The 56,891-nt window shown below is 65.9% G+C and carries 53 protein-coding genes and 1 tRNA gene (2 of these 54 running past the window's edge); 23 read left to right on the top strand and 31 right to left on the bottom strand.

Annotated elements, in window-relative coordinates; translation table 11 throughout:
• The 5 genes from ASG67_RS09430 to ASG67_RS09410 all read right to left on the bottom strand — a co-directional run.
• Positions 1-635 carry the 5' portion of an SDR family NAD(P)-dependent oxidoreductase gene (locus ASG67_RS09430; RefSeq protein WP_056528747.1) on the bottom strand. 127 nt of this gene lie to the left of the window's left edge, so 635 of the gene's 762 nt are visible here — the first part of the coding sequence; its start codon is at positions 633-635; its stop codon lies beyond the left edge, outside the window.
• Positions 632-1,783 (bottom strand): fumarylacetoacetate hydrolase family protein, encoded by a 1,152-nt coding sequence (locus ASG67_RS09425; RefSeq protein ID WP_056529232.1) that lies wholly within the window; start codon positions 1,781-1,783, stop codon positions 632-634. Before ASG67_RS09425 ends, ASG67_RS09430 begins: the two co-directional genes overlap by 4 nt.
• Before the next feature lie 193 nt (positions 1,784-1,976).
• Positions 1,977-4,460 (bottom strand): PhoX family protein, encoded by a 2,484-nt coding sequence (locus tag ASG67_RS09420; RefSeq protein ID WP_056528744.1) that lies wholly within the window; start codon positions 4,458-4,460, stop codon positions 1,977-1,979.
• Between the two features lie 104 nt (positions 4,461-4,564).
• The gene (locus tag ASG67_RS09415; protein WP_056528741.1) at positions 4,565-5,569 is read right to left on the bottom strand and encodes a glycerophosphodiester phosphodiesterase; all 1,005 of its coding nucleotides are present in this window, start codon (positions 5,567-5,569) and stop codon (positions 4,565-4,567) included.
• 5 nt (positions 5,570-5,574) lie between these two features.
• The gene (locus ASG67_RS09410; RefSeq protein ID WP_056528739.1) at positions 5,575-6,030 is read right to left on the bottom strand and encodes a universal stress protein; all 456 of its coding nucleotides are present in this window, start codon (positions 6,028-6,030) and stop codon (positions 5,575-5,577) included.
• Between the two features lie 120 nt (positions 6,031-6,150).
• Between ASG67_RS09410 and ASG67_RS09405 the strand changes: the two genes are divergently transcribed.
• The 6 genes from ASG67_RS09405 to ASG67_RS09380 all read left to right on the top strand — a co-directional run bounded on the left by ASG67_RS09405 (position 6,151) and on the right by ASG67_RS09380 (position 12,907).
• On the top strand, positions 6,151-7,506 hold the full coding sequence (locus tag ASG67_RS09405) for a pyruvate dehydrogenase complex dihydrolipoamide acetyltransferase (protein ID WP_056528736.1): 1,356 nt from the start codon (positions 6,151-6,153) through the stop codon (positions 7,504-7,506).
• A gap of 8 nt (positions 7,507-7,514) precedes the next feature.
• Positions 7,515-7,931 carry an acyl-CoA thioesterase gene (locus ASG67_RS09400; RefSeq protein WP_056528733.1) on the top strand — a complete coding sequence of 139 codons (417 nt, stop codon included), beginning with the start codon at positions 7,515-7,517 and terminating at the stop codon, positions 7,929-7,931.
• 37 nt (positions 7,932-7,968) lie between these two features.
• The gene (gene lpdA, locus ASG67_RS09395) at positions 7,969-9,363 is read left to right on the top strand and encodes a dihydrolipoyl dehydrogenase (RefSeq protein ID WP_056528728.1); all 1,395 of its coding nucleotides are present in this window, start codon (positions 7,969-7,971) and stop codon (positions 9,361-9,363) included.
• Between the two features lie 182 nt (positions 9,364-9,545).
• Complete coding sequence (locus tag ASG67_RS09390) at positions 9,546-10,925, top strand: hypothetical protein (protein WP_056528725.1); 1,380 nt, start codon at positions 9,546-9,548, stop codon at positions 10,923-10,925.
• 72 nt (positions 10,926-10,997) lie between these two features.
• Complete coding sequence (locus ASG67_RS09385; protein ID WP_056528722.1) at positions 10,998-12,092, top strand: catalase family protein; 1,095 nt, start codon at positions 10,998-11,000, stop codon at positions 12,090-12,092.
• A gap of 32 nt (positions 12,093-12,124) precedes the next feature.
• Positions 12,125-12,907: a metallophosphoesterase family protein gene (locus tag ASG67_RS09380; RefSeq protein ID WP_056528719.1), complete on the top strand. Its 783-nt coding sequence runs from the start codon at positions 12,125-12,127 to the stop codon at positions 12,905-12,907.
• Between the two features lie 183 nt (positions 12,908-13,090).
• Here the strand turns inward: ASG67_RS09380 and ASG67_RS09375 are convergent, their stop codons facing one another.
• Positions 13,091-13,489, bottom strand: coding sequence for an MAPEG family protein (locus ASG67_RS09375; RefSeq protein ID WP_235535132.1), 399 nt, complete (start codon positions 13,487-13,489; stop codon positions 13,091-13,093).
• A 73-nt stretch (positions 13,490-13,562) separates the two neighbouring features.
• Positions 13,563-14,789, bottom strand: a complete 1,227-nt coding sequence (locus tag ASG67_RS09370) for an acetyl-CoA C-acyltransferase (protein WP_268796287.1) — start codon at positions 14,787-14,789, stop codon at positions 13,563-13,565.
• Between the two features lie 41 nt (positions 14,790-14,830).
• On the opposite strand from ASG67_RS09370, the gene ASG67_RS09365 reads away from it, so the two are divergent.
• The 7 genes from ASG67_RS09365 (at position 14,831) to ASG67_RS19445 (ending at position 26,002) form a co-directional block, all read left to right on the top strand.
• Positions 14,831-15,124: a hypothetical protein gene (locus ASG67_RS09365; RefSeq protein WP_321163534.1), complete on the top strand. Its 294-nt coding sequence runs from the start codon at positions 14,831-14,833 to the stop codon at positions 15,122-15,124.
• Between the two features lie 28 nt (positions 15,125-15,152).
• Positions 15,153-15,875 (top strand): prepilin peptidase, encoded by a 723-nt coding sequence (locus tag ASG67_RS09360; protein WP_056529224.1) that lies wholly within the window; start codon positions 15,153-15,155, stop codon positions 15,873-15,875.
• Complete coding sequence (locus ASG67_RS09355) at positions 15,872-16,327, top strand: hypothetical protein (RefSeq protein ID WP_056528713.1); 456 nt, start codon at positions 15,872-15,874, stop codon at positions 16,325-16,327. Before ASG67_RS09360 ends, ASG67_RS09355 begins: the two co-directional genes overlap by 4 nt.
• 165 nt (positions 16,328-16,492) lie before the next feature.
• The gene (locus ASG67_RS09350) at positions 16,493-18,616 is read left to right on the top strand and encodes an autotransporter assembly complex protein TamA (RefSeq protein ID WP_056529221.1); all 2,124 of its coding nucleotides are present in this window, start codon (positions 16,493-16,495) and stop codon (positions 18,614-18,616) included.
• Entirely contained in the window at positions 18,616-22,854 is a 4,239-nt protein-coding gene (locus ASG67_RS09345) for a translocation/assembly module TamB domain-containing protein (protein ID WP_056528710.1), read from the top strand. Before ASG67_RS09350 ends, ASG67_RS09345 begins: the two co-directional genes overlap by 1 nt.
• A 31-nt stretch (positions 22,855-22,885) precedes the next feature.
• Positions 22,886-24,361, top strand: a complete 1,476-nt coding sequence (locus tag ASG67_RS09340; RefSeq protein WP_235535131.1) for a flavin-containing monooxygenase — start codon at positions 22,886-22,888, stop codon at positions 24,359-24,361.
• A gap of 306 nt (positions 24,362-24,667) precedes the next feature.
• Entirely contained in the window at positions 24,668-26,002 is a 1,335-nt protein-coding gene (locus ASG67_RS19445; protein ID WP_235535130.1) for an EAL domain-containing protein, read from the top strand.
• Here ASG67_RS19445 and ASG67_RS19440 read toward each other — a convergent pair.
• Positions 25,989-26,225: a hypothetical protein gene (locus tag ASG67_RS19440; RefSeq protein WP_235535129.1), complete on the bottom strand. Its 237-nt coding sequence runs from the start codon at positions 26,223-26,225 to the stop codon at positions 25,989-25,991. The two genes, ASG67_RS19445 and ASG67_RS19440, sit on opposite strands and share 14 nt — an antisense overlap.
• Positions 26,226-26,583: 358 nt before the next feature.
• Between ASG67_RS19440 and ASG67_RS09330 the strand changes: the two genes are divergently transcribed.
• The gene (locus tag ASG67_RS09330; RefSeq protein WP_235535128.1) at positions 26,584-28,449 is read left to right on the top strand and encodes an ATP-binding protein; all 1,866 of its coding nucleotides are present in this window, start codon (positions 26,584-26,586) and stop codon (positions 28,447-28,449) included.
• Positions 28,450-28,512: 63 nt separating this feature from the next.
• A complete protein-coding gene (locus ASG67_RS09325) occupies positions 28,513-28,905 on the top strand; it encodes a response regulator (protein ID WP_056528705.1) in 393 nt (130 codons plus the stop codon).
• A gap of 33 nt (positions 28,906-28,938) precedes the next feature.
• On the opposite strand, the gene ASG67_RS09320 is transcribed toward ASG67_RS09325, so the two are convergent.
• The 7 genes from ASG67_RS09320 to ASG67_RS09290 all read right to left on the bottom strand — a co-directional run bounded on the left by ASG67_RS09320 (position 28,939) and on the right by ASG67_RS09290 (position 35,033).
• Positions 28,939-30,171: an NAD(P)/FAD-dependent oxidoreductase gene (locus tag ASG67_RS09320; protein ID WP_056528702.1), complete on the bottom strand. Its 1,233-nt coding sequence runs from the start codon at positions 30,169-30,171 to the stop codon at positions 28,939-28,941.
• Positions 30,172-30,626: 455 nt separating this feature from the next.
• A tRNA-Glu gene (locus tag ASG67_RS09315) sits at positions 30,627-30,701 on the bottom strand.
• A gap of 68 nt (positions 30,702-30,769) precedes the next feature.
• Complete coding sequence (locus tag ASG67_RS09310) at positions 30,770-32,143, bottom strand: class II 3-deoxy-7-phosphoheptulonate synthase (RefSeq protein WP_056528699.1); 1,374 nt, start codon at positions 32,141-32,143, stop codon at positions 30,770-30,772.
• A gap of 83 nt (positions 32,144-32,226) precedes the next feature.
• Positions 32,227-32,430 (bottom strand): hypothetical protein, encoded by a 204-nt coding sequence (locus tag ASG67_RS09305; RefSeq protein WP_056528696.1) that lies wholly within the window; start codon positions 32,428-32,430, stop codon positions 32,227-32,229.
• Between the two features lie 40 nt (positions 32,431-32,470).
• On the bottom strand, positions 32,471-33,409 hold the full coding sequence (locus tag ASG67_RS09300; protein WP_056528693.1) for a D-2-hydroxyacid dehydrogenase: 939 nt from the start codon (positions 33,407-33,409) through the stop codon (positions 32,471-32,473).
• A complete protein-coding gene (locus tag ASG67_RS09295; protein WP_056528688.1) occupies positions 33,409-34,710 on the bottom strand; it encodes a UDP-glucose dehydrogenase family protein in 1,302 nt (433 codons plus the stop codon). The genes ASG67_RS09300 and ASG67_RS09295 overlap by 1 nt, the downstream gene beginning before the upstream one ends.
• A 77-nt stretch (positions 34,711-34,787) precedes the next feature.
• Positions 34,788-35,033, bottom strand: a complete 246-nt coding sequence (locus ASG67_RS09290; RefSeq protein WP_156460722.1) for a hypothetical protein — start codon at positions 35,031-35,033, stop codon at positions 34,788-34,790.
• Positions 35,034-35,122: 89 nt separating this feature from the next.
• Between ASG67_RS09290 and ASG67_RS09285 the strand changes: the two genes are divergently transcribed.
• Positions 35,123-36,112, top strand: coding sequence for a M48 family metallopeptidase (locus ASG67_RS09285; RefSeq protein ID WP_056528680.1), 990 nt, complete (start codon positions 35,123-35,125; stop codon positions 36,110-36,112).
• Here the strand turns inward: ASG67_RS09285 and cysS are convergent.
• The 4 genes from cysS to ASG67_RS09265 all read right to left on the bottom strand — a co-directional run bounded on the left by cysS (position 36,105) and on the right by ASG67_RS09265 (position 40,712).
• Positions 36,105-37,526: a cysteine--tRNA ligase gene (gene cysS, locus ASG67_RS09280; protein WP_056528670.1), complete on the bottom strand. Its 1,422-nt coding sequence runs from the start codon at positions 37,524-37,526 to the stop codon at positions 36,105-36,107. The genes ASG67_RS09285 and cysS overlap by 8 nt on opposite strands.
• Positions 37,527-37,641: 115 nt before the next feature.
• Positions 37,642-38,571, bottom strand: a complete 930-nt coding sequence (locus ASG67_RS09275; RefSeq protein WP_056528665.1) for an intradiol ring-cleavage dioxygenase — start codon at positions 38,569-38,571, stop codon at positions 37,642-37,644.
• 118 nt (positions 38,572-38,689) lie between these two features.
• Positions 38,690-39,973, bottom strand: coding sequence for an ATP-binding protein (locus ASG67_RS19695; protein ID WP_056528661.1), 1,284 nt, complete (start codon positions 39,971-39,973; stop codon positions 38,690-38,692).
• Positions 39,957-40,712 (bottom strand): response regulator, encoded by a 756-nt coding sequence (locus ASG67_RS09265; protein WP_056528657.1) that lies wholly within the window; start codon positions 40,710-40,712, stop codon positions 39,957-39,959. Before ASG67_RS09265 ends, ASG67_RS19695 begins: the two co-directional genes overlap by 17 nt.
• A 204-nt stretch (positions 40,713-40,916) precedes the next feature.
• Between ASG67_RS09265 and rpsU the strand changes: the two genes are divergently transcribed.
• Positions 40,917-41,123 carry a 30S ribosomal protein S21 gene (gene rpsU / locus ASG67_RS09260; protein ID WP_056528654.1) on the top strand — a complete coding sequence of 69 codons (207 nt, stop codon included), beginning with the start codon at positions 40,917-40,919 and terminating at the stop codon, positions 41,121-41,123.
• Between the two features lie 110 nt (positions 41,124-41,233).
• Positions 41,234-41,821 (top strand): FKBP-type peptidyl-prolyl cis-trans isomerase, encoded by a 588-nt coding sequence (locus tag ASG67_RS09255; protein ID WP_056528651.1) that lies wholly within the window; start codon positions 41,234-41,236, stop codon positions 41,819-41,821.
• Between the two features lie 56 nt (positions 41,822-41,877).
• On the opposite strand, the gene ASG67_RS09250 is transcribed toward ASG67_RS09255, so the two are convergent.
• Positions 41,878-42,654, bottom strand: coding sequence for a metallophosphoesterase family protein (locus ASG67_RS09250; protein ID WP_056528645.1), 777 nt, complete (start codon positions 42,652-42,654; stop codon positions 41,878-41,880).
• A gap of 78 nt (positions 42,655-42,732) precedes the next feature.
• Positions 42,733-43,857 (bottom strand): non-hydrolyzing UDP-N-acetylglucosamine 2-epimerase, encoded by a 1,125-nt coding sequence (gene wecB, locus ASG67_RS09245; protein WP_056528643.1) that lies wholly within the window; start codon positions 43,855-43,857, stop codon positions 42,733-42,735.
• 105 nt (positions 43,858-43,962) lie between these two features.
• Between wecB and galU the strand changes: the two genes are divergently transcribed.
• Together galU and ASG67_RS09235 are read left to right on the top strand one after the other, a co-directional pair.
• Entirely contained in the window at positions 43,963-44,823 is an 861-nt protein-coding gene (gene galU / locus ASG67_RS09240; RefSeq protein ID WP_056528640.1) for a UTP--glucose-1-phosphate uridylyltransferase GalU, read from the top strand.
• Entirely contained in the window at positions 44,820-45,818 is a 999-nt protein-coding gene (locus ASG67_RS09235) for an NAD-dependent epimerase/dehydratase family protein (RefSeq protein ID WP_056528636.1), read from the top strand. The genes galU and ASG67_RS09235 overlap by 4 nt, the downstream gene beginning before the upstream one ends.
• Here the strand turns inward: ASG67_RS09235 and ASG67_RS09230 are convergent.
• The 8 genes from ASG67_RS09230 to ASG67_RS09195 form a co-directional block, all read right to left on the bottom strand.
• Positions 45,803-46,561: a HesA/MoeB/ThiF family protein gene (locus ASG67_RS09230; protein WP_056528633.1), complete on the bottom strand. Its 759-nt coding sequence runs from the start codon at positions 46,559-46,561 to the stop codon at positions 45,803-45,805. The genes ASG67_RS09235 and ASG67_RS09230 overlap by 16 nt on opposite strands.
• Positions 46,562-46,671: 110 nt before the next feature.
• Entirely contained in the window at positions 46,672-46,917 is a 246-nt protein-coding gene (locus ASG67_RS09225) for a hypothetical protein (protein ID WP_233150830.1), read from the bottom strand.
• A gap of 253 nt (positions 46,918-47,170) precedes the next feature.
• Positions 47,171-47,551 carry a hypothetical protein gene (locus tag ASG67_RS09220; RefSeq protein ID WP_056528627.1) on the bottom strand — a complete coding sequence of 127 codons (381 nt, stop codon included), beginning with the start codon at positions 47,549-47,551 and terminating at the stop codon, positions 47,171-47,173.
• Entirely contained in the window at positions 47,548-47,991 is a 444-nt protein-coding gene (gene dut, locus ASG67_RS09215) for a dUTP diphosphatase (RefSeq protein WP_056528624.1), read from the bottom strand. Before dut ends, ASG67_RS09220 begins: the two co-directional genes overlap by 4 nt.
• 8 nt (positions 47,992-47,999) lie before the next feature.
• A complete protein-coding gene (coaBC, locus tag ASG67_RS09210) occupies positions 48,000-49,172 on the bottom strand; it encodes a bifunctional phosphopantothenoylcysteine decarboxylase/phosphopantothenate--cysteine ligase CoaBC (protein ID WP_056528622.1) in 1,173 nt (390 codons plus the stop codon).
• Positions 49,169-50,239, bottom strand: a complete 1,071-nt coding sequence (locus ASG67_RS09205) for a hypothetical protein (protein WP_156460721.1) — start codon at positions 50,237-50,239, stop codon at positions 49,169-49,171. Before ASG67_RS09205 ends, coaBC begins: the two co-directional genes overlap by 4 nt.
• 17 nt (positions 50,240-50,256) lie before the next feature.
• Positions 50,257-51,804: a 2-polyprenylphenol 6-hydroxylase gene (gene ubiB / locus ASG67_RS09200; RefSeq protein WP_056528615.1), complete on the bottom strand. Its 1,548-nt coding sequence runs from the start codon at positions 51,802-51,804 to the stop codon at positions 50,257-50,259.
• Between the two features lie 7 nt (positions 51,805-51,811).
• Positions 51,812-52,543 carry a class I SAM-dependent methyltransferase gene (locus ASG67_RS09195; protein WP_056528611.1) on the bottom strand — a complete coding sequence of 244 codons (732 nt, stop codon included), beginning with the start codon at positions 52,541-52,543 and terminating at the stop codon, positions 51,812-51,814.
• Positions 52,544-52,599: 56 nt separating this feature from the next.
• Here ASG67_RS09195 and mutM point away from each other — a divergent pair, with 56 nt between their 5' ends.
• The 3 genes from mutM to dnaA all read left to right on the top strand — a co-directional run bounded on the left by mutM (position 52,600) and on the right by dnaA (position 55,659).
• Positions 52,600-53,415, top strand: a complete 816-nt coding sequence (gene mutM / locus ASG67_RS09190) for a bifunctional DNA-formamidopyrimidine glycosylase/DNA-(apurinic or apyrimidinic site) lyase (RefSeq protein WP_056528606.1) — start codon at positions 52,600-52,602, stop codon at positions 53,413-53,415.
• A gap of 126 nt (positions 53,416-53,541) precedes the next feature.
• Positions 53,542-53,805, top strand: a complete 264-nt coding sequence (rpsT, locus tag ASG67_RS09185; protein WP_056528603.1) for a 30S ribosomal protein S20 — start codon at positions 53,542-53,544, stop codon at positions 53,803-53,805.
• A gap of 423 nt (positions 53,806-54,228) precedes the next feature.
• The gene (gene dnaA, locus ASG67_RS09180; RefSeq protein WP_056528601.1) at positions 54,229-55,659 is read left to right on the top strand and encodes a chromosomal replication initiator protein DnaA; all 1,431 of its coding nucleotides are present in this window, start codon (positions 54,229-54,231) and stop codon (positions 55,657-55,659) included.
• A gap of 135 nt (positions 55,660-55,794) precedes the next feature.
• On the opposite strand, the gene trpS is transcribed toward dnaA, so the two are convergent.
• Positions 55,795-56,787 (bottom strand): tryptophan--tRNA ligase, encoded by a 993-nt coding sequence (gene trpS, locus ASG67_RS09175; protein ID WP_056528599.1) that lies wholly within the window; start codon positions 56,785-56,787, stop codon positions 55,795-55,797.
• Positions 56,788-56,798: 11 nt separating this feature from the next.
• Positions 56,799-56,891 carry the 3' end of a murein biosynthesis integral membrane protein MurJ gene (murJ, locus tag ASG67_RS09170; protein ID WP_056528597.1) on the bottom strand. 1,473 nt of this gene lie beyond the right edge of the window, so the window shows 93 of its 1,566 coding nt (coding positions 1,474-1,566); its start codon lies beyond the right edge, outside the window; the stop codon is at positions 56,799-56,801.

Raw genomic sequence — 56,891 nt, 5'->3', positions numbered from 1 at the left:
ACGATCTCGGCCTCGCCCTCGGGCGTGTACCATTTCTCCTGACGGGGGGTCTGGACGTTGCCGGGGACGATCGTGTTGACGCGGATGTTGTCGCGGCCGAGATCGCGGGCGAGGCTGCGCGTCAGGCCTTCGATCGCGGCCTTGCATGTCTGGTAGAGGATCAGGTCGGGCAGGGCGAGGTGCCAGCTGATCGATCCAAAGTTCAGGATCGCACCGCCGCCGGCGCGCTTCATCGCAGGCACCACCGCCTTGGCGGCGAAGAACTGGTGGCGCAGGTTCACGTTCAGGCGCTGGTCCCAGTATTCGGGGGTGACGTCGTCGATCGAATGGCGGTCGTCGTTGCCGGCGTTGTTGATGAGGATGTCGACGCCGCCGAGCGCGCTTTCTAGATCGGCGAAGACGGTTGCAAGCTGGTCGAGGTCCGTCAAGTCGCAGTGGCGATAGACGGGGGCGTGGCGCGCTGCCGGCGACAGGCGATCGACCAGCGCGGCGCTGTCGGCATCGGCGATATCGACGAAGGCGACCTGCGCGCCCTGTTGCACGAACGCGGTGACGAGACCCTCGCCGATGCCCGATCCGCCGCCGGTGACGATGACGCGCTTGTCGATGAGGCTGGGGTAATGCGCGGTGGTCATGCCGTGAGCAGACCGCGTTTGGCGAGGTTGCGCATCAGGTCGCCGAGGCCGAATTGCCATGGTGGCGCTTGGTCGCATGTGGTGACAGGGTTGCTGAGCGTGCCGAGGCGATCGTTGCTGATCGTCACCACGTCACCGACCTTGTGCGTGAAGCCGCGGCCGGGATGATCACGATCCTGCGTCGGGGCGAACAGCGTGCCGAGGAACAGGACGAATCCGTCGGGGTAATGATGCTCGCTGAGTGACTGGGCCAGCAGGTCTTCGGGATCACGGCTGATCTCACGCATCGAACTGGCGCCGTTCAGGACATAGCCGTCCTCGCCCTCGATCCGCAGCGCGATCTGGGCGTCGCGGACGTCGTCCATCGTGAAGCCGTCGTCGAACAGGCGGATGAGCGGGCCGAGCGAGCAGGAGGCGTTGTTGTCCTTCGCCTTGCTGAGCAGCAGGGCCGAGCGACCCTCGAAATCGCGCAGGTTCACGTCATTGCCGAGTGTCGCGCCGACCGCATGGCCATGCGCGTCGGCGAGCAGGACGACTTCGGGTTCGGGGTTGTTCCAGGTGGAATCGGAGCGGATGCCGATCGGCGCGCCGCAGCCGACGGTGGAGAGGACGGGGGATTTGGTGAAGATCTCCGCATCCGGGCCGATGGCGACCTCCAGATATTGCGACCACATGCCGCCGTCGATCAGCGCGTTTTTCAGCGTGGCGGCCTGTTCGGAGCCGGGGATCACCGAGCCGATGCTGCCGCCAAGCGCGGCTTCGAGGCCCCCCCGGACTTCGGCGGCGCGGGTGTAATCGCCGCGTGCCTGTTCCTCGATCACGCGTTCCAGTGCGGAGACAGCGAAGGTGACACCGGCGGCTTTCACGCATTGCAGGTCGATCGGGCTGAGCAGGCGGACGGCAGCGTCGCTATCCGGCGACAGGCCGAGATCGAGCAGATCGCCGAGCGATGTACCGGCGGCGGTGTCGAACGATCCGCCGGCGACGAGCGCCGAGACGGTGGGAGCGACGGACGTCATGTCATAGGCGATGCCGGCGGCGACGAGGATCGGGGTCGGGCCTTCGCCGCGATCGATCCGGCCGACGAAAAGCCCCTGTCGCCAGTCGGCCGGCAGCGCGCTGTCCAGCGCGAACGATTGGTGTGCCATGCGATCCTCTTCCTGCTTTGGTAGCGGTATCGCGTCGGTATCGGGGATCGTCAAGCGATCGGTATGGTTTTGGTTCGATCGGGTTGGATGCAGTTCCCCGGCGAAGGCCGGGTCCAGTTGGAAAGGTCGTCGTTTTCATGACGACGTTTCACCCAACTGGACCCCGGCCTGCGCCGGGGAACAGGGTTTCGGCTTACAGGCCGACGAGGCCGCCGTCGGTGCGCGTGATGACGATCGTTGCCGAACGCGGGCGCGAGGTGGGGGCGGCGGTGCCGGTCTGGTTGGCGGGCCAGTTGCTAGAGATGGCCGACGCGTTGCCGCCTTCGCCCGGATGCTGGATGTTCACGAACAGCGAGCGGCCATCCGGCGTCGAATGGATGCCGGTGATCTCGCACTGCTTCGGCCCGACCAGAAAGCGGCGCAGGGTGGCACCCGGCGCCTTGCCGGTGCGGGTGGTGACGGTGTTGGTTACGCCGCCGAGCGAGCTGGTCACCGACCGGGTGCCGCCATCGCCAACCGTGCCGGGAATGGCGGCGAGCAGCATGCAGTTGGTGACATCGGTATAGGCACCGTCGTCGGTTTCGATCCACATCACCGGCGTACCCTGACCGGTGGCATTGCTGTTCAGGCCGAACCACAGGCCGTCGGGCGACGAGAAGTCGTTGGTGGCATCCAGCCCCGACAGGTTGATGTTGGTCGGGTTCAGGTCGCTGCCGGCGCCGAAGGCATAGATGTCCCACGCGAACGCGGTCGCCTCCGACGTGTCACCCGTTTCGCGCAGGCGGATGACGTGGCCGTTGACGTTGCCGGTGCCGGCCGAGCGGCCGTCCGTCTTCGGATCGGTGTAGGCGCGCGGGTTGGGCGCATCGACATTGGCGGCGGTGCGCGACGAGTTGTTGGTCAGCGTCAAGTACATCTCGCCGGTGGCGGGATTGACGGCGGTCCATTCCGGCCGGTCCATCTTCGTCGCGCCGAGGATGTCGGCGGCAAGACGGGTGTTGACCAGCACATCGGCCTGATCGGCGAACGCATAGGTGGCGTTCGACGAGGTCAGGCCGTTCTGGCCGAACACCAGCGGCAGCCACTGGCCGCTGCCATCCGCATTCATCTTCGCGACGTACAGCGTGCCGGCGTCGAGATATTTGTCGCCGATGGCAAGGCGGTTGGTGGCGTTGGCGTCGGCGGCCGACCACGGCGTGGCGGAGACGAATTTATAGAGATATTCGTTCTGCGCGTCGTCGCCCATGTAGAAGGCGGGCTTCACGCCGGCGATGGTGCGGCCGATTTCGCAGCCCTCGTGATTCATGCGGCCAAGCGCGGTGCGCTTGCGCGGGGTGGCGGCGGGATCGAAGGGATCGATCTCGACCACCCAGCCGAGCTGGAACGGTTCGTGGCTGAAATCTGTGGTGCCATCGGTGACGGTTCCGGCAATCACGCTGGCGTTCCAGCGGGCATAGATCGTGCTGGTGGTGTCGGCGGGGACGACGGTGGACCAGCCGTAATTGCCGGCATTGCCTTCGCGGATACCGTAACGGGTCAGCGAGGTGTTCTCCTTGCCGCGACCGGCGGCGGTGCGCAGCGCGGCGTCGCCGGTGGCGCGGCGGAAGTAACCGGCCCAGTTCTCTTCGCAGGTCAGGTATGTGTGCCACGGCATCGTGCCGTTGGCGCAATTGTTGATCGTGCCGCGACCGGCGGTGCCATCGGGCGACTGGCGCGTGCGCAGGACGGCGTTGCCGCGCACCGGGCCGCTGAACGACACCGGCGTGTTGGGCGTGACGCGACGGTTGAGGGCGGACGACTGGTTATAGCTCCATGTGCCGCTAGCCGCGGTGCGCGATATCTCGATCACCGAGACGCCATGCGATTCGATCTCCTTGATCGCCTCGCTTTCCAGCCGGACGGCACCGGCGGTGACGCCGTTCACATGCAGATACTGCTCGCTGATATTCTCGTGGTTCATCACGAGCAGACCGCGGCTGCTGTTCGTTGGATCCGGCGTGCTGGCGCTGGCGGACAGGCCGAAATAGCTCATGCCGTCATGATGATCGCCGGCGCGCTGGGCGAAGTTCGTGTCGGTACCGTTATTGGCATAGGCCGCGACGCCCGACGCGATCGGATCGCCGAGGCGATAGAGGACGGTGACGGCATAGCCATCGGGCACGGCGACGATATCGGCGAGGCTCTTCGGCACGGCGGTAAAGCCCAGCACGGCGGGGCTGACGGTGACGGTGGCGTCGGCGGTCGAGGCTGTCCCGGCGCTGTTGGTGGCCGAGAAGCGGAAGACGAGCGGCGTCGCAGTCGTGACGCCGGGCGCGGTGAACGAGGCGGTCGACGTTGCGGCGTTGTTGATCGTGACGCTCGGCCCGCTGACCTGTGACCAGCCGGTGCCGGCCACGGCGCCGACGGTGGCGCCGGTCAGCGTGACGGGGCGGCCGGCGGTGGTCGCCACCGCACTGCCGGCATCGACCGTGACGGGATCGGGGCTGTCGTCATCATCGTCGCAGCCGCTCAGCAACATGCCGCCGAACACCGCCGCCGTCATCGCGGACAGACCGCCGCGCAGCGTCTGCCGGCGCGAATAACGGCTGGCGATCAGCTCGTCGATATGCGGGTTGGCCGACACGTTCGTGTCGATGTCGCCATCGTCATAGGCGAGGTTCGCGGTCGAAACAGTCATGGAAAATCCCCCGGTGGGCGCGTTGGCCGTGGGCGCTTATTGGCGGCGGGGAATGACGCGGACGTTGCGGAATAAAGACGTTTCGGTGACGATTAACATTCTTGTCATGTTGCCAGCGCGGCTCTGCCCAACGCAGGATCGTCGGTGAAGAAACCGTCGAGGCCGGTAGCGAGATAGGCGCGCATCTCGGCGATCGATCCAGACGGGTTGCGCGCGTCGGCGCCGGCATCGTCGCGGAAGTCCGCAGCCAGGAAGCGGTTTTCGGGGCGAAACGTCCAGACGCGGACGAGCAGGCCGGCCGCGTGCGCGTCTGCGACCAGCGAGGTGGGGGCGAGCAGACGATCGTCGGGGCCGAGCGGGATGACCGCGCGGGCGGAGGGTGCGACGACATCGGCATAGCGCGCGATCTCGGTAAGGCCGGCGGGGGTTGTCATCGTGGCATAGGACAGGGTGGGATCGTCGGCGGGGTGAGCGTCGGCGTCACCGATCAACTGCATCAGGCGCAGATTGGCGGGGCGGCCCAGCCGGTCGCGCAGATAGCGCAGGTTTGCCGTCTCGAACGACTGGACCTCCAGCGGGGCGATGCGCAGCCAGGGATGGCGCGCGCAGGCGGCCATGAAGCTGTCCTCCAGCGGCAGGCCGATACCGGCGAAATAGGTAGAGTGTTTCAGTTCGGGGACGAGGCCGATCGGGCGGTGCAGCCGGGCCGATTCGGTGGCGGCGAAATCGACGATCTCGTCCCAGGTCAGGATGGGAAACAGCCCGTCATAGGAGCGGCTTTCCGGACGGACATGGCCCAATCGCTCGATCGCGCGCAGCGTCTTCAGTTCGTCGAGCGTGAAATCCTCCGTGAACCAGCCGGTGTGCGACAGGCCGTCGATCGTCTTGGTGGTGCAGCGATCGGCGAAGCGGGGGTGGCGGGCGACGTCGGTGGTGTCGGCGATGTTGTTTTCGTGACGGGCGACCAGGACGCCGTCGCGGGTCATCACCAGATCGGGTTCGATATAATCGGCGCCGTCGCGGATCGCGCGGGCATAGGCGGGCAGCGTGTGTTCGGGCCGCCAGGCGGACGCGCCGCGATGGGCAAAGACCAGCGGCGGCGCAGCCATGGGCTTCAGCTCAGGCGATCGATCTGTTCGGGGGTCAGCGAGCCGGGGATGATCATCACCGGCACCGCCAGCGCACCGGCGTCGGCACCGGTGAAATGGGTGACGAGCGCGCCCGGCGCGCCCGATGCGGCGGCGCCCAGCACGAGCGCGGCGATATCGGGATTGGCGGCGATCATGTCGCGGATCACCTTCGGCCCCTCACCACCGTGGACGGTGATCGCCGGCGTCAGACCGGATTCAGAGAACAGCGTGCCGGCGGCGCGCGATACCAGCCCCTCGGCATGATGGCGCGCCTCTTCCTCGATCGTGGCCTGGACGCCGCCGAACGCGATGAATTCCTGCGGCGGTAGCAGGGTGAGGATTTCGACACCGCCACCGGTCTTCACCGCGCGGCGGGCGGCGAACCGCAGGGCGATCTCCGCTTCCGGACTGTCGTCGATCACTACCAGATAGATGCGCATGATAAGCCCCGTTCCGGACGTGGTGTGACGCCATGGCGGCGATCGTGCAAGCGCGTCGGGCTTGACCCGCGCGCGCCGTGGGGCGAGAGAGCGTGCCCTTACCGAAGCCCGAGGACCTTCATGCCGATCGAGATCAAGATGCCCGCGCTGTCGCCCACGATGGAAGAGGGCACGCTCGCCAAATGGCTGGTGAAGGAGGGCGACACCGTGTCGTCCGGCGACATCATGTCCGAGATTGAGACCGACAAGGCGACGATGGAGTTCGAGGCGGTCGACGAAGGCACGATCGGCAAGATCCTGGTCGCCGAAGGCACCGACAATGTGAAGGTCGGCACGGTCATCGCGATCCTGCTGGAAGAGGGCGAGGATGCGTCCAGCATCAGCGCACCCGCCGCGAAATCGGAAACGCCGCAGCCTGCCGACCCCGCGTTCAAGGGCACGCCGGACGCGACCGATCCCAACACCAAGGGCAATGAGGGCGCGCCCGTCGCCCGCAGCGAGAGCGAGGCCGAGGATCATGGCCGTCCCGCCGACGCCGGCGCGGCCAAACCGGCGGCATCGGGCGACCGCGTGAAGGCGAGCCCGCTGGCCCGTCGTCTCGCCGCCGAGAAGGGCATCGACATCGCCGGCGTCACCGGCTCCGGTCCCAAGGGCCGGATCGTGAAGGCCGATCTCGACGGTGCCAAGGCGGGTGCCGCCCCTGCCAAGGCCGCCACGTCGACCACGGAAGCGCCCGCCGCTGCTGCTGCACCGGCTCCTGCCGCAAAGCCCGCGACGGTGCCGGATATCCCGCACGAGCTGACCAAGCTCAGCAACATGCGCAAGACGATCGCGCGCCGCCTGACCGAATCGAAGCAGACGGTGCCGCACATCTACCTGACGGTGGACGTGCGCCTCGACGCGCTGTTGAAGCTGCGCGGCGAGCTGAACGCCTCGCTGGAAAGCCGCGGCGTGAAGCTGTCGGTGAACGACCTGCTGGTGAAGGCGCTGGCGGTGTCGCTGATGGCGGTGCCGAAGTGCAACGTGATGTTCACACCGGACCAGCTGGTGACGTTCAAGCGCGCCGACATCTCGGTCGCGGTGTCCACGCCGTCGGGCCTGATCACGCCGATCGTGACGGAGGCAGATACCCGCTCGCTGTCGTCGATCTCGGCAGCGGTCAAGGACATGGCCGCGCGCGCCAAGGAGAACAAGCTGAAGCCCGAGGAATTCCAGGGCGGCACCGCGTCGATCAGCAACATGGGCATGTTCGGGATCAAGCAGTTCGAGGCGGTCATCAACCCGCCGCAGGGCATGATCCTGGCGATCGGTGCCGGTGAGAAGCGGCCGTACATCGTCGACGGCGAACTGGGCATCGCCAGCGTCATGTCGGCGACGGGCAGCTTCGACCACCGCGCGATCGACGGGGCCGATGGCGCCGAGCTGATGAAGGTTTTCAAGGAACTGGTCGAGCGGCCGCTCGGCATGCTCGCCTGATCCCGGCGATGGACGTCCATCCCGACGAGATGCCGCCAGAAGGGCTGCCGGCGGTGCGCGTGATTGCAATGCCGGCGGATACCAATCCTTATGGCGACATCTTCGGCGGGTGGCTGATGAGCATGATGGATTCGGCCGCGGGCTCGGTCGCATCGCGCCACAGCCATGGCCGCGCGGTGACGATCGCGGTGGAGGGCATGACCTTTCACCGCCCCGTCGTCGTCGGGGACGAGGTGTCGGTGTACGCCAAGCTGGCGCGTGTCGGCCGCACATCGATGACGATCGACGTCGAAAGCTGGCGCCGCGCGCGCCACGACGACCGCAGTTACAAGGTGACGGAGGCCAAATTCACCTTCGTCGCGATCGGCGAGGACCGGCAGCCGCGACGCGTGCCGCCGGTCATCGTCGAGCAAACGAACAATTGACCGGCCCTCGCGCCGGACGCTGAGAAGGAACCGACAAGTGGCCGAATCCTACGACCTCATCATCCTCGGCTCCGGCCCCGGTGGCTATGTCGCCGCGATCCGGGCGAGCCAGCTTGGCCTGAAGGTCGCCATCGTGGAACGCGAGCGGCTGGGTGGCATCTGCCTGAACTGGGGCTGCATCCCGACCAAGGCGCTGCTGCGCACGTCGGAAATCTATCATTACATGACGCACGCCGATTCATACGGCTTGAAGGCGGACAATGTCGGTTTCGACCTGGGCAAGATCGTCGATCGCAGCCGCAAGGTCGCGGGCCAGCTGAACGCGGGCGTCAAGGGCCTGATGAAGAAGAACAAGGTCGCGGTGCATGAGGGCGTCGGCGCGATCACCGGCAAGGGCAAGCTGAGCGTCAAGCAGGGCGACAAGACGGTCGAGCTTGAGGCGAAGAACATCCTGATCGCCACCGGCGCGCGCGCCCGCGACCTGCCGTTCGCCAAAGCCGACGGCAAGCGCGTGTGGACGTATCGCCATGCGATGGTGCCGACCGAGATGCCGACGAAGCTGTTGGTCATCGGATCGGGTGCGATCGGCGTGGAGTTCGCCAGCTTCTACAACGATATGGGCGCCGACGTGACGATCGTCGAAATGCTGCCCCGCATCCTGCCGGTGGAGGACGAGGAAATCTCGACCTTCATGGACAAGGCGCTGACCAAGCAGGGCATCAAGATCGTGACCGGCGCGGGCGTCGAGAAGATCGAGCCGGGCGCGGGTAGCGTGAAAGCTGCGATCAAGGGCAAGGACGGCAAGGTCGAGACGACCGAGTTCAGCCATGTCATCGTCGCGATCGGCATCGTGCCGAACACCGAGGAAATCGGGTTGGAGGCACTGGGCGTCGAAACCGACCGCGGTCACATCAAGACCAACGGGTACGGCCAGACCAACGTCGACGGTATCTGGGCGATCGGCGACGTGACGGGCGCACCGTGGCTGGCGCACAAGGCGAGCCATGAGGGTGTGATCGCGGTCGAGAAGATCGCCGGCGGTCATCCACACCAGATGGACAAGGGCAACATCCCCGGCTGCACCTATTCCCGCCCGCAGGTGGCGAGCGTCGGCATTACCGAGGCGAAGGCGAAGGAGGCCGGCTACGAGCTGAAGGTTGGCAAGTTCCCCTTCATCGGCAACGGCAAGGCGATCGCGCTGGGCGAGGCCGAGGGCTTCGTGAAGACGGTGTTCGACGCGAAGACCGGTGAGCTGCTGGGCGCGCACATGGTGGGCGCGGAAGTGACCGAGCTGATCCAGGGCTATGTCGTCGCGCGCCAGCTGGAGACGACGGAGCAGGAACTGATGGAGACGGTGTTCGCGCATCCGACCCTGTCCGAGATGATGCACGAGAGTGTGCTGGGCGCGTATGGCCGGGCGATCCATATCTAGGGCATAGGTGGGCTTCCCGTCGATTGGGCGGGGAGTCTCTCCAGACGATCTTCCTCCCCGGCGGAGGCCGGGGTCCAGTTGGGTGAAGGTTTGTGATGACTCACGATGACCTCCTCAACTTGGCCCCGGCCTCCGCCGGGGAAGCTGTTTCGGGGGTAGGTCCTGCACCTTCGCGGCGCTCCATGACCCGGCTCATCACCACCGCCACGGCGTTGTTGCTCGTCTCGCTGGCGATCTTCTGGCCCGGTTTTGCCGAGTATGACAGCGTTGCTCAATATGCGCAGGCGCTGTCGGGCAGTTATGACGACTGGCATCCGCCGGTCATGGCGCGGCTCTGGGCGGGGTTGCTGGTGTTCGGCGCCGGGGCGGGGCCGATGCTGGTCGTGCAGATGGCGACATACTGGAGCGGACTGGGCCTGATCGCGGCAGCGATCATGCGCGCGGGGCGTGCGCGGGCCGGCTGGGCCATCGTGGCGGTCGGTCTGTTCCCGCTGTTCCTGGGTTGGCAGGCGGTGGTGCTGAAGGATGCGCAGGGCATCGGGGCGATGCTGGCGGCGGTCGGCATCGTCGGGTGGTGGCGGATCGACGGGCGGCGGGTGCCGGGCGCAGTCTGGGCCGTGGCGGCGATGTTGCTGGGTTATGCCGTGCTGATCCGCGCCAACGGGGTGTTTGCGGCGGCGCCGCTGGTCGCGATGCTGGTGCTGGCCAGAAGCTGGCGGACGCGGGGCGGGATCGTGATCGGGCTGGTCGCGGTGACGCTGGCGCTGTCGCCGGGGATCAACCAGCGCGTCCTGGGCGCGGAGCCGAGCGGGGTGCAGCGAACGCAGCCGCTTTACGATCTGGCTGGCATCGCGGTGCGGATCGCGCCGACCGACGCGGCGGGGTTCACACAGGCCGAAACCCTTGCGCTGATCGCGCATCATTGCGTGACGGCGTTCTTCTGGGACTCGCTGGGCGAGGCACCAGCCTGTGCGGCGGCCAGCGAGCGGATGCAAAAGCTGCCGCCGCCGCGGCTTTACGCGATGCTGGTGCCGGCGATCGTCGCGCATCCGCTGGCCTATGCCGGGCATCGGCTGGCGCATCTGAATTCGACATTGCGCTGGTGGGTGCCCGCCGAGTGGCCGAACGCGGGGCCGCCGGGTGGGTCGGAACCGAACGAACTGGGGCTGGGTCAGCCGGGCTGGCTGGCGGTGAAGTGGCAGCGGCTGGCCGGGCTGATCACGGCCACGCCGCTGGGGTGGCCGGTGGCGTGGATCATCGCGGCGATCACGGCGCTGGTCGCGACGTGGCGGGCGGCGTCGCCGGTCGCGGGTGTCGCGCGGGCGATGCTGGTGTCGGCGCTAATGCTGGAGGCGAGTTTCGGGGCGTTCAGTATCGCGTCCGACCTGAGATATCATCTGTGGGCGATGATCGTGACGGCGCTGGCGTGCGTGTTGCTCGGCGGCGAGCGCTGGTCACGGCGGGCGGTGATTGCCGGGTCGGTAGCACTGGCGCTGGTGGTGGCGATCGGGCTGGTGGCGCGGGCCACCCTGCCGGTCATGACGATCGCCATGATGGTGTAGCAATCGATACGGGCGCGGAACGGGGCATCCTCTGAACGGTTAATCCTTCGATATCACAGAAGGATACCCGGCATGACGATCAAACCACCCGTCCGTTTCGATCCGTCGGTCGAGCATGTGCAGCCGGACGAGGGCGAGGTGATCGGCCAGCTGAACGATTCGTTCCAGACCATCCTCGAGACGACGTCGGCGGATTACGGCCACGCCGTGCGATCGGTGCACGCCAAGGCGCATGGCATCGCGAAGGGCAAGCTGACCGTCCATGCCGACCTGCCGCCAGAACTGGCGCAGGGCGTGTTCGCCCGGCCGGCGACCTATGAAGCGGTGATCCGTTTCTCGACCAATCCAGGCGATATCCTCGACGACGCTATAGCCCTGCCGCGTGGGTTGGCGCTGAAGCTGATCGGCGTCGAAGGCGAGCGTCTGCCGGGATCGGAAGGCGATACGACGCAGGACATCATCATGGTGAACGGCCCGGCGTTTGCGGCCAAGGATGCCGAGGCGTTCTCCAAGAACCTGAAGCTGCTGGCCGGCACGACCGACAAGGCGGAGGGCGCGAAGAAGCTGCTGTCGGGTGTGCTGCGCGCGTTCGAGGCGACGCTGGAGGCGGTCGGGCTGGAATCGTCGACGTTGCAGACGCTGGGCGGCGCGGCGCAGGTGCATCCGCTGGGCGAGACATATTACAGCCAGACGCCATTCCGCTACGGCGACCATATCGCCAAGTTCTCGCTGGCGCCGGTCAGTCCGGCGCTGACACAGTTGACCGGCGATACGGTGTCGACAAAGGACCGCCCGGATGCGCTGCGTGAGGTGGTGAACGAGGTGATGGCGTCGCAGGGCGGCACCTGGGAATTGCGGGTGCAGCTGAACCGCGATCTGGACGCGATGCCAGTCGAGGATCCGACCAAGGTGTGGGACGAAAAGGACAGCCCGTTCGTCACCGTCGCCACGCTGGAGATGCCGCCGCAACCGTCGTGGCAACATGGCGCGTCGGACGCGATCGACGACGCGCTGTCCTATAGCATCTGGCACGGCGTGACGGCGCATCAGCCGCTGGGTAACATCAACCGCGCACGTAAAGACACATATCAGCATTCGGCCGACTTCCGCGGCAGGTTCAACGGATGCCCGTTGCATCAGCCAAAGGCGCTGGCCGAGCTGCCTTGACGGATCGGTGGTGAACGGGAAGGGGCGTCGAGATGACTACCAAGCTATTCCACGTCAGCGACGTCCATTTCGGCAAGGAAGATCCGGCCGCGATCGCCTGGTTCAAGGAACGGGTCGAGATCGAGCGGCCGGACGCTGTGCTGATGACCGGCGACCTGACGATGCGGGCGCGGACGCGGGAGTTCGAGGCGGGCGGGGCGTGGTTGAAGAGCCTCGCTGCGCCGGTGACGGTCGAGGTCGGCAATCATGACATTCCCTATTATTGGGACCCGATCCGCCGTTTCCTGATCCCGTATCGCCGGTATGCCGCGATCGAGAAGATGATCGAGCGGCCGCTCGACCTGCCAGGGGTGACGGTGGTGCCGCTGAAGACGACGGCACGCGCGCAGTGGCGGTGGAACTGGTCGAAGGGCAGCGTCAGCCCCGGTGCGCTGCGCAAGGCGCTGGCACTGATCGACAAGGCGCCCAAGGGCAATCTGATCTTCGTGGCGGCGCACCACCCGCTGATTGAAGGCGGGACAAAGGGCACGGCCAAGACGCGGCGGGGCGAACATGCGCTGGGCGAACTGGCGGCGGCGGGCGCCCATGCGGTGCTGTCGGGCCATGTCCATGATCCATTCGATGTGCCGGTCGATTGCAATGGCTGGATGGTGCGGATGATCGGCGCCGGGACGCTATCGAAACGGGTGCGCAACAGCCCGCCCGCGTTCAACGAGATCGTGATTGACGGGGATCGGTTCGAGACGCTGGTGCGGACGCAGGGCGGCGAGCCGAAGCATGCGATCAGCGAGACGACGGCAGCGGGTGCGCTTTAGGACGACTGGTTTCACCCCCGTTCGTGCCGAGTAGAGACCGAGTAGCCCCGCAGGGGCGTATCGAGGGGTCGTATCGAGGCACCGTTCCGCGCGACAACCCGTCCTTCGATACGGGCCTTCGACAAGCTCAGTCGCTAGTCGGGACGACCGGTCAGAGTATGTAGAGACTGTCCATCCTTGTGCCTACATCAACCGGATCAGCATCAGCAGCAGGCCGAGGATCGACACCAGCCAGCACAGGCTGCGCACATAGGGTACACCGAACAGATAAAGCGGGATGTAGGCGATGCGGGCGACGAACCATGTTGCGGCCCCTACTGCGCCGATCCCGCCGGTGCGGTCCGTGACAGCCAGGGCAAGCGCCAACCCGATAAAGGCGGGGTAGGTTTCCTGAAAATTCGTCAGCGCGCGCTGGGCGCGGCCGGCAAGGGGACCGAGCGGCGCGGCGCTGTCATCGCGGGGGCCGGCGTTCCAGTCCAACCCCCGCTCGCGGGTCACGGTTTGTCCCTGCACCATGATGTGGGCGAACAGCAGCACCGTCGACCAGCCGAGCAGCGCGATTTCGATCGGCAGATTGGTCATCGGCATTCTCCAGCAGGGGCAGGCGTCAGCAGCGGAACGCCGCCCCGCCGCCTTTCGCTCCCGCGACCGGCGGTCAGCGCATCAATTCCACCGCCACCGCCGTCGCCTCGCCACCGCCGATGCACAGCGAGGCCAAGCCACGGGTGCCACCGGTGCGCTCCAGCGCGGAGAGCAGCGTGGCAATGATCCGCGCCCCGCTGGCGCCGATCGGATGGCCCAACGCACAGGCGCCGCCATGGATGTTCAGCCGGTCGTGCGGGATGTCGAGATCGTGCATCGCGATCATCGCGACGGCGGCAAACGCCTCGTTCACCTCGAACAGGTCGATATCCGCGATGCTCCAGCCGGCGCGCTCCATTGCCTTACGCATCGCCGGCACGGGGGCGGTGGCGAAGCGGGCGGGGGCATGGGCGTGGCCGGCATGGGCGACGATGCGGGCGATCGGCGTCAGGCCGAGCCGCTCGGCGACCGATGCGCGCGTCATCACCAGCGCGGCGGCACCATCCGAGATCGACGACGCGTTGGCGGCGGTGATGCTGCCGTCGGGGGAGAAGGCGGGCTTCAGCGTCGGGATGCGGGCGACGTCGCCGCGCGCGGGCTGTTCGTCGAGCGTGACGGTGGTCGTGCCCTTGCGACCGGCGACATCGACCGGGACGATCTCGCGATCGAAGGCGCCGTCGCGCTGCGCGCGCTGGGCACGGTGAAGCGATTCGATCGCGAAGCCGTCCATCGCGGCGCGGGTGAACTGATATTCGGTGGCGCTTTCCTCGGCGAAGTTGCCCATCAGGCGACCGGGTTCGTACGCATCCTCCAACCCGTCGAGGTAAATATGGTCGTACATCGTATCATGGCCGATACGCGCGCCGGCGCGGTGCTTGCGCGACAGATAGGGGGCGTTCGTCATGCTCTCCATGCCGCCCGCGACCAGCAGGTCGACCGAACCGGCGGCCAGCGCATCGGCCGCCATGATCGCCGCCTGCATCCCCGATCCGCACATCTTGTTGACCGTCGTCGCCTCGACCTGCGTACCCAGACCAGCCCCGATCGCTGCCTGTCGCGCCGGTGCCTGGCCGAGGCCCGCGGGCAGGACGCAGCCCATATAGATGCGCTCAACCGCGTCGGCGGACATGCCGGCGCGGGCGACGGCACCACGAACGGCGGCGGCGCCAAGCTCGGTCGCGGTGACACCGGTCAGGCTGCCCTGAAACGATCCCATCGGGGTGCGGGCATAGGACAGGATCACGACGGGATCATGGGACGCGAAACCAGGGGCGACATCGCCCGCGAACCGGGTGGCCAAGACATTCTCTCCAAATCTAGTTGATCGATGATGTAGGAACTGTGATCGCCGATGGCAAAAGCGGCTCGGCCCGTTACGGCTGGATGATGGACACCGCCACCGACTTGATCAAATGGACGGCCTCCTTGTCGGGCATGACGGCGGCGTTGATCGTTTCGCTGGATCTGGGGCGACGGGCGACGGGGTTCGGCTTCGTTATCTTCGTCGCCTCGTCGATCGCGTGGTTTGCGGGAGCGTATTTGACCGAGGACTGGGCGCTGGGAACGCAGAATGGCGTCCTGTTGGCGATCAATGTGCTGGGTGTTTATCGTTATCTGGTGCGTCAAAGTGTCTGACGCGGGTGTCTGGGCCGGCGCGCTGGCGATGCTGGGCGCGATCGTCGGCAGTTTCCTGGCGGCGCTGGTGGTGCGCTGGACCGAGGATCGGTCGGTGATGCGCGGACGATCCGCTTGCGATGCGTGCGGGCGGACGCTGGGGCCGGCGGAATTGGTGCCGTTGCTGAGTGCGCTGGTGCAGCGCGGGCGATGCCGCGGGTGCGGCGCGCTGATCGATCCGATCCATTGGCGGATCGAGGCGGCGGCGGTGGTGATCGGCGGCGCGGCCGGCTGGATCGCGGCGGGGCCTGCGGCGATCGCGGGCGCTGCGTTCGGCTGGCTGCTGCTGGTGCTGGCGGCGCTCGACTGGCGCGCGTTCTGGTTGCCGGACCGGCTGACGGGATTGCTGGCCGCGATGGGGCTGGCGACCGGACTTTGGGATCGGATGCCGCCACCGCTGACGGATCGCCTGATCGGCGGCGTCGCGGGCTTTGCGATGCTGTGGGCGATCGCCACGGGATATCGGCGCTGGCGGGGGCGTGAGGGGATGGGCGGCGGCGATCCCAAGCTGTTCGGGGCGATCGGCCTCTGGATCGGGTGGCGGATGTTGCCGGCGGTGATGCTGACGGCCAGCCTGATCGGGCTGGGCATCGTGCTGTTCCGGCGGCTGACCGGGCGGGCGATGGCGGCGGACGACGCCCTGCCGCTGGGGACATTGCTGGCGCTGGCGGCTTACCCGGCGTGGTTGATGATGGTAGGGTGGATGGCATGATCGCATCGATGCTTGCTCTTCTCCTGTCCGTTGCGGGCCAGGCCGGCGCTTCTCAGGCTGCCGCTCCGCAGGCCGTGCCGCCGGTCCCCGGCGAACTCGGCCGCCAGCCGCTGCCGGCGCAGGGCTGCGCGGCATATTTGTGGAACGTGTCGGACCGCAAGCTGGTGGCGATGGCGGGGGCCGATCCGGCACTGGTGCGGCTGGTGCTGGGCGGTAAGGCGATCGACCTGGCGCGAGCGTCGGAATCGGGGCTGGGCGGCTTCGGTTTCGCGGCCCGGACCGCCTATCGGAACAGCGACGTTGCGGTGACACTGGACATGACGGTGCAGACGCAAGCCGAGCTGACCGATGGCGGCGCGGTGCCGCAGGGCACGCTGACGGTGGAACGTGGCGGAACCGATGCGGTGGTGATCCCGGTCGCCGGCCTGATCGGCTGCGCGCCGGCGCGTTGACTGCGTGGGCGACAAAGTGTCGGAACGTGTTGAACCATATGGCCATTGGTGCGTTGCACGGGGAGTTAGGGTTATGATCCGGTACAGCGGACGCCCATCGGCAAAGGGGCTTTGTTCAGCGTGATCGTACCGCACCGTCGGCATTACTGGTTGGCCGTTGCGCTGATGGCCGCTTCTCCTGCCGTCGGCCAGATCGCCAGGCCGGGCACCGCTCCTGCCAAGGGGCCGGATGCGCCGAAGTCCGACACCGCGCCGGACGCCGCGACGGCATCCGATCCGCAGGGCAATCAGCCGATCGTGCCGGACGCGGAATTCAACGCCGCGCTGCCGCCGCTGTCCGGTGATATCAATGCCCCACTCGAACCAATGCAGCCGGATGCGAAGCCGGGTGCCGTGCCGCTCCCGACCACGCAGACCACCGCACCCGTGGCCACCGGCGATACGCTTGCGCCTGTGGGGCCGGAGGACCCGGCACTGGCGCAGCCGTTGACGCCGCTCGCCAGCTTCGACACGACCCCGCTCGACAACACGACCGTCGCCAATGTCGACAGTCCTGAAATTCGGTACGACACCGAAGTGAAGGGGCTGGAGAAGCTGAGCCTGGATGGTCAGTTCAAGTCGCTGTCGGCGCTGAACGAGGGTAAGGGCAAGGCATCCAATACTGCGCAGGTATCGGCGCGTGCGCGTGAGGATGAAAGTCTGGCCGTCCGGCTAATGCGGTCGTTGGGGTATTACGACGCCACCGCCGTGTCGGTCGTTGAGCAGGTGCCAGCCACGCCCGGCCGGCTGAAGGCGGTGCTGACCGCATCACCGGGGCGGCTGTACACGCTGTCGTCGGTGACGGTGCAGGCCGATCCGGTCGTGCCGACCGACCTGATCCGCCGCAATCTGCCGTTGAAGGTGGGCGATCCGATCGAGGCTGCACGCATCCAGGGTGCCGAGGCGAATGTCAGCCTGACGCTGCCGCAACAGGGCTATCCCTTCGTTAAGGTCGGCGAGCGCGATATCCTGCTGGAGGATCAGTCGCCGACGGCGGTGGGTGCCTATACGCTGCCGGTCGATACCGGGCCACGATCGTCGTTCGGCAAAATCACCACGACGGGCGATACGGTGTTCGGGGTCGATCATCTGAACATCTTCCCGCGGTTCGACGAGGGGCAGCTATACGACGCGCGGCTGACCGACGATCTGCGTGATGCGCTGGTCGCGACGAGCCTGTTCAACAGCGTCGCCGTGGAACCGCAGCGGACCGGACGGATGAACCCCGACGGGACGGAAGCGGTCGATCTGCTGGTACGCCAGACCAAGGGTCCGGCGCGGACGCTGGCCGCAACGGGTGGCTATTCGACCGGACAGGGCATCCGGCTTGAGGGAAGCTGGCAGCATCGCAACCTGTTCCCCGACGAGGGCGCGCTGATCGGGTCGATCGTGGCGGGTACGCAGGAACAGGGCGCGTCGGGCACGTTCCGGCGATCGAACGCCGGCCGGCGCGACCGCACCTTCACGATGATCGCATCGGCCAGCCATCAGAATTACGACGCGTACGAAGCGTTTATCGGCACGCTTGCCATGCGCTGGAGCTATGATTCGACGCCGATCTGGCAGAAGCCGCTGACCTATTCCTACGGCGTCGAGCTCACCGGCACGAACGAAGATGTGTATGATTTCGATGCCGGCCGGCGCCGTCGCGGCACCTATGGCATCGCGGCGCTGCCGGGACAGGTGGTGTTCGACCGGTCCGACAGTTTGCTCAATCCGACCAAGGGTTTCCGCCTGAAATTGAACCTCAGCCCCGAAGCATCGGTGCGGGGAGCCGTGCGCCCCTATGTGCGGACGATGGTGGAGGGCACGGTCTATTATCCGATCAACGACAGCCTGGTGATTGCCGGGCGGGCGCGGGCGGGATCGATCCAGGGGATCGGGCGCGACGATCTGGCCCCCTCGCGACGCTATTATGGCGGCGGTGGCGGGTCGGTGCGCGGTTACGGTTATCAGCGGCTGGGGCCGCTCGATCCGGATGGCAATCCGGTGGGCGGCCGGTCGCTGAACGAATTTGCGGTCGAGGCGCGGTATCGCTTCGGCAATTTCGGGATCGTGCCGTTCATCGATGCCGGCAACAGTTATGACGCGAAGCTGCCGACCTTCTCCGCGTTGAAATTCGGCGCCGGTATCGGCGGGCGGTTCTACACCAATTTCGGCCCGTTCCGCGTCGATGTCGCGACCCCGCTCAATCCACGACCTGGCGATGGCAAGGTCGCACTGTATATCTCGATCGGGCAAGCATTCTAATGGCCGACGGCACCCTGTCCGACACCACGACTTCCGACACGCCGGGCACCGCTTCGTCGCGGCCCGTATGGCAGCGCATCCTGAAATGGATCGGGCTGACGATCCTGGGGCTGGTCGTGCTGGTGCTGGTGGTGCTGTTCGGGATCAATACCGATCCCGGTCGCCGTTTCGTGGCGGACCAGATCGGCGGCTACACCACGGCATCGGGTCTGACGATCAAGGTGGGGCGGATCGATGGTTCGCTTTATGGACGGATGACGCTATCCGATTTGCGGGTCAGTGATCCCCAGGGCGTGTTCCTCGATAGTCCGCGGCTGGAGGTCGACTGGCGACCGTTCGCGTTCGCGCGCAACCATGTCGATGTCCGGGCGCTGTCCGCCGATACGGTGACGCTGCGTCGCCGGCCGGCGCTGAAGCCGACGCCGAGCGATCCCAACGCGCCGCTGCTGCCTGATCTGGACATTGACGTGAACCGGATGCGGGTCGGCCGCTTCGTAATGAGCGCGCCGGTGACTGGGCAGGCACATGTCCTGTCATTCGACGGTACGGTGCACATCGCCGATCGCCGCGCGCAGTTGGTGGCCAATGCGGCGGCGCTGCGGGCGCCGGGCGTGGCCGGTGGCGATCGGCTCGCGCTGCGGCTGGATGCGGTGCCGGACCAGAACAAGCTCGACCTTAATGTGAAGTTGCAGGCGCCGGTTGGCGGTGTCGTCGCGACGATGGGTGGATTGAAGCAGCCGCTCGCTGTTTCCATCGACGGTCGCGGCAGTTGGGCCGCATGGCAGGGGCGTGCGCTGGCACGGCTGGGCGGCGGTGAGCTGGCCAATCTGGCCCTGACGTCGCGGCAGGGACATATCGAGGTGCGCGGCGTAACGCGGCCAGGCCTGTATCTGGAAGGCCCTGTCGAACGGCTGACCGCGCCGCAATTGCAGGTGGCGATCGATACGACGCTGAACGAGCGGCGCGCGGATACGCGGATGACGCTGCGGTCCGATGCGCTGGCGGTGGATGCCGGCGGCCTGATCGATCTGGCCAACAGCCGCTTCGCCAATTTCGCGGTTGATGCCAAGCTGCTGACGCCTGGCGCGATCGCGCCGAACCTGAGCGGTCGCGATGTCAGCGCACGGGTCGTGCTGGACGGTGCATTCGCCACGCCGACGGTCGATTACAAGCTGACGGCGGCAGCGATCGGTTTTGGCGATATGGGCGTGCAGAACCTGTATGCCGAGGGTATGGCGCGGGTGAATTCCGATCGCATCCTGGTGCCGATCAACGCGCGGGCAAAGCGCGTCACGGGCCTAAATGCCGCCGTGGGCGGGCTGGCCAACAACGTGTCGATCCAGGGTGACTTTGCGATTGCGATGCCGAACATCCTGTCGGACAATCTGCGTATCCGATCCGACAATATCGATGCGACCGCCATCGTCGTCGCGAACGTGCAGACCGGGCGGTACAGCGGCGCGCTGAAGGGTCGGGTCAACAATTACCGGGTCGACTCGATCGGAATCATCAACCTGACCACCGACGCCAGGCTGGTGCCGGGGCCCAATGGCGGGTTTGGCATCACCGGCCGTGTCGTCGCGCAGACCACGCAGTTGTTCAACGACGGCGCGCGCAATTTCCTGGGTGGCAACGCCGTGGTGCGCGCGGATGTCGGCTATAGTCCCGAGGGTGTCGTGACGTTCAGCGGCCTGCGCATGAACGCCCCCCAATTCCGCGTGACGCGCGGCGAGGGTCGGTTCGATCCGCGCACCGGTGCCGTGGCGGTGAACGCCGATGCTTTCTCGACACAATATGGTCCGTTGTCGGCGCGGGTGACGGGGTCGGCGACGAGTCCGGTGGTCGTGCTGCGCGCGCCAAGACCGGGTGTCGGCGTCGGGCTGGTCGATTTGCAGGCACGCGTCATCGGCCGGAGCGGTGCGTATGCCGTCACCGCGAGCGGCGGCACCAATTATGGCCCGTTCACCGCCGACGTTCTGGTGCGGCCGGGCAACCAGCTGGCCGTCGTTGTCCGCCGGGTGGTGTTCGCTGGGATCGTCGCGAACGGGCGGATAGTGCAGACGGCTGCGGGTCCGTTCGCCGGCGCATTGGCATTCAACGGACAGGGCCTGACCGGTAATGTCCGGCTGGCCAATCAGGCTGGCAACCAGCGCGCCGATGTGGCGGCGCGTGCGTATAATGCGCGGGTGCCGGGGCAGCTCGATTTCACCATCGGCCGCGCGTTGGTCGACGCCAGCGTCGTGATGTTGCCGAACGCGCCGCAGGTCGTCGCCGACGTGCAACTGGCGGATACGCGCTATGGCCCGACCGTCATTCAGTCGGCGCGGGCGAAGGTGAATTATGTCGGCGGCCGTGGCACCGCGCAGGCGTTGCTGACGGGATCTAACGGCGTGCCGTTCCGCGTCGCGATGAATGCGCGGCTGTCGCCGAACGATTATCTGGTCGCGTTGCAGGGCATGGCGAACGGCATCAACTTCCGTACCGCCAATCCGGCGCGTATCCAGTCGGTGAAGGGTGCCTATCGCCTGTCGCCGACGCGATTGGTGTTCGATCAGGGTTCGGCGCGGCTGGCGGGTTCGTTCGGCAATGCCACCAACGTGCAGGTGCGGCTCGATCGGCTCGATCTGTCGGTGATCAGCGCGTTCGTGCCCAATCTGGGCATTTCCGGTCAGGCGACCGGCAGCCTGGATTATGCTCAGGCGTCGAGCACCGCGTTCCCAACGGCGGACGCCCGCGTATCGGTGGCGCAGTTCCGGCGCACGGGGCTGGCGGCGATCTCCACCCCGGTCGACATCGTGTTCGCCGGCCGGTTGCTTGCCGATGGCGGCGAGGCGCGCGCGCTGGTGAAGAGCGGCCAGACGGCGGTCGGGCGGATGCTTGCGACGCTTAGGCCGTTGCCGCCGGGGGCGGGATCATGGACGACGCGACTGATGTCGGCGCCGCTGTCTGGCGGTATCCGGTATAACGGTCCTTCGTCGCTGCTGTTCTCGTTCGCGGCGTTGCAGGGTCAGCAACTGACCGGGCCGATCGCGGTGGCGGCGGACTTCTCCGGGCAGGTGTCGGCACCGCGCCTGAACGGCCAGATCCGCGCCGACAATCTGACTTATGACAACGAGACGTTCGGGACGCGGCTGTCGCGGATGCAACTGGCGGGTCGATTCAACAACGACCGGCTGGAGATCACGCGTCTTGCCGCCCGCGCGGGTGACGGCACGGTGCTGGCGCAGGGGACGATCGGGCTGGCGTCCGCGGCCGGCTTCCCGATCGACCTGCGCGCAACCCTCGACAACGCCCGGCTGGCGAATAGCGATGCCCTGGCAGCGACGAGCAGCGGGACGATCCACCTGACCAATGGGCCGAACGGCGGCCTGATCCAGGGCGAGCTGACGATCCCGAATGCGCGTTACCAGATCATCCGTCAGGGTGCGGCCGAAGTGCCGGAGTTGACCGGTATTCGCCGTCGCAGCGAGATGCGGACGCCGAAGCCAACGGATCGACCCGCCGCCGCGCCACCGGTGGGCCTGTTCCGGCTCGACCTGCGGGTGCGGGCGGACAACCAGCTGTTCGTGTCGGGCATGGGGCTGGAGTCGGAATGGGAGATGGACCTGCGCATCGGCGGTACGTCGGCCGCACCGGTCATCACCGGCGGGCTTGACCTGATCCGCGGCACCTATTCCTTCGCCGGCAAGCGCTTCGACGTCAGTCGCGGGATGATTCGCTTCCGGGGCGGCGCACTGACCGATCCGGATATCAACATCCAGGCGACGACCACGACCGACGGTATCACCGCGACGATCAACGTCACCGGGACCGGGCAGCGGCCGCAGATCAGCTTCACTTCGACGCCGACCCTGCCACAGGACGAGGTGCTGAGCCGGTTGCTGTTCGGCACCAATCCGGAGAACCTGTCGGCGATGGAGGCGATCCAGCTGGCGTCCGCGCTCAACTCACTGCGCGGGTCGGGCGGCGGTGGCCTTAATCCGCTGGGCAAGCTGCGCTCGGCGACGGGGTTCGACCGACTGCGCGTGCTTGGCGCCGACGAAGCGTCGGGCCGTGGTACCAGTCTGGCGGCGGGCAAATATCTGACCGACGACATCTATGTAGAGATCGTGACCGATGCGCGCGGCTTTACCGCCACGCAGTTGGAAATCGCGCTAAGCCGGACGCTCAGTCTGTTGACCGCAACCGGCTCGTTCGGCGGATCGAGCGGCAGTCTGCGCTATTCGAAGAACTATTGAGGCCGACTTTACCTGACAGGGGTCGGGTGCCATGTTCGGCAGAATGGAGCGGAACGATACCGGTGCGGTGAAGCACGTCGATGTGCTGATCGTCGGCGCCGGTATCTCGGGGATCAGCGCGGCATACCATCTCCAGACCCGTTGCCCCGATCGGTCCTATATGATCGTCGAGGCGCGGGCGGCGATCGGCGGGACGTGGGATCTGTTCCGATATCCGGGCGTCAGATCAGATTCTGATATGTATACGCTGGGTTTCGCCTTCAGACCCTGGACGGGCGGTAAGACGATCGCTGATGGCGAATCGATCCGGACCTATGTCGAGGATACGGCGAAGGCGTTTGGCATCGATCGCCATATCTCCTTCGGCGTGCGCATCGACCGGGCGTCATGGTCGTCGGCGGAGCGGCGTTGGATGGTCGAGGGTAGCGGCCCCGAAGGGACGTTCGCGATCACCTGTTCATTCATCGATCTATGCGCAGGCTATTACGACTATGCGGCTGGCCATGCGCCGGTATTTGCAGGGGCGGACGAGTTCGAGGGGACGATCGTCCATCCGCAGCACTGGCCGGCCCCGTTGGATGTTACCGGCCAGCGCGTCGTGGTGATCGGCAGCGGGGCGACCGCTGTCACACTAGTGCCCGCGCTGGCGGACAAGGCGGCGCACGTGACGATGCTGCAGCGATCGCCCAGTTATGTGGTGGCGATGCCGGCGGTCGATGCCGTGGCAACCTGGTTGCGCCAGGCTCTGCCCACCAAAGCAGCCTATTCGGCGATCCGCGCCAAGAATATCCTGTCGTCGATCGTCCTGTTCGCGGCGGCGCGAAGATGGCCAGCGGCCGTGAAGCGGCGGATCACTGGCCAGGTACAGCTGGCGTTGGGCGCAGATTATGATGTCGGCACACACTTCACGCCGCGTTATGCGCCATGGGATCAGCGCGTCTGCCTGACCCCGGATGGCGACCTGTTCGCGGCGATCCGCAAGGGTGATGCATCCGTCGCGACGGACACGATCGATCGGTTGACGACGAAGGGCATCCTGCTGAGGTCGGGGCAAGAACTGCCCGCGGATATCATCGTCACGGCGACCGGCCTCACGATAAAACTGGCCGGCGGCATCGCTTTTGCAATCGATGGCACGGCGGTAGGATTTGCCGGCCGATTGCAGTACAGGGGGATGATGTTCGACGGTATTCCGAACCTGATCAACACGTTCGGGTACACAAATGCCTCATGGACATTGAAGGCCGACCTGACCGCGGCTTACCTGTGCCGGCTGCTCAACATGATGCGGCGGCGGGGTTTGCTGGTGGCGAGGCCATCCAACAACGATGCCAAAATGGAAAAGGCAGCGTTCGTGCCATTTTCATCAGGATATATTGAGCGCGCAGCTGGATTTTTACCGACGCAGGGACGCAAAAGGCCGTGGCGGCTTAATCAGAATTATCTATTGGACATTATTGCGTTGCGAACGGGCTCATTATGGCGGCAAATGATATTTACGACCTAACCGGGACGCAATTCGCGATTAAGTAATCAGTATTGACCTATACAAATCGGCTCGGAACAAGACAATGCTGCCAAAGGAAGCAATGATATCATCCCGAGCCGAAGTCAGCTTACCAAGGCTTGATGTGCTCGGTATAGATCAGCGAAAGCAAGAACTTCAGCATAATATACTCCCTCGTTCGCGCCACGTTGGACGCGTAGCCTTAGTAATAGAAAATTAACCATGCCACAATCGCCTTAACGCATGCCAAAACGGTTTGACGCCTCTTTAAGGGAATATTTAACCCTTCCCCCTAACGGTCGGAGCATGGAACGTGGCGATGGCAACGGTTCCGGCCCGATGCCGGAGGGAGCGAACGTCTCACCCGCCGATTGTCGGGGAGTGGCTGGCCGATTGGTGCCGCACGATCACTGGCGCTTTCTGATCGTCGCGCAGGTGGCAAACTTCGCCATTCTTCGCAGGCACTTAGGCATCGATCGTGCCAATCGCCTGGCAGAGGACATTGTCGTTCTGCTTCGCGATCTGATTGCCGGTTCGATGATATCGATCATGGGTCGGGACCGGATCGATATCGCGTTTTCCGCGCCGAGTCGCGACGCGCTCGATATGGCGCTTCGTCGGATTGACTCACGATTCGAGGGCGCTTTTCTGGTCGACGGCGAGCCTTATGCGGTCGAAATGTTGTTCGGCGCCTCGGTATGCGCCGCCGTGCAGTGCGATGAAGTCCGCCTGATCGATGAAGCGGAACATGCGTTGGCTGATGCGCGGGAGGCTCGCGAGCCGGTGATTCGCGGGATCGGTGAGGGCGAAGCGGTGCTCGACCGGGCCAGTTTGGCGCGCGATCTTCGCGCCGCGATCGGCAAGGGCGAGTTGTTCCTGCAATATCAGCCCAAGGCGCATTTGCGCAGCCAGCGAATCGCGAGTGTCGAGGCGCTGGTCCGGTGGCAACATCCAGTTCGCGGCCTTGTGCTACCCGGCGATTTCATCTCGTTGGCCGAAGAATCGCGCGATATCGTCGATCTGACGGTCTGGACGATCCAGCAAGTGGTTAAGGATCAGCGCCTGCTGGCCGCCGGTGGCCATGACATCACGGTGTTCATCAACATCTCGGGCGGTTTGCTGTCCGATGCACGCTTCGTCCGCCGGGCGTGCGCGCTGGTGCAGAGCAGCGGCGTCAAGATCGGCTTCGAGATCACTGAAACCGCGGTGATCCGCGAGCCGGAAACGGCGATCGCGCATTTGCAGGCCTTCGCCGATATCGGCATCGTGATCGCGATCGACGATTACGGGGCCGGCCTGTCGTCGCTTGCCTATCTGAAGCAGTTGCCGGCGCGTGAACTGAAGATCGACAAGCTGTTCGTGACGCAGTTGACCAGCTCTAACCGCGATCCGCTGATCGTGCGGTCGACCATCGATCTGGCGCATGCGCTGGAGATGGAGGTCGTGGCGGAAGGGGTGGAGACGGCCGCGGCTTTCGCGTTATTGTCCGTCATGGGCTGCGACGTCGTACAGGGATATTTTATCAGTCGTCCTATCGGGCTGCCGGCGTTGGTCGAGTTTCTGGAACGCGATCACAGCGATGGGTTTGATCGCCATCGCGCCAGTCTCCCTAATCTCGCCGCGGCCTTTAGGCGGGCGTGACGAGGATGCGGGTCTGGTGGCGCGCCCTTTTTCTGACGATCGCGACCATCCCAGGCATCGCCGCTGCTGCATCGCCCCAAAAAAATGAATTTGATACCCGGATCGCCCATGCGCGCGATCTGATGATGGTTGATCCCAAGGCGGCGAGCAACGCCGCCAAAAATGCGCTTGGCGTGGCCGACAAAATTTCCAACGCCCGTGAGCGAGTTGTCGCGATTGCCACGTCCCAATGGCTTCAGGCTGAAGCCGCGTTTCGCGGCGGTGATATGTCAAAGGCTCAATCGCTGATCGATGACGCTGCTGCAAAATCGCTCGCGAGTGACGCTAGATCAAAGTTATCGGGAGACATATTACTGACTCGAGGCAGCGTCCGTGGCGCGCTGGCTCAAGTGGCGGAAGCACTGTCTGATTATCAGCAGGCATTCCAAGTTTTTGAGTATAACAAGAACCAGCGTAGCCAAGCCATCGCCCTAATGCTGATTGCGGCGCTCTATAATGATGGGCGCGACAACAATGCGGCGCTGAAATATTTGGAGCAGGCCACAGATTTGTACCGTGGCGATCCTGGCCTTTTGATCTCAATGCATAACAGCCGCGGGGGGATTCTTCAGGACCTTGGCCGTTATGACGAGGCGGAGGGTCAGTTTCGGCTTGCGGCGCATTATGCTCAACAGATGGGCAGCCCGGCACTGGAAGCGCAGGTGATGCGGAACATCGCGCGCAATCGGCTGAAGGCGGGACAGGTAGGACCAGCCGAACAGGCGGTGCGGCGCAGTCTGGCGCTGTCGTCGGGCACTGAACTGTCGAGTTCACGGCCGCAGTTACTTGCGCTGGCGGCGCAGGCGGCGCTGCAACGTAATCATCTGGCGCAGGCGGCCGAACTGATCGAGCGTAGCTTCGCCAATGTCGACCTCAGCAACACCGCGATAGTCTGGCGAGAGGCCCATGCGACTGCCTATCAAGTGTTTTCGCGGCTGGGCCGCGACGATCTGGCGCTCGCGCATCTCGCTGCCTTGAAGCGCTTGGATGACGAGGCGTTCAAACTCGCCACCACGACTAGTACCTCGTTGATGGCGGCGCGGTTCAATTTCGCCAATCAGGAATTGCGAATTGCGACGCTCAAGACGGAGGAGGCCCAGCGCTCGGTCGCGTTTGAACAGGCGCGAGCGCGGACCGAGCGGCTGATCTTCCTCGGCATAGCGGGCGCGACGGCGGTGGTCATCGCGATGCTGGCGGTCGGTCTCTTCACGCTGCGCCGCAGTCGCAACGAGGTGCGGGCGGCGAACGACGATCTGGCAGATACCAACACGGCCCTGGGCAAGGCGTTGGCGGCGAAGACGGAGTTCCTGGCGACTACCAGCCATGAGATCAGGACGCCGCTGAACGGTATTTTGGGGATGACGCAGGTGATGCTGGCGGATGGGGCGTTGGCGGCGCCGGTGCGGGAACGGGTGTCGGTGGTCCATGGCGCCGGCCTGACCATGCGGGCGCTGGTCGACGATATCCTCGACGTCGCCAAGATGGAGACGGGCAACCTGACGATCGAACAGGCGCCCTTCAACCTGCGCGACACGGTCAACGATGCGTCACGCATGTGGGAGGCGCAGGCGCAGACCAAGGGACTGGCCTTTGACGTGACGCTGGACGAGTGTCCCGGCGCGGTCCTGGGCGATGCGGCGCGGGTGCGGCAGATCGTGTTCAACCTGCTCGCCAATGCGCTGAAGTTCACGGCGACCGGTCGCGTGTCGCTGACCGTCAAGGCGGATGCCGCGCGGCGTACGACAATCATCACCGTGACCGATACGGGCATCGGTATTTCGCCGGACAAGCAGGCGGCGATCTTCGAACTCTTCCGTCAGGCAGATGCCGGCACGACACGGCAATATGGCGGCACCGGGCTGGGGCTGGCGATCTGTCGGAATCTGGCGCGCGCTATGGGTGGGGATGTCGCGGTCGAGAGCTTGCTGGGGGAGGGGGCCAGCTTCATCGTCACGCTGCCCCTGATCGAAGCACCCGTCGAGCAAGCCGCAGTGCCAGCCGCGGCTGCAGTAACCGAATCGGCGCTGCTGGTGCTGGACCGGAACCCGATCACCCGCAGCATGTGGCGCTCGCTGCTCGAACGCCATGCGGGCCGGCTGGTCTTTGCCGGCACGGCGTACGAAGCGGTGGAATTGATCCGGGCCGGATCGATCACGGGTGTCCTGCTGGACGACGGCACGATCAGAAACGATGTCGCGCCAGAGGAGGCGCTGGCCATGGTCGTCGCCGCGGCCACGGACTTCGGAATCGAGACGACACTGCTATGGGCGGCAACCGCCGACATTCCATCGGTGCCGGTGACGCGGATCGTGACCAAGCCGGTGGGGGGCGCGACGTTGGTATCCGCATTGTTTTCGGCCAGAGGCGACGAGCCGAGCGATACGTCGCTTGTGTCGCACGCGGCATAGGGCTTAAATGCTGACCATGAGGTACAGGTTTCCGCAACGTCCACCGGGCGTGGCGACAGTCCCATGAACGTTCTCTTCATCGAGGACGATCGCATGAACAGGCGGGTGGTGCGCGACATGCTCGGCGTCGCGGGCGCCGTCATGGCCGAAGCCGAAAGCGCCGAGGAGGGCCTGACCCGAATCGACGAGGGGGATTATCAGGTCATCCTCATCGACCTGCGCATGCCTGGCATGGATGGCATCACCGCGATCGGCCATATCCGGTCGCGCGGCGACGACAAGGGCAGGGTGCCGATCATCGTCGTGACGGCGGATACCGCGCTCGATCTGCGCGCTCGCTGTCTGGCGGCGGGTGCGGACGATGTCATCTTCAAACCGGTGGCGATGGACGATCTGTTCGAGGCAATGGGTAAAGTATTGGCCAAGGGTGCCGAGGGTGGCGGCGTGATCGCCTGACGGCCGGATCGGCGGCTAGTCCGCCGATCGACATCATCCTTGGACCATGTCCTTCAGCGCGACGTCCGCGTCGGCCAACACCGCCGGATCGATCGCTGCGCGTTCGACCACCAGTTTGCGGCCCTGTACATAGTCCTTCATCCGTCCGACGCTGTCGATCGCGATGACGTGCCCTTCGCGCAAATACACGATCGAGAAACTGCGGCTGGCCGGATCACCACGCGTCACTGCCGTGTCGAAGCCGGTCGATAGGCCGACGGTCTGGAGCTTCAGGTCGTACTGGCTAGACCAGAACCACGGAACCGCATCATAGGGTTTGGTATCGGCGCCGACGATCGCGCGGGCCGCGACGTTTGCCTGGTCGTTGGCGTTCTGCACCGATTCCAGTCGGATCCAGTTGCCGCCGGCGAATCCATTGGCGTGGAGCGCACAGTCACCGATCGCGAACACATCGGGCAGGCTGGTGCGGCAGAGTCCATCGACCTCAACCCCGTTGCCACCCACCGCGCCGGCGGCGAGCAGCGGTTCGACCGCGGGGCTGATGCCGATGCCGACGATCACCATGTCGGCGGGCAGCACGCCGCCATCGGCAAGCGCGACGCCCGTGACCTTCTCGCCATCGCCGACGAGGCTTTGGACGCCAACGCCCAGCCTGACCTCGACGCCGTGCGCGCGATGCTCGGCCTCGAAGAAGCGCGACAGCGTTTCGCCGGCGACCCGCGCCAATACCCGGTCGAGCGCTTCAAGGATGGTTACGTGCTTGCCGAACTTCGACATCGCCGATGCCGCCTCCAGCCCGATATAGCCGCCACCGATCACGACGACGCGGTCGGTGGTGGCCAGTTCGGCCTCCAGCCGGTCGACATCCTGGCGGGTGCGGATGCCGTGGACCCCGGCGAGATCGGCGCCGCCGCACGACAGCCGTCGTGGCGCGCCGCCGGTCGCCCAGACGAGCGTGCCATAGCCCAACGTCCTGCCATCGTGCGTCGTCACGGTCTTCGCCGCCGGATCGACGGCGGTAACGCGCCGGTTCATCAGGATCGCGATATCGCGTTCCTCCCAGAAAGCGGGCTGCCGGATCAGGATGCGTTCGAACGGCTTGTCCCTGGAAAGGTATTCCTTCGACAAGGGCGGCCGTTCATATGGATAGTCGTTCTCTTCCGTCACCATCGTGACCGAGCCGGTGAAGCCGATCTGCCGGAGCATCATCGCACATTGCGCCCCGGCATGGCCCGCACCGACGATCAGAACATCGTGAAAGGGCATGGGCGGGTCCTCGATCAGCGGGTGACAGATATAGAACAGGCGACGCGGCGGATTACGCCAAGTGCGCGGGCCGCTACATACCCGCGTCCGGAACGGAGTACGACCTTGGCATAACTGGCTGGCAAAGTCCGCTAGGTGGGCAAGATCTCAGGAATAAGCGTCGGTGCAGCGGACGCTTCCCGATATCGATGTGGCTTTCGCCTGGTCGATCAGCCGATCAATGATCCGTACCAAAGCCGCCTCGAAAAACTCTTACGGTGCTGCCGCCTTGCCCACGACGATATGCGTCGGTCGCCCGATAACCCTGTGAGCCAGCGTCTGGCCGAAACGGATCTGGGCTTCATTCCAGCACGGGCATCCAATATCCAAGCAACGGCTGAATGTCGCGCAGGCCAAAATCAAGAAGATCGATGTTTTTGATGATCCGCCCTGGCCCAAGCCATCGGCGCCATCACTGGTGACCCCTACGAGAATCGAACTCGTGCTTACGCCGTGAGAGGGCGTCGTCCTAACCGCTAGACGAAGGGGCCGTATGCAGTGGAAGCGGGCGTTTATCCGGGGGCGGGGCCGCCGTCAAGCGGCCCCGCCGGATAAAGCGTCAGGCGGCGACGAGCCGGCGCTCAGCCATTTCGGCATTGAGCATTTCGGCCAGCAGGAACGCCAGCTCCAGGCTCTGGCCGGCGTTCAGGCGCGGGTCGCAATGCGTGTGGTAGCGGTCGGCCAGCGATTGCTCGGTCACGTCGACGGCGCCGCCGGTACATTCGGTCACGTTCTGGCCGGTCATCTCGGCATGGATGCCGCCGGCATGCGTGCCCTCGGCGCGGTGGACGGCGAAGAAGCCGCGCACCTCGGCCAGGATGCGGTCGAACGGCCGCGTCTTGTAACCGGTCGTCGCCTTTACCGTGTTGCCGTGCATCGGGTCGCAACTCCACACCACCGGATGCCCTTCACGCGTCACCGCGCGCACGAGGCGGGGCAAATGCGCCTCGATCTTGTCATAGCCATAGCGGGTGATGAGCGTCATCCGGCCCGGCACGCGGCCGGGGTTCAGCGTGTCGAGCATGCGCAGCAGCGCATCCGGCTCCAGGCTGGGGCCGCACTTCACGCCGATCGGGTTGCCGATGCCGCGCAGGAATTCGACATGGGCCGATCCCTCGAACCGGGTGCGGTCGCCGATCCACAGGAAGTGCGCGGACGTGTCGTACCAGTCGCCGGTCAGTGAATCCTGCCGGGTCAGCGCCTGTTCGAACGGCAGCAGCAGCGCTTCGTGGCTGGTGTAGAAATGCGTCTGCGCCAGCTGCGGCACGGTTTCGGGGTCGATCCCGCATGCCGCCATAAATTCCAGCGCTTCGCCGATCCGGTCGGCGGTTTCGGCATATTTCTTCGTCCACGGGCTGCGGCCCATGAAGTCGTGCGTCCAGCGATGCACCTGATGCAGGTTCGCATAGCCGCCCTGCGCGAAGGCGCGCAGCAGGTTCAGCGTCGCGGCACCCTGCGCATAGGCACGGATCATCCGCTGCGGATCGGGATGCCGCGATTCGGGGGTGAAGGCGATGTCGTTCACGTTGTCGCCGCGATAGGATGGCAATTCGACGCCATCGATCGTCTCGGTCGGGGTCGAACGCGGCTTGGCGAACTGGCCCGCCATCCGGCCGACCTTCACCACCGGCAGCTTCGATGCCCAGGTCAGCACGACCGCCATCTGCAGGATGACGCGGAACGTATCGCGGATGTTGTTCGCGCTATGCTCGGCGAAGCTCTCGGCGCAATCGCCACCCTGCAACAGGAAGCCGCGGCCCGCGGCTACTTCGCCCAGCTCGCGCGTCAGGCTGCGCGCCTCGCCGGCGAACACCAGCGGCGGATAGGTGGCGAGCGTGTCGGTGGCGGCGGTCAGCGCCGCCGTGTCGGGATATTCGGGCATCTGGCGCGCCTCGGCGGCGGTCCAGCTATCGGGGGCCCAGTTGGCAGCCATAATGTCCTCGCTTAATCGCGACGGGCCATGCGCCAATTCGGGTCGGTTCGCAATCGTTCCGATACGCGCGTCAGGCGTGGACTCTAGACGTGGACAACGCGACCATTGAGGATACCGGTCATGTGCAGCCGCGCGCCGGGCTGGAGGATCACGTCACCGCCGACGATGCCACCCAGGCGCAGCAGACAACCCGGATTCACCGTCACGTTACCGTTGACGATGCCGCCCAGATCGGTGTCGTGATCGACGACGACGGATTCGTTGATGATCCCGGCGATGTTTTCCATGACCGCTTCCTCCTGACGTCGATAAACGTCTGAAGAACCGTCAGTATCCCGCATCCAGATCGACTTCATTGCGTAACGGCCGGCCCTCCTGCCACGCGGTCAGGTTCTCCAGGAACAGCGTCGCGCCGCGCTGGAACATGGTATTCTGGCTGCGGCCGGACAGGTGCATCGTCAGCAGCGTGTTGGGGGTGTGCCACAACGGGTGGTCGGCCGGCAGCGGTTCGGGCTGGGTGGGATCGAGGATCGCACCGCCGATCCGCCGCTCGTTCAGCGCGGCGACCAGCGCGTCGTCGTCGATCATGTTGCCGCGCGCCATGTTCACGATCCAGCTGCCCGGCTTCATCGCCGCTAGTTCGTCTGCGCCGATCATCGCGCGGGTGTCACCGGTGGAGGGCGCCGCCAGGATCACCCAGTCCGTCTCGCCCAGTCGCGCCCGCCATACGTCGGGCGTCAGCGTGCCGTCGCGACCCGACCGCGTCACACCGGTCACTTCGACACCGAACGCCGCCAGCCGCTCGCCGATCAAGTGGCCGATCGCGCCGTATCCGATCACCAGCGCGCGTGTACCGGGCAGTTCGATCTTGCCGGGCGCATCGCGGGGCCATTCTTGCCGGTCATAGGCGCGGACGACCTCGTCCAGGCGCTTCGCCGCAACCAGCACCGCCATCACCGCATATTCGGCGACCGTCACTGCGTTGATGCCGGCGCCGTTCGTCACGGTCACGCCCCGCTCGCGCAGCAGGTCGAGGGGGAAGGCGTCGAGCCCGGCATAGATCGTCGATACCCAGCGCAGCGCCGGTCCGCTCGCCCGGATGGCGTCGGCGACCAGTTCGGTCGGTTGCATATCGACCCACGCGATCTCCGCCTCGGCGATCCCCGCCTTTGCCTCGTCTGGCGTGGCAAACCACGTCACGCTTACATCGGCGGGCAGATGCGGTTCGAGCAGCGGCCGCGCCGCCGCCGGCAGCACGGCACGCATCAGCGACCGACCGCGGTATAGGCGAAACCCACCTGCGCGGCGGCCTCTCGGCGATAGATGTTGCGCAGATCGACCAGCACGTCGCCCGCCATCACGCCCTTCAACCGCTTCAGGTCGATCGCCCGGAACGCATCCCATTCGGTCACGATCACCACCGCGTCGGCACCCGTCGCCGCCTCGTACGGATCGCTGCAATAGGTCAGGTCGGGCATCACCTGTTTCGCCTGCTCCGTCCCCTCTGGATCGTGCGCGCGCACTGACACGCCGGCATCGGCCAGCGCGGTGGCGATCGCGATGCTGGGCGCGTCGCGCATGTCGTCGGTGTTGGGCTTGAACGTCAGACCCAGCAGCGCGACCGTCTTGCCGCGCGGGTGCTCGCCCAGCGTGGCCAGCACCTTGCGGCCCATCGCCCGCTTGCGGCTGTCGTTCACCTTCACCACCGCCTCGACGATGTGGACCGGGCTTTCGAAATCCTCGGCGGTCTTCAACAGCGCGAGTGTGTCCTTGGGGAAGCACGACCCGCCATAGCCGGGGCCGGCGTGCAGGAACTTGCGGCCGATCCGGTTGTCCAGGCCGATGCCGCGCGATACGTCCTGCACATCGGCGCCCACCGCCTCGCACAGGTCGGCGATCTCGTTGATGAAGGTGATCTTGGTCGCCAGGAACGCGTTGGCGGCGTATTTCGTCAGTTCGGATGTGCGCCGGCTGGTAAACAGGATCGGGTTGTCGTTGATGTAAAGCGGGCGATACACCTCGCGCATCACCGCGCGGGCGCGTTCGTCGTCGGTGCCGATCACGACGCGGTCCGGCCGCTTGAAATCGCCGATCGCGGCACCCTCGCGCAGGAATTCGGGGTTGGAAACAACCGCGACGTCGATCTCCGGCCGCTTCTCGCGCAGGATACGCTCCACCTCGTCGCCGGTGCCGACGGGCACGGTCGATTTGGTCACGACCACGATGGGGCCGGTCAGCGCGCCCGCGATCTCCTCGGTCGCCGCATAGACATAGGACAGGTCGGCATGGCCATCGCCCCGCCGGGACGGCGTACCGACGCCGATGAAGATCGCATCCGCACCCGCCACCGCCTCGGTCAGGTCGGTGGTGAATATCAGCCGCCCGGCCGCGACGTTCGACGCGACCAGTTGCTCCAGCCCGGGCTCGTAGATCGGCATCCGCCCGGCCTGCAGCGCCGCGATCTTGCCGGCATCCTTGTCGACGCACACCACGTCATGCCCGAAATCGGCGAAGCACGCCCCCGATACCAGGCCGACATAGCCCGAGCCGATCATCACGATACGCATGGTCGTGGCACTTTCCGTTGCAGGATGGGGAAGACCGGTCCTCTATCCATCGGAGCCGGTATTGCCAGTGACGGGCGTCACCGACCGCTGTTGTAATCCTTGATCCCGCGCAACCGCCGGCGGCGGCTGGCCCGGCGTTTCAGCGTGACCCACGCGAAGATGCTGCCGCCCACGGCGCATACGGCGATCAGGCCAAAGGCTATCAACAGTCGCGATTCCACAGACTTTTCCCGGTATTGCTGGCATCGATCGGCCGGACAAAGAACCATGCGATAGGTACGGCGCGATAGGGCGCTGATCGCGGGTCCGTCGGTCGACGCCATCGTCATTAAATTACCGGTTAGCGTAAACAATGGGGCCATTTGACACAAGTCGGCTGCGCTGGCGGAGCCGGGCGGCTATGGGCGGCGGCATGAAACGCTCGTTCCTGTTTGCCGCCGGCACCCTGATCGCCGTCGCCGCGCCCGCTTCCGCGCAGCAGATCGACGCCGCCGGATACGAGGCGTTACGCGGTATCGATCTGCGGCTGGCGACGATCGGCCACCGGCTGGTCACCGCCAACGCACCGCTGTGCCGCGACCTGCAACCCGCAACCGGCGCCGTCGTCCACGCGATCGATCAATACGACACCGGCTCGCGCGTCGCCGCTAGGCAGGTCTTTGCCTTCACCACGACGGTTTCGATCGAGGGCGTCGTGCCAGATGGCCCCGCCGCCAAGGCCGGGCTGCTCGCCAATGACGGCATCGTTGCGGTCGCCGACCGGCCGATGCCGACGCCCGCCGATCCGAAAGCGACCAGCGCCGCCACCCGCGACGCCGCGCTGGCGATCATCGCCGCGCAGCCGGTCGGTACGCCGATGCGCTGGCGCGTGTCGCGCGGGGGCGCCGAGCGCACGCTGGCCGTCACCGCCCCGGCCGGCTGCCGATCCTCGTTCGAGGTGATGCTCGGCCCGAAGATGGAGGCGTCGTCCGACGGCCGGGTCATTCAGATCGGCGTCCGCTTCTTCGAACGCTATACCGACGAACAGGTCGCGGCCGTCGTCGCGCATGAGCTCGCCCACACCATTCTGCGCCACCGCTCGCGGTTGGAGGCGGCGGGTGTCAAATGGGGGTTGCTCGCGGAATTCGGCCGCAACGGTCGCCTGTTCCGCCGGACGGAGGAGGAAGCCGACCTCGTCGGCGCCGCGCTGATGCGTAACGCCGGGTACGATCCGCAGGTGGCGGTGCAGTTCTGGCGCGACCATGGCGGCGACGTCGACGGCGGCCTGTTCCGCAGCCGCACGCATCCGTCGTCCAGGGCCCGCGCCGACGCGATCGCGGCGGAGGTGGCAAAGATGCCCGCCGACCGCGTTACCCTCTACCGCCCGCCGCTGCTCGACACCCGCGACCAGCCGCTCAGCTAAGGCGCCAGTCCCAGCCGATCGAGTCGCCGTCCATCACCTCGACCCCCGCCGCCGCCAGCTCGTCGCGGATCGCGTCCGACCGGGCGAACTCCTTCGCCGTCCGCGCCTCGCGCCGTTCCGCCAGCCGGATGGCGATCCCGTCCCCGTCGATCGTCGCCGATGCCGGCCGCACCCGCAGCGCCTCGCGCGTCAGCGTCGCCAGCCCCAATCCCAGCACCGCATCGAAATCGGCCAGCGCCGCCAGCCGGTCGGCCGGCGACACGCGCTTGTCCGCCAGCAGTTCGTCGAGCGCGGTCAGCGCGCGCGGCGTCGCCAGATCGTCGCACACCGCCACATCCAGCCGCTCGCGATATTCGGCCGCGCTGCCCGCCGACGCGACCGGCGGCCGCGTCTTCAGCGTCCCAACCGCCTGCACCAGCCGCTTCAGCCGCGTCTGCGCGGCGGCCAGTCCCTCCCACGAGAACTCCATTTCCGACCGGTACTGCGCCTGCAGGCACATCATCCGATAGGACAGCGGGTGGAAACCGCGGTCGACCAGCGTCTGCAAGCGCATGAACTCACCCGACGACTTCGACATCTTCGTGTCACGAAGTACCAGGAAGTTGTTGTGAAGCCAGTAATTCGCGCCCGTGTCGGCGGTGCCGCTCATCGCCTGATTCTGGGCGATTTCGTTGGGGTGGTGGATCTCGCGATGGTCGATGCCGCCGGTATGGATGTCGAACCGCTCGCCCAGATAGGCGCGGCTCATCACCGAGCATTCCAGATGCCAGCCCGGCGCGCCGCGGCCCCAGGGCGAGTCCCATTCCATCTGCCGGTTCTCGCCCGGTGCGGAGGTGCGCCAGATCGCAAAGTCCTCCGCCTGCCGCTTGCCCTCGACCGCGTCGATCCGGCCTTCGCGCTCATCCATCCCAGCGCGCGCCAACCGGCCATAGTCGGGCACCGTCGCCGTATCGAAGTACAAGCCGTCGGGCAGGCGATAGCAATGCCGCGCCTCGATCGCCTGCCCCCATGCGATCATACCCTCGACATGCTCGGTCGCCAGCGGAAAGCGGCTGGGGTCGTCGATGTTCAGGTCGCGCAGATTTTGCTTGAAGGCATCGGTATAATGCCTTGCGATCGCCCAGATATCCTGACCGCTCGCCTTGGCCGCTGCCTCCATCTTGTCGTCGCCGGCATCCGCATCCGATGTCAGGTGGCCGACATCGGTGATGTTGATGACATGCGTCAGCGGCCACCCCTTCCACCGCAGCACGCGCGACAGCGTGTCGGTGAACACATAGGCGCGCAGATTGCCGATATGCGCATAGTTATAGACCGTCGGCCCGCACGAATAGACGCGCACATTGTCGGGATCGATCGGTTCGAACGGCTCCATCGCGCGTGACAGGCTGTTGAAGAGGGTGAGCTTGGCCATGCCGCTGCCTTAGCCGCGCAAGCGGCGGCCCGCCAAGGGGGCCCCGACCGGCGGAGGAGTCCGGCCGGGGCGGCGCGGCGACAGGGGGGAGCGCCGCGCATCTCGTGAAACTGGGTTACCGGGCGATGCCGATCAGCGCCGTCGCCGTATAGCCCGCGCTGGGGCTTCCGGTGAAAACAGGCGTCTGTTGCGTGACTTGCGCCGCGGTGTTGTCACCGAAGATGCCGTCGCTCGACAGTGATACCCGCGAAAATCGCGTCGCGCTGCCGGCGTAGGTCGTCGTGTCGGCGAAGACGGCGGTGCAGATTGCCGCCGGCATCGCCAGTTGCGAGGTGAGCACAGAATATCGTCCGCCCAGCGCGTTCGACAGGCTGGAAAACACCTCGAAATGCATATGTGGCCAGCGCCCGTCGTAACAGGCGGGGAAGATGGTAGTGAACGTCACCTGCCCGTTAGCATCCGTCACCTGCACGCCGCGCAGATAACTTTCCGACGCGGCGCTGCCGTACAGCGAATAATTGCCGCTCCGGTCACAATGCCACAGATAGACGGCATAGCCGGCCAAGGGTGCGCAGGTCGCGTTCACGTTGACGACGGTCAGGGTGATCGTCACCGGCACGCCCGTCGCGACCGTGGTGGTCGATACGAAGCTGGGGCGGATATCGCTCCTGACCACGCCGTTGACGGTCAGCACGTTGGACGTCGCCCCGGATGACGTGTTGGTGCCGTCCGCAGGATAGGGCCCGGCGGTTTCGGTCGGATCGACCACGCAACACATCGTCGCGGTGGCCGTCGTCGTGGGCGTCGGGGTCTGCGTGGCGGTGGTGGCTGTCGCGGTCGGCGTCGGTGTCGTGCCGCTGACCACGCTGACGCTGGACGACGCATCGCTGCTACCGCTGCCGCCGCATCCGGCCACCATGGCGGCGGTGCCGGCGCCGGCGAACCATTTCAGCGCGCGGCGACGGGCAACCATCGCCTGCATCAGCTTCATGTCTTCGGCCAGGCTGTGCCCGTGCTCCGGCTCGTTCAGATGGTGGTCGGTCATGGCGGCGTGTCCCCCTATACTGATGGGTATCTTGATGGACCGGCTTCTCGCCGCGCCGTGTCACCGGGATATGTCCGCCGATCGTCTTATTGTTACGCCATGTGTCAGTCGGCTTGCGTCAGCCAGCGAGCGGCAGGGTCACGCGGGCGCGGGCGCCGGTCGGGCCATTCTCCAACACTGCCTCGCCACCATGCCGGTTCGCGATCGACCGCACGATGGCCAGCCCCAGCCCGGTGCCGCCCGTGGCCCGATTGCGCGAGGGATCACCGCGCACAAAGGGTTCGAACAACCGCTCCACGGTCGCGGGGTCGATGCCGGGGCCGTGGTCGTCCACCGTCACCTCCACATTGCCCCAGGTCACATGCCAGCCGATCGTTGCCTGCTCGCCATAACGGATCGCATTCTCCAGCAGATTGGTGAACAACCGGCGCAAGGCTGGGGAATCGCCGCGTATTACCGCGCGGCGCCCGGCGACGATCGTCACCGGCGCGCCGGCATCGGCCATGTCGTCGATCAGGCTTTCGATCAGGCTGCCCAGATCGAGCCGGGGTGTGATGTCGCTGGTCTCGTCGCGCGCGAAGGCGAGGGCGGCGGCGATCATCGCGCGCATTTCGGCGAGGTCGGCGGCGGCGCGATCGCGCGACGCCTCGGGCAATTGCTCGACCCGGAACGACAGTCGCGACAGGGGAGTGCCCATGTCGTGCGCGATTGCCGCCAGCATCGTCGTGCGTCCCGCCGCATGCGCCGCCAGCCGCGCGTGCATCGCCGCGACCGCGCCCGACAGCACGCGCACCTCGCGCGCGCCGCCGCTGGGCAGGGTGGGCAGCGTGGTGCCCGCCCGTGCCTGCTCCGCCGCCCGCGCCACTTCGGCGAGGGGTCGCGAGATTGCCCGCGCCAGCGCCCAGGCGGGCACCGCCAGCGCCATGATCGCGATCAACATCGCCGCCAGCGTTTTCATATGCCATGGCGCCAGAAACGGGCTCGGCGTCTCGACCACGCGCCATTCGCCATTCGTCCGCCAGGCCAGTACGAAGTCGCGGCCGAATGGGCTGCGTTCCAGGTCCAGTGGGCGCATGGTGAAGGCCGCGACGTCGCTCACCGGCACACCCAGTTCGGCGGCCAGCCCACGCGCGGCGGCGGGATCGGGGTGAAAACGGCCGCCGGGCGACGGCACGTCGGCCTGTCGATCGAACGCCAACCGCGACTCGACATTGGGCGGTGCCGCGCCGGTCCGCAGCATCTGCGCCACGGTGGACGCGGCGCCCGATGCCATGCGCGGTGGCGGGCCGTTGAAGGTGACGATGAAGATTACCAGCGTGGCGACCACCACCGACACGATCACCAGCGCGAAGATCGGCCACGCGATCGATCGCGTGCGCAACGGATCAGCGAAGCTCGACATCGGCCGCGAACATATAGCCTTCGTTGCGGACGGTGCGGATCAGGTCGTCGCCGGTGCGGCCGTCCTGCCGGGCCAGCTTGCGGCGCAATCGGCTGACCTGCACGTCGATGGCTCGATCGAAATGTTCGGCATTGGCGCCACGCGATTGATCCAGCAGGAAATCCCGCGTCAGCACGCGGCGAGGATGATCGACGAACGCCATCAGTAACCGGAACTCGCCATCGGACAGGTTGATGACCACCTCGTCGGGATCGAACAATTGCCGCGCCTGCGGATCGAGGCGCCAGCCGGCGAACCGTTGCAAGCGCCGCGCGGTGGGCACCGCCACCAGCCGCGGTTCGCTGCGCTCTCCCTGCCGGCGCAGCACCGACCGGATGCGCGCCAGCAATTCGCGGGGATTGGCGGGCTTGGCGACATAATCGTCCGCGCCCATTTCCAGCCCGACGATACGGTCGACCTCTTCGCCGATCACCGACAGGATGATGATCGCCGGGGCCGTTGCCCGGTCCATCGATCGCAGAATGGCCAGTCCGTCCTCGCCCGGCATCATCACGTCCAGCACGATCAGCGCATAGCTGTGGCGGTTCAGCGCCGCGCGCATCGCCGCCCCGTCTTGGGCGGTATCGACGACATAGCCGTGCGTGGCCAGGAACTGCGCCGTCAGTTCGCGGATGCCGGGATCGTCATCGACGATGAGAAGGCGGGTTTCCAGATCCAGGGTGTCGGCCAGTTGGTGCATGGGAAAACGATGGTTCGCTTGAGTATCGCTCGCATTGCAATGCTGCAACATACGTCATTTAGACGACCGGTGTGGCGTCAGGGCAACAGGTGCGCGACGGAGTCGCTTCGGGTTGTCAAGAAGGGGGTCGCGATGCTAAGCGCCCGGCCAACACGGCTGGGACTAGTTCCGCGGCCGCTTTATCCATTGGAGCCGATTCGGTTTATGCAGATCATCGTCCGTGACAACAATGTCGACCAAGCCCTCCGCGCGCTGAAGAAAAAGCTGCAGCGGGAAGGCGTCTATCGCGAGATGAAGCTGCGTCGCCATTACGAGAAGCCGTCGGAAAAGCGTGCGCGCGAGCGTGCGGCCGCCGTCAGTCGCTCGCGCAAGGTTGAGCGCAAGCGCCTGGAGCGTGACGGCGCGCGGTGATTCCGGCTTATGCCCGCGCGCGTAGCGTGGGCGTGACTTTAGAGACTTTCCATCAGGTGGTGGCGATCGGATCGACGTCCGGCCCCGCATCCAGCATGTCAGGTGCTTCCATGTCGACCATCACCGCCGTACCGATTCGCCCGGTCAATCGCCGCTACCTCGTCTATATCTGGATCGGCCTGGCGCTGGCGGCGATCGCCGCGTTCGTGCTGGCCCAGCAGGGTGACGATTTCCTGACGCGCAACGCGCGGGCCAAAGGCGTGATGACGACGGCGTCCGGTCTTCAGTACAAGGTGCTGGAGCCGGGCCAGCGCGGCGCGCCGAAGCCAACCGACGCCGACGTCGCGCTCATCAATTACGAGGGCAAGTTGCTGAACGGCACCACCTTCGACAAGTCGCAACAGCCGACGCCGATGCCCGTGGCGCAGGTCGTCCCCGGCTTCTCCGAAGCGCTGAAGCTGATGCCTAAGGGCGCGAAGTATCGCATCTGGATCAAGCCGAGCCTCGGTTACGGCGACAAGGCTTCCGGCCCGATCCCGGCTAATTCGACGCTGGCGTTCGATGTCGAACTGATCGACTTCCTGCCCGAAGCGCAGGTTCGCCAGATGCAGATGCAGCAGCAGATGATGCAGGGCGGCGGCGCGGCGGGTGGCATGCCCGGTGGCGTTCCTGGCAGCATCCCGGTTCCACCGCGCTGATCCGCTCCCGGCGATGATGTGATAACCGGCCGCCCGTAAGGCGGCCGGTTCGCGTTTCAGCCCTCGGTGGTGCGCGGTGTTTGCAACACCCAGCGATCGGTGCCTTCCAGCCCGATCGCGCTCAGCACGCCGGTGACATAGGCGCCGGTATCGATGCCGATGCGCGCAGGCGTCTGTTCGACATCGTTGGTGATGGTATGGCCGTGGACGATCATCTGTTCCAGCGGCTTGCGTGAAGAGATGAACGGTTCGCGCATCCATCGCAGGTCGGATCGCGACTGCTCCGCCAGCGGCAGGTCGGGTCGCACGCCGGCATGGACGAAGGTGTAATCGCCGATCGAGATCAGGTCCTCGAACCCTTCGAGAAAGGCGCGATGCTCGGCCGGAACGGTTCGCTCCAGCAATTCCTGCAGTTCGGTAAAGCCCAGACCATTATAGGTCTCGTCATCGATGCCATAGCTGATCGCGGTTTCCCGCCCGCCAACGCGACAGAACATGCGTAGCGATTTGTCCTCGCCGTCCAGCGTCTTCAGGAATATCTCTTCGTGATTGCCATACAGGAACCGGGTGGTTGGCCGCTCGGTGGCCAATCGCATCAGGCGGTCGATGACGCCGGCCGAATCGGGACCACGATCGACCAGATCGCCGACGAAGATCAACACGGTATCCGCCTCGCCGCGTTCCGCTTCATCGGCGGCGATCAGGTCAAGCAATTGCTCCAGCTGGATCAGGCAGCCATGAATATCACCGATCGCATAGACGCGCTGTCCCGGCGGTACGGCAGTAGCGACCGCACCCTTGCGGGCGCCGCGGACGAACAATTTACGGAGCATAGATGAGGTCCCAGGGTCAGGGGCCTATAAACTTCACGCTGCGCCGCCGCAACCTCGTGTGCCATGCGGCTCAATCACTTAGACAGCAGCCACCACCAGATCGGCGATTCGCGCCGCCGCATGACCATCCCCGAACGGACTATGTGCCCGCGCCATCCGCGCATACGCGGTCTCATCGTCCATCAGATCGGTCACCGCCGCGACTATGCGATCCGCATCGGTGCCGACGAGCCGCGCCGTGCCGGCCACGATCCCCTCGGGCCGCTCGGTCGTTTCCCGCATGACGAGCACCGGCTTGCCGAACGCGGGCGCTTCCTCTTGCACGCCACCCGAATCGGTCAGGACGATATGCGCGCATTCCAGCGCACGGACGAAATGCGGATAATCGAGCGGCGCCACCCTGATGATGTTCGGTGCCTCACCCAACACGGCGTCCATCGGGCCGGTGACCTGCGGATTGGGGTGAACCGGAAAAAGGACCGCGACATCTTTTCGTTCAGCGATCCGCCGGATCGCCGTCGCGATCGATGCCATACCCTCGCCGAAATTCTCCCGCCGGTGCGTTGTGACCAGCACGATGCGCCGACCGCCGATCTGCGCCAAAACGGGATCGAGCCCCGCCGCCAGCGACGGCATGGCGGCGATCCGGTCGCGCATCCAGTGGAGCGCGTCGATCACCGTATTGCCCGCCACATGGACCGTCGTCGGATCAATCGTCTCCGCGATCAGCGCCGCCGCCGCCGTATTGGTAGCCGCCCAGTGATGCTGCGTGATCCGCCCGATCATCCGCCGATTCGCCTCTTCAGGGCACGGATGCCGCAGATCGCCGGAACGCAGCCCCGCCTCGACATGCCCGACGGGAATGCCCCGGTAATGCGCCGTCAGCGCGCCGACAAAGGCGGTGGTGGTATCGCCCTGGACGATGACGAGATCGGCCCGTTCCGCATCCATCACCCGGCCTAGTGCCACGACCATCCGCGCGGTCAGCTCATCCAGGCTCTGTCCGGCCGCCATCAGGTCCAGATCGATATCCGGCACCAGATCGGCGATCGCCATCACTTGATCCAGCAACCCGCGATGCTGGCCGGTGACGCAGATCCGCACGGTCAATTCCGGCCGCGCGGACAGGGCACGGATCACCGGAAACAGCTTGATCGCTTCGGGCCGTGTACCCAACACGACGAGAATCCTGCGCTGCACCATGGTTTTCGGCGATAGAGGATTGCTGTTTAACAAGAGCTCAACATAGGAGAGTTAGAGGGCAGCCGCGGAGCGCGGGTGCACCGCAGACCAGAAGGACGTCAATACATGTCGATCAAGCCGGTTCGTAAGGCAGTGCTGCCCGTCGCTGGACTTGGAACGCGGTTCCTGCCGGCGACCAAGGCGATGCCCAAGGAGATGCTGACCGTCGTCGACAAGCCGTTGATCCAGTATGCGGTCGAGGAAGCGCGCGAGGCGGGGATCGAGCAGATCATCTTCGTCACCGGTCGCGGCAAGAGCGCGCTGGAGGATCATTTCGACGTTTCCTACGAGCTGGAAGCGACGATGAAGGCGCGCGGCAAGTCGATGGCGCTGATCGAAGGTATCCGCCAGCGACCCGGCAGCCCGGTCTATGTCCGCCAGCAGGAGCCGCTCGGCCTCGGCCACGCCGTCTGGTGCGCGCGCGAGATCGTCGGCGACGAGCCCTTCGCCGTGCTGTTGCCCGACGAACTGATGGTCGGCGGCTTCCTGAAACAGATGGTCGAGGCGTATAACCAGGTCGGCGGCAACGTGATCGGTGCGCTGGAAGTCCCGGACAGCGAAACCGACAAATACGGCATCATCTCACCGGGCAAGGTCGATGGCCGCCTGACCGAAGTCACCGCGCTGGTCGAAAAGCCGAAGGGCAAGGCGCCGTCGAACCTGATGATCCCCGGCCGGTACATCCTGCAGCCCGAGGTCATGGACATCCTTGACGCACAGGAGCCGGGTGCCGGTGGCGAGATTCAGTTGACCGACGCGATGGCCAAGCTGATCGGGCGCCAGCCGTTCCACGGCTTCACCTTTGACGGCAAGCGGTACGATTGCGGCGACAAGACCGGGTATATCCAGGCAAATCTGGCGCTGGCGCTGGCCCGCGACGACATCGGCCCCGCAGTGCGTGAATTCGCCCGGACATTGCTCGGTTGACCACGCTCGTTACGGGCGTCGCCGGGTTCATCGGCTATCACGTGGCGGACCGTCTCGCCGCGCGGGGTGAGACGGTGATCGGTATCGACGACCTGAACGATTACTACGACCCCTCACTGAAGCGGGCGCGTCTTGCCACACTCGACCGCCTTCATGGCGGGCGCGTCCGGTTCGTGCCCGTCGATTTCGCCGATCAGGCAGCGCTGGAAGAGGCCCTGGCTGCCTCCACGATCGACCGGATCGTCCATCTCGGCGCGCAACCCGGCGTGCGATACTCGATCGAGAACCCGCACGCCTATGCGCGGGCGAACATCGTCGGGCATCTCAACATGCTGGAACTCGGGCGCCAGCGGCGGGTCGGCCACATGGTCTATGCGTCGTCGTCATCGGTCTATGGCGGCAGTCCGACGATGCCGTTCAAGGTGGGCAACCCCGTCGATCTGCCCGTGTCGCTCTATGCCGCGACCAAAAGATCGGACGAATTGATGAGCGAAAGCTACGCGCATCTCTATCGCCTGCCGCAGACGGGGCTGCGCTTCTTCACCGTCTACGGTCCATGGGGGCGGCCGGACATGGCGGTCTGGCTGTTCACCCAGGCGATCCTGGAGGGGAAGCCGATCCGCGTCTTCAATGAAGGGCGGATGCAGCGCGATTTCACCTATATCGATGATATCGTCAGCGGCATCGTGGCGGCGCTCGATCGCCCGCCGCTGGACGATGATCGGACGAAACCAGGCGGCAGTGGCGCACCCCACGCGATCTACAATCTGGGTAATAACCGGTCCGAACCGCTCGGTCGCCTGATCGACGTGATTGAGGTAGCGTGTGGCCGACCGGCGATCCGTGACCTGCAACCGCTGCAGCCGGGCGATGTGCCGGCGACATTTGCCGATATCGACGACACGATCCGCGATCTGGACTTTTCGCCGACCACATCGATCGATATTGGCGTGCCCCGGTTCGTCGACTGGTATCGTAACTACACCGCCAACTGACCGCAGGCGGAACACCCCGGGTCTTTCGGCAGCCGCAACGTGCGGAAGCGAAGGCTCATTAGGTCGGCCAGCAGCATCGTGCCGGCGGTATCATCGCCGAACGGCACCACCGCACGGATCGTTTCCAGCGCGGCGAGGCTGCCCAAGATGCCGGTCACCGGGCCAAGGATGCCGACATCGGCACAGCTGCGATCGGCGCGCGCCGGATCGTCGCCGACGAAGCACCGGTAACACGGCTTGTCCGCCAGCCACCCGCGATAGACCGCCAGCTGGCCCTCGAATTGATCGACCGCCGCAGAGATCAACGGCACCCGTGCCGCCAGCGCCGCATCCGCCACCATCAGGCGCGTCGCGAAATTGTCGCAGCCATCGATAACGGCGTCCGCACCATCGATCAGTGTGGCCACGTTGTCGGCGGCGACGCGAACCTGATGAACGTCCACGGCGATGTGAGGATTGATCGCCGTCGCGCGATCGGCGGCGGCCGCCACTTTCGGCCGGCTGCGATCCGCCGTGGCGAAAATGGTCTGTCGCTGGAGGTTCGATGGCTCGACGACGTCGTCATCGACCAGCACCAGCCGCCCGATCCCGGCAGCGGCCAGATACTGGATCGCGGGGGAGCCGATGCCGCCGGCACCGATGATGACGATGGTGGCATGCTTGAGCTTCAGCTGCCCGGTCCCGCCGATCTCGCGCAGCACGATGTGGCGGGCGTACCGGTCCAGTTCCTCATCCGAAAGCATGACGGCCGCTATAAAGGCATGGCGCCTGTCCGCAACCGGCCGTCCCGATCAACGACAGGCAAAAAAATAGCGGCCCGAAGGCCGCTATTCTTTAACAGCTGAGTCGAAACTCAGTTGCTGTCGGCGTTGTCGTCTTCGTCAGCGACGATCACGATGCCTGCGACAACGGCAGCCGCTGCGATGATCGCAACGATGATGCCGCCGCCGGCGAGCTCGTTCTTCTTCGCCGAAGCCGAACCGGCGCGAGCCGACTTGGCAACCGACAGGCTCGAAGCGGCATTGACCGGTGCGGCCATTGCAGGCGCAACGGCCAGAGTGGCTGCAGCGGCAGCCATGAGATACTTCCCAAGACGCATAATGAACTCCCTTAATAATCTCGCCGAACCCCTTACATACAACGGCATGTAAGACAACCCGACAATACGGTCCGCCGCAAAAGTGTTTTGCGGCGATGCAGTACTGCAACACTTTCGCGGCACCGCGGCTTGCTTCTAACCCAAGGAACGGGGGCAGCGAAAGGCATGTTCTGCGTCGTTCCGGCGCGTTTTTGGTAGCGGTGACGTCGATCTACGATGATTCGCCTGCCCCGGATCACGGCGGTTGCGGCGGTTACCAGCGATAGCTGACGTTCAGTCTATACCAGCCGGGTTCAGGGGATGGGGGAGTGTCTGCGCCCGTGCGGGTCAGCGACAGCAGATATCCCACCGTGTACTGCTCGATCGTCGAACACCCGATCGCCTGCGGCACGATTTGCCGTACAATACCGGTCTCACCCACCAGGATCGCGACGGGCGCCACCAGCCGGACGCCGGCGGCGGGAGAAGCCGGTGACGGCTGGCAATGGCCGGAATCGATCTCTCCCTGCACGAACGACGCGCCATCGACGATGTCGGCCGCGCGGGGCACGGGAAAGGGCGGCAACCGGTCCCACTCGGCAACCGGCGGCGGCAGGGTAGCCTGCGTCGCGGCGAGCAACAGGGCCACGATCATCGTCCGGTCGATCCGAAGCCGCCCGATCCCCGCGCGGTGTCGTCCAGTTCCGCCACCTCGACCAGCGCCGCGCGCTGGACGACCGCCGGCACCAGTTGCGCAATTCGCTCGCCCCGCACCACGTCGAACGGCTCGCTGCCGAGATTGGCGAGGATGACCTTCACCTCACCCCGATAATCATGGTCGATCGTGCCGGGCGTGTTCAGGCAGGTGATGCCGTGCTTTAGCGCCAGCCCCGATCGCGGGCGAACCTGAACCTCGTACCCCTCTGGGATGGCGAGCGCGAAGCCCGTCGCGATGGCGGCGCGGCCGCCGGGCTCCAGGGTCATGGATTCCGCCGCGACCACGTCAATTCCCGCCGCGCCACTGGTGGCATAGGCGGGCAGGGGCAGGTCCAGGCCGTTCGACAGTCGCTTCACCGCGATGCGTATCATCGTCATGGCAGCGTCTATAGCGTATCGGCGATCCGTTGCGCGAGCCTCGCGGCGACCTGTTCCTTGGGCAGGTTATCCCAATTTTCGATGCCGTCGGCGGTGATGAGGTGCACGCGGTTGTCGGGGCCGCCCATCACATCGCCCGACACGTCGTTGGCGACGATCCAGTCGCACCCCTTGCGGGCTCGCTTGGCGACGGCATGTTCGATTACCCGTTCGGTCTCGGCCGCGAAGCCGATGACGAGCCCAGGCCGATCCGGTGCTTGCGCCAGCGTGGCAAGAATATCGGGGTTCTCGACGAGTGTCAGCATTGCCGGCGCGTCTCCCTTCTTCACCTTTTGCGGTGCCGATGCGACATGCCAGTCGGCGACGGCCGCCACCATCACCGCGACGTCGGCGGGCAGGGCGGTGGCGACCGCCGCGGCCATCTCGCGCGCGGTCTGGACGTCGATGCGATCGACGCCGGGCGGGGTGGGCAACGTCACCGGCCCGGCAACCAGCGTCACCCGCGCGCCCAGTGCCGCCAGCGCCCCGGCGATGGCGAATCCCTGTCGCCCGGACGATCGGTTGGCGAGATAGCGCACGGGATCGATCGGCTCATGCGTCGGACCGGCGGTGACGAGTGCGTGCCGGCCGCTCAAGGGACGATGGCCGATGCAAAGATGACGGTCGATCATATCGGCGATGACGACGGGATCGGGCAGGCGGCCGGGGCCGTATTCGCCGCACGCCATATCGCCTTCGTCCGGATCCATGATCGTGACGCCGTCCGCGCGCAGCGTCGCCATGTTGCGAACCGTCGCCGCATGGCGCCACATCCGCACGTTCATGGCCGGCGCGGCGAGCACCGGCTTGTCGGTGGCGAGCAGCAGCGTGGTGGCCAGATCGTTCGCCTGTCCACCCGCCATCCGCGCGAGCAAATCGGCGGTGGCGGGGACGACGACGACCAGATCCGCCTCGCGGCTGAGTTGGATATGGCCCATCTCCGCCTCGTCCTTCAGGTCCCATAACGAGGTATAGACCTGATCACCCGACAGCGCGGCGAGCGTCATCGGTGTGACGAAGTGGCTGCCGCCCTCGGTCAGCACGCAGCGTACCGCATGGCCGCGCCGGCGGAGCAGGCGGATCAGCTCGCACGCCTTGTACGCGGCGATACCACCCCCGACGATGAGCAGGATGCGCTTCACCGGACCAGTCTTGTCACGGTGATGCGCCGCCTGTCGAGGGCAACCGTCGCAAGATCACGGAGCAGGTCCGGCACAAATGCCAGCCCCAGCAGCGCAACCGGCGCGACCAGCAGCGCTGCCGCCGTGCTGCCGCCCGATATGATGGCGGCGAGAAACACGACCAACGTCGTCGCCACCCGCCGGGCAACGTCATCGCGCCATGTCGCCCAGCCGATCAGCGACACCAGCACCAACACCGCGCCGACGCCGGCCGGCAGGGCGGCCGCATAGGTCATGGCGGCCAGCGTTCCCAGCGCATCGACGGGATTGACCACCGCCGTCCAGAACACCGTTGCGGCATCGAGCGGCCCGACGACCGCCGCCGCCGCCTGACCATGCAGGGCCAGCACCGGCAACAGCGCCACGATCGCCAGCACCCAGCCGATCGCTTCCCGGCGGCCATGGTCGCGCCAGGCCCAGCCCGCCATGACGATCAGGTACAGCGCCGCGATGCCGTGAAGCAGCGCCGCGGCCAGTCCCAGCGCCACGGCCTCCAACCAGCGGCCCGGCCGGCGGATCGCCAGCGACAGCGCGATCAACAGGCCGGCCCACACCTCCGGCATCACGGCCAGATCGGTGCGCACCGCACTGGACACCCCGGCGATCAGCAGCACCAGTGCCACCGCCCGCCCCGGCCGCCCGATCAACAACGGCGCCAGTCGCGCGCTCCACGCCGCCACGGCCGCCGCCGCCAGCAACCACAGCGCAGCGACCAAGAGAAACGGTGGCACCATCGCGGCGATCATCGGCAGCGTCGGCACCGGAAAGAACAGCGCGGGCCTGAGCGGCAAACCGCCTCCGCGCAGCGTCTCGGCAGCCATGGAATAAAAGGTACCGCCATGGCGCACCCGCTCGACCAGCGTTTCATCGAACACCAACCGGTCGGTCAGGTCGAGCGCGGCGACACCCCCCATCAGCACCATGCCGAGGACCAGCACGATCAGCACGCCGAGCAATATCCGGGCCTGCAATCGTCCGAGGCCAGTCAGGCTGGTGGGCTGGATCAGCAAAAGGGGACGGCGGCGCATCTCCGGCTCCGCGCGCCCTAGTGGAGCAGGCCAAAGGTGGCGGCGACACCCGCCGCTGCCGACAGCCCGGCGACCACCGCATACCGCCAGCTGCCCCCTAACCGCACGACCTCGACCTCCTTCATCGGCAGGGCGGGGGGCTCGCCACCGGGGGCGGGATAATGCGCCTCGATCCGGCGGACCAGATCGGGCAGCCGCGCCAGCGTCCGCAAATCGAGGATCAGGCGATCGGCAATCGCCGCTTCCGGCCCCAGCTCGGTGCGTATCCATTCGCGCACGAACGGCGCCGCCGAATCCCAAAGGTTGATGTCGGGATCGAGGCTGGTCGCCACGCCTTCCACCATCACCATCGTCTTTTGCAGCAGCAGCAGGTGCGGCTGCGTCACCATGTCGAAATCGCGGGTGATCGAGAACAGGCTATCCAGCATCATGCCGATCGACATGTCCTTCACCGGTAAGCCGCGCATCGGCTCGCCGACCGCCCGCAGCGCGGTCGCGAATTCGGCGACATTGTGATGCGCCGGCACGTACCCAGCCTCGAAATGGATCTCCGCGACGCGTTTATAATTGCCGGTAATCAGGCCGTAGAGGATCTCCGCCAGCCACACCCGCGCGCGCCGGTCGATGCGGCCCATGATCCCGAAATCGATCGCCGCGATCCGCCCCTGGCCGTCGGCACTGGGCAGCGCGAACAGGTTTCCCTGATGCATGTCGGCGTGGAAGAACCCCTCGGCAATCGCCTGGCGCAGAAATGCGCGGATCAGCGTCTGCGCCAGTTTCGGCAGGTCGTATCCGGCCGCGATCAGGGCGGGGCGGTCGGACAGCTTGATACCGTCGATCCATTCGATCGTCAGCACCTTGGCGGTTGATCTGGCCCAATCGACCTTGGGGATGACGAATTCCGGCTCGGCGGTCATCGATTCCGCCAGTTCCGATGCCGATGCCGCCTCGCGCCGGAAATTCAGCTCACGCAACGTCCAGCGGCGGAAATTCTCGATCGTCAGGCGGGGGCGCAGCCGCCGCGCCTCGGGGCTCATCGCCTCCAGTTGGGCAGCGGCCCATTGATAGGTGTCGATCGCCCGCGTGAATTCCTCCTCCACGCCCGGCCGCAGCACCTTCACCGCGACCTGCCGGCCATCGGTGGTGACGGCCCGGTGGACCTGCGCGATCGAGGCCGCGCCCACCGGCGTCTCCTCGATGCTGCTGAACAGCAACGCCGGATCGCGGCCCAGCCCCAGCCGCATCGCCTCGTGGATCGTCGCATAGGGGACGGCGGGCAACTGGTCCTGCAGCCGCAACAGGTCGTGCGTCGCCTCGTCACCGACCAGATCGGGGCGGGTGGCGAGCGACTGGCCCAGCTTGATCGCCGCCGGCCCGATCGCCTGAAAGGCATCGGCATAGCGCGGCACCGCCGGCACCCGCGCGCCCAGCCGGGCGATCCGGGCAAGGCGGCGCACCGGCGCGGGCGTATTGGGATCGCGCTCGATGCCCCTCAGCGCTCCATGGCGCGCGAGGATGCGACCCCATTTCAGGAGCCGCCAGACATGGGTGACGGAACTGGTCACGGGGCGGTCAGATCTTCCAGCCGCTGTGGATGGCGACCAGCCCGCCCATGATCGGTTCGACCGTCGTGTTGATGAAGCCCGCCTCGCCGATCATCGACTGGAATTGCGACATCGGCGGAAAGCGGCGGATCGACTCGATCAGATAGCGATAGCTGTCGGCGTCACGCGCCAGCAACTGGCCGAGCTTGGGCACCAGCTTGTGCGAATAGACGTCGTACACCTCGGCGAAACCCGGCCATTCGACGGTCGAGAATTCCAGGCAGAAGAACCGGCCGCCCCGGCGCAGCACCCGGTGAGCCTCGCGCAACGCCTTGGGAATGTCCGTCACGTTCCGGATGCCGAATGCGATCGTATAGGCATCGAAGAACCGGTCGGGAAAAGTCAGCACCTCGGCATTCGCTTCGGTCCAGACGAGGCCGTCGATGCCGCGTTTGGCGGCGCGTCCCATGCCCACTTCCAGCATCGCCGGGTTGATGTCGGCGACGGTGATCGACGCGCCCGATTCGGCCAGGCGGAACGCGATGTCGCCGGTGCCGCCGGCCATATCGAGGATCTGCTCGTGGCTGCGCGGTTTCACGCGGCGCACGAAACGGTCTTTCCACAACCTGTGCATCCCGCCCGACATGGCGTCGTTCATCAGGTCGTAGCTGGAGGCGACGCTGGTGAACACACCACCCACGCGCTCGGTCTTTTCGGTAGGGGCGACGTCTTCGTAGCCGAAGGAGACGGTATCGGTCATATTCATGGCCCTAGCGGCGGCTTGTGGCGGGGGCAAACGCAACCTAGCTGATTGCCGTGCCCGAACTCCCCGAAGTCGAAACCACCGTCCGGGGCCTGACCCCGGTCCTCGGTAACCAGCGCTTGACGCTCGTCGAACCGCGCCGCGCCGATCTGCGCAAGGCGATCCCGGTCGATCTGCGCCAGCGGATGCAGGGGGCGACCGTGACGTCGCTGGGCCGCCGCGCCAAATACGGTCTGATCGACACCGATCGCGGCGACACGATGATCTTCCACCTCGGCATGTCGGGTCGCTGGCGCGTCGATCCGGGCGAACTGATCGCGCACGACCATCTGGTGATCGAGACGGCGGCGGGGCGGCGGCTGGCGCTCAATGATCCCCGGCGATTCGGCTTTCTCGATCTGGTGCCGACCGATGCGCTGGCCACCTATCCGCCGTTCATGGCGATGGGGCCGGAGCCGTTGGGGGCGGACCTGACCGCCGAGTACCTGCTGGGTGCGCTGGCGGGGCGGGCGGCACCGATCAAGGCGATGCTGCTCGACCAGCGAATCGTCGCGGGCCTCGGCAATATCTATGTCTGCGAGGCGCTGCACATCGCCCGGATCGCGCCGTCGCGCGCGGCGGGCAGGATCGCGCTGTATCGACTGGAACGGTTGGTCGATGCGATTCGCACGGTCCTGTTGTCGGCGATCGAGGCGGGCGGATCGACGCTCCGCGATTTTGCGGCGCCGGATGGCGAGCTGGGCTATTTCTCCAAGCAGTTCCTGGTCTATGGTCGCGAGGGTCAGCCCTGTGCCTGCGGCGGTGTCGTCAAACGCCGCGTGGAGGCGGGGCGGTCCACCTTTTGGTGCCCGCGTTGCCAGCGTGGCTGATCCTGTGGTGGGTGACCAATTAGTTGACCGGTACGGCATCAATCGCTAAGGGCCGCACCTTCGAGAGACGCGGGGGTGTTCCCGGCGCTTCCAATCCATCGAAAAGAATTCAAGGACCGATCCAGCATGGCGAACACGCCGCAAGCCAAGAAGCGTATCCGTCGCAACGAGCGTCGCGCCGAAATCAACGGCATCCGCGTCGGTCGTATCCGTACCTTCGTGAAGAAGGTCGAAGCGGCTCTGGCGTCGGGCGACAAGCCGGCCGCGACCGAAGCATTGGCAGCGGTGCAGCCTGAACTGGCGCGCGGCGTGGCACGCGGCGTTATTCACCGCAACACCGCCAGCCGCAAGTTCGCACGGCTGACCAAGGCGCTTTCCTCGCTCGCCTGAGCGTTCGCAGACACGACTCTAAAGCCCGCTGGAGCAACCGCTCCGGCGGGTTTTTTCGTGCCCAAATGCGACCGGCGGAGGAACGGAATCGGCGATCGTCTAAGTCGCGGATATTGCGGTGATTCCACCCCTTCCATGCGTTGAAAAAGACTAGTTAATATAACGATATCAGTATCTTATAAGAAAGTTTGACGTATTTCCGCCAACCGCGGGCTGTCAATCCGGTTTATTTCATTTTTGTGGCCGGTAGCGGACTTGATCGTTCCCCCCGTCCCTTCATAACTGCACCCACGCCGGCGGTGACCATCGCGGCGTCATAAACAGACGGAGTAGGAGCCGGACACCCTGCTGGTGGCCAATGGGGGCTTTTGCCTTGAACGAATGAAACAGGCGAAGGCGCAACGCTTTCGCTGACCAGAAAGTGTGCGCGTGACGAATTGGGAGGCAGGATCGACGAGCGAGCAGGCGAATGCCTGGGCCGTCGTGCGTGCCTCGCTGAAGGAACAGGCTGGCGCCCGCCTGTTCGATCAGTGGCTGAAACCCATGGAGCTGGTCGAGGACGGCGATCCCGACACCGTCCGCCTGTCTCTGCCGTCGGCGTTCATGACCAACTGGGTGCGCAGCCATTATGCGGACCGGCTGAGCTTCGAATTCCAGCAGTTGCTGCCGGCGGTGAACAGCGTCGTCGTCGAAACGCGCACCGCACGCGCGCCTGCCGTGTCGCTCACCGCCGAATCGCCGGCGCTGGCCGAGATGCCGCTATCGGCGGAACTGGCCGCCGCCATGCCGTCGCCCGTGGCGGTACGCGCGATGGCCGGCATCACGATCGAACGCCCCACGCTCGATCCGAAGCTGACCTTCGACCGATTCGTGGTCGATCAATCGAATCGGGTGGCCTTTAACGCCTCGCGGTTACTGGCCGAACCGGGCGTCCCGCGCTTCTCGCCGCTGTTCCTCCACAGCGGCACGGGGCAGGGCAAGACGCATCTGATGCATTCGATCGGCCACGCCTATCTGGCGGCGGTGCCGGATGCGGCGGTGCTGTGCATGTCGGCCGAGCGTTTCATGTTCGATTTCGTCGCCTCGATGCGCGCGCGCGACACCTATGCGTTCAAGGCGCGGCTGCGGTCGTCGGACCTGCTGCTCATCGACGATCTCCAGTTCATCGCCGGCAAGGATGCGACGCAGGAGGAGTTCTTCCATACGATCAACGAGATCGTCGGCATGGGCAAAAGGCTGGTGATCTCCGCCGACCGCAGCCCACAGTCGCTGGACGGCGTCGAGCCGCGGATCATCGGGCGACTCGGCGCAGGGCTGGTCGCGGACATCAAGGCGCCCGATCTCGCGCTGCGTCGCGCGATCCTGGTTCGCAAGGCCGCCGAGCTGCCGGGCGCGCCGATCCCGGCCGAGGTGCTCGATCTGATCGCGGCACGCATCCATTCCAGCATCCGCGAACTGGAAGGCGCACTGAACCGCGTCGCCGCCTATGCCCAGCTAACCGGCGAGCGCGTCGATCTAGAATTCGCGGTGCAGACGCTGGGCGACGTGCTGCGCGGCACGCAGCGCCGGGTGACGATCGACGATATCCAGAAACTGGTGACGCAGCATTTCGACCTGAAGCCGCTCGACATGGTGTCCGCACGACGGTCGCGCGTGGTGGCCCGGCCGCGCCAGATCGCCATGTACCTGTCCAAGCGCCTGACGACGCGCTCGCTGCCCGAGATCGGCCGCAAGTTCGGTGGCCGCGATCACTCGACCGTCATCCACGCCGTCCGCAAGATCGAGGAACTGCGCGATCAGGACCGCGAGATCGACAACGCCGTCCGGGTGCTGATGCGCGAGCTTGAAGCGTAAGGGCGAGCGGCTGTCCTACAGCCGGACGATCCGATATGCTGCGTCGATGACCCGCCCCACCCCGTCTTATCGGACAGGGCAGGGTCACGGGCAATGTGTCGTTTTTGGCCTAACCTTAGCCTAACTTTCCAGCGTTCAGACCTGAAGGCCCATCGCCCGCTGGGCAGCCAGCAACGTCGGTGCCGCCAGCCCGCGTGCTCGCTCGCCACCCTGTTCCAGCACAGTCGCCACGGCGGCCCGGTCGTCCAGCAACCGCGTCAGCCGCTCGCGAATCGGCGACAGCACGGCGATCGCCAGATCGGCAAGGGCAGGCTTGAACGCGCCAAAGCCTTGCCCCGCATATTGCGCCAGCACCGCGTCGGTCCCGGTCTCCGCCAGCGCGGCATAGATCGTCACCAGATTGCGCGCTTCCGCCCGTTCGGCCAGCGCCGCCATCGTCTCGGGCAGCGGCTCGGCATCGGTGCGTGCCTTGCGCAGCTTCTGGGCGATGGCGTCGTCCGAATCGATCAGGTTGATCCGCGACGCATCAGACGGATCGGACTTCGACATCTTGGCGGTGCCATCGCGCAGCGACATGACGCGCGGCGCGGCGGGTGAGATGAACGGTTCGGGCAGGGTGAACAGCTCGACCCCGAAATCGAGGTTGAACTTGGTGGCGATGTCGCGCGCCAGCTCCAGATGCTGGCGCTGGTCGTCGCCGACCGGCACATGCGTCGCCTGATAGGCCAGCACGTCGGCGGCTTGCAGCACCGGATAGGTGAACAGGCCCACCGAGGCGCCCTCGCGGTTCTTGCCCGCCTTGTCCTTCCATTGCGTCATGCGGTTCAGCCAGCCCATGCGGGCGGTGCCCTGCAACAGCCAGCACAGTTCGGCATGGGCGGGGACGCGCGCCTGGTTGAACAGGATCGCCTTGTCCGGGTCGATTCCGGCCGCGAGCAGCGTCGCGGCCATCTCAATCGTGTTGGACGCCAGCTCCTTTGGATCGATCGCGACGGTCAGTGCGTGCAGATCGGCCAGAAAGAATAATGATTCGGCCTGATGCTGCATGGCGACCCATTGCCGAATCGCGCCCAGATAATTGCCGAGGTGGAGATTGCCGGTGGGCTGGATGCCAGAGACGACGCGCACGATGACTTCCTTCAGGCGGAGCGGCGGACCAGCTTCTTCAGGTCCGCGATACGGACCGCGCCTGTCAGCACGGTCGCGGCCGCATAGACGACGCAGCCGGTGCC

The organism is Sphingomonas sp. Leaf339 (assembly GCF_001426195.1).
Taxonomy (GTDB): domain Bacteria; phylum Pseudomonadota; class Alphaproteobacteria; order Sphingomonadales; family Sphingomonadaceae; genus Sphingomonas.
Note: the sequence above shows the minus strand (reverse complement) of the source record. Positions and strands in the feature narration are given on the sequence as shown.

Excerpts from the sequence above, each read along its gene's own strand:
- ASG67_RS09425 (WP_056529232.1), bottom strand. The coding sequence starts at position 1,783 with ATGGCACACCAATCGTTCGCGCTGGACAGCGCGCTGCCGGCCGACTGG.
- ASG67_RS09420 (WP_056528744.1), bottom strand. The coding sequence starts at position 4,460 with ATGACTGTTTCGACCGCGAACCTCGCCTATGACGATGGCGACATCGAC.
- ASG67_RS09415 (WP_056528741.1), bottom strand. The coding sequence starts at position 5,569 with ATGGCTGCGCCGCCGCTGGTCTTTGCCCATCGCGGCGCGTCCGCCTGG.
- ASG67_RS09410 (WP_056528739.1), bottom strand. The coding sequence starts at position 6,030 with ATGCGCATCTATCTGGTAGTGATCGACGACAGTCCGGAAGCGGAGATC.
- ASG67_RS09405 (WP_056528736.1), top strand. The coding sequence starts at position 6,151 with ATGCCGATCGAGATCAAGATGCCCGCGCTGTCGCCCACGATGGAAGAG.
- ASG67_RS09400 (WP_056528733.1), top strand. The coding sequence starts at position 7,515 with ATGGACGTCCATCCCGACGAGATGCCGCCAGAAGGGCTGCCGGCGGTG.
- ASG67_RS09390 (WP_056528725.1), top strand. The coding sequence starts at position 9,546 with ATGACCCGGCTCATCACCACCGCCACGGCGTTGTTGCTCGTCTCGCTG.
- ASG67_RS09385 (WP_056528722.1), top strand. The coding sequence starts at position 10,998 with ATGACGATCAAACCACCCGTCCGTTTCGATCCGTCGGTCGAGCATGTG.
- ASG67_RS09380 (WP_056528719.1), top strand. The coding sequence starts at position 12,125 with ATGACTACCAAGCTATTCCACGTCAGCGACGTCCATTTCGGCAAGGAA.
- ASG67_RS09375 (WP_235535132.1), bottom strand. The coding sequence starts at position 13,489 with ATGACCAATCTGCCGATCGAAATCGCGCTGCTCGGCTGGTCGACGGTG.
- ASG67_RS09360 (WP_056529224.1), top strand. The coding sequence starts at position 15,153 with ATGCTGGGCGCGATCGTCGGCAGTTTCCTGGCGGCGCTGGTGGTGCGC.
- ASG67_RS09355 (WP_056528713.1), top strand. The coding sequence starts at position 15,872 with ATGATCGCATCGATGCTTGCTCTTCTCCTGTCCGTTGCGGGCCAGGCC.
- ASG67_RS09350 (WP_056529221.1), top strand. The coding sequence starts at position 16,493 with ATGGCCGCTTCTCCTGCCGTCGGCCAGATCGCCAGGCCGGGCACCGCT.
- ASG67_RS09345 (WP_056528710.1), top strand. The coding sequence starts at position 18,616 with ATGGCCGACGGCACCCTGTCCGACACCACGACTTCCGACACGCCGGGC.
- ASG67_RS09340 (WP_235535131.1), top strand. The coding sequence starts at position 22,886 with ATGTTCGGCAGAATGGAGCGGAACGATACCGGTGCGGTGAAGCACGTC.
- ASG67_RS19445 (WP_235535130.1), top strand. The coding sequence starts at position 24,668 with ATGGAACGTGGCGATGGCAACGGTTCCGGCCCGATGCCGGAGGGAGCG.
- ASG67_RS09330 (WP_235535128.1), top strand. The coding sequence starts at position 26,584 with ATGCATAACAGCCGCGGGGGGATTCTTCAGGACCTTGGCCGTTATGAC.
- ASG67_RS09325 (WP_056528705.1), top strand. The coding sequence starts at position 28,513 with ATGAACGTTCTCTTCATCGAGGACGATCGCATGAACAGGCGGGTGGTG.
- ASG67_RS09320 (WP_056528702.1), bottom strand. The coding sequence starts at position 30,171 with ATGCCCTTTCACGATGTTCTGATCGTCGGTGCGGGCCATGCCGGGGCG.
- ASG67_RS09310 (WP_056528699.1), bottom strand. The coding sequence starts at position 32,143 with ATGGCTGCCAACTGGGCCCCCGATAGCTGGACCGCCGCCGAGGCGCGC.
- ASG67_RS09305 (WP_056528696.1), bottom strand. The coding sequence starts at position 32,430 with ATGGAAAACATCGCCGGGATCATCAACGAATCCGTCGTCGTCGATCAC.
- ASG67_RS09300 (WP_056528693.1), bottom strand. The coding sequence starts at position 33,409 with ATGCGTGCCGTGCTGCCGGCGGCGGCGCGGCCGCTGCTCGAACCGCAT.
- ASG67_RS09295 (WP_056528688.1), bottom strand. The coding sequence starts at position 34,710 with ATGCGTATCGTGATGATCGGCTCGGGCTATGTCGGCCTGGTATCGGGG.
- ASG67_RS09290 (WP_156460722.1), bottom strand. The coding sequence starts at position 35,033 with ATGGCGTCGACCGACGGACCCGCGATCAGCGCCCTATCGCGCCGTACC.
- ASG67_RS09285 (WP_056528680.1), top strand. The coding sequence starts at position 35,123 with ATGAAACGCTCGTTCCTGTTTGCCGCCGGCACCCTGATCGCCGTCGCC.
- cysS (WP_056528670.1), bottom strand. The coding sequence starts at position 37,526 with ATGGCCAAGCTCACCCTCTTCAACAGCCTGTCACGCGCGATGGAGCCG.
- ASG67_RS09275 (WP_056528665.1), bottom strand. The coding sequence starts at position 38,571 with ATGACCGACCACCATCTGAACGAGCCGGAGCACGGGCACAGCCTGGCC.
- ASG67_RS19695 (WP_056528661.1), bottom strand. The coding sequence starts at position 39,973 with ATGTCGAGCTTCGCTGATCCGTTGCGCACGCGATCGATCGCGTGGCCG.
- ASG67_RS09265 (WP_056528657.1), bottom strand. The coding sequence starts at position 40,712 with ATGCACCAACTGGCCGACACCCTGGATCTGGAAACCCGCCTTCTCATC.
- rpsU (WP_056528654.1), top strand. The coding sequence starts at position 40,917 with ATGCAGATCATCGTCCGTGACAACAATGTCGACCAAGCCCTCCGCGCG.
- ASG67_RS09255 (WP_056528651.1), top strand. The coding sequence starts at position 41,234 with ATGTCGACCATCACCGCCGTACCGATTCGCCCGGTCAATCGCCGCTAC.
- ASG67_RS09250 (WP_056528645.1), bottom strand. The coding sequence starts at position 42,654 with ATGCTCCGTAAATTGTTCGTCCGCGGCGCCCGCAAGGGTGCGGTCGCT.
- wecB (WP_056528643.1), bottom strand. The coding sequence starts at position 43,857 with ATGGTGCAGCGCAGGATTCTCGTCGTGTTGGGTACACGGCCCGAAGCG.
- galU (WP_056528640.1), top strand. The coding sequence starts at position 43,963 with ATGTCGATCAAGCCGGTTCGTAAGGCAGTGCTGCCCGTCGCTGGACTT.
- ASG67_RS09230 (WP_056528633.1), bottom strand. The coding sequence starts at position 46,561 with ATGCTTTCGGATGAGGAACTGGACCGGTACGCCCGCCACATCGTGCTG.
- ASG67_RS09225 (WP_233150830.1), bottom strand. The coding sequence starts at position 46,917 with ATGCGTCTTGGGAAGTATCTCATGGCTGCCGCTGCAGCCACTCTGGCC.
- ASG67_RS09220 (WP_056528627.1), bottom strand. The coding sequence starts at position 47,551 with ATGATCGTGGCCCTGTTGCTCGCCGCGACGCAGGCTACCCTGCCGCCG.
- dut (WP_056528624.1), bottom strand. The coding sequence starts at position 47,991 with ATGACGATGATACGCATCGCGGTGAAGCGACTGTCGAACGGCCTGGAC.
- ASG67_RS09205 (WP_156460721.1), bottom strand. The coding sequence starts at position 50,239 with ATGCGCCGCCGTCCCCTTTTGCTGATCCAGCCCACCAGCCTGACTGGC.
- ASG67_RS09195 (WP_056528611.1), bottom strand. The coding sequence starts at position 52,543 with ATGACCGATACCGTCTCCTTCGGCTACGAAGACGTCGCCCCTACCGAA.
- rpsT (WP_056528603.1), top strand. The coding sequence starts at position 53,542 with ATGGCGAACACGCCGCAAGCCAAGAAGCGTATCCGTCGCAACGAGCGT.